At 37.1% G+C, this 57,671-nt stretch carries 53 protein-coding genes and 1 pseudogene (2 of these 54 running past the window's edge); 13 read left to right on the top strand and 41 right to left on the bottom strand.

Annotated features, from left to right (window positions below):
- From JG479_RS06625 to galU, 21 genes are all read right to left on the bottom strand, one after another.
- Positions 1–1,861: the 5' portion of an acyltransferase family protein gene (locus tag JG479_RS06625; protein WP_200220181.1), read on the bottom strand. The gene continues 44 nt to the left of window position 1, outside the view; 1,861 of the gene's 1,905 nt are visible here — the first part of the coding sequence; it begins with the start codon at positions 1,859–1,861; its stop codon lies off the left edge, out of view.
- Positions 1,862–2,103: 242 nt separating this feature from the next.
- Positions 2,104–2,829: a VpsP family polysaccharide biosynthesis protein gene (locus tag JG479_RS06620; protein ID WP_200220180.1), complete on the bottom strand. Its 726-nt coding sequence runs from the start codon at positions 2,827–2,829 to the stop codon at positions 2,104–2,106.
- The gene (locus JG479_RS06615; protein ID WP_200220179.1) at positions 2,822–3,550 is read right to left on the bottom strand and encodes a tyrosine-protein phosphatase; all 729 of its coding nucleotides are present in this window, start codon (positions 3,548–3,550) and stop codon (positions 2,822–2,824) included. Before JG479_RS06615 ends, JG479_RS06620 begins: the two co-directional genes overlap by 8 nt.
- A 14-nt stretch (positions 3,551–3,564) precedes the next feature.
- Complete coding sequence (locus JG479_RS06610) at positions 3,565–5,769, bottom strand: GumC family protein (protein ID WP_200220178.1); 2,205 nt, start codon at positions 5,767–5,769, stop codon at positions 3,565–3,567.
- A 21-nt stretch (positions 5,770–5,790) separates the two neighbouring features.
- Positions 5,791–6,315 (bottom strand): polysaccharide biosynthesis/export family protein, encoded by a 525-nt coding sequence (locus JG479_RS06605; RefSeq protein WP_200220177.1) that lies wholly within the window; start codon positions 6,313–6,315, stop codon positions 5,791–5,793.
- Positions 6,315–7,535 carry an outer membrane beta-barrel protein gene (locus tag JG479_RS06600; RefSeq protein WP_200220176.1) on the bottom strand — a complete coding sequence of 407 codons (1,221 nt, stop codon included), beginning with the start codon at positions 7,533–7,535 and terminating at the stop codon, positions 6,315–6,317. Before JG479_RS06600 ends, JG479_RS06605 begins: the two co-directional genes overlap by 1 nt.
- Entirely contained in the window at positions 7,519–8,922 is a 1,404-nt protein-coding gene (locus tag JG479_RS06595; protein WP_200220175.1) for an undecaprenyl-phosphate glucose phosphotransferase, read from the bottom strand. The genes JG479_RS06600 and JG479_RS06595 overlap by 17 nt, the downstream gene beginning before the upstream one ends.
- Before the next feature lie 203 nt (positions 8,923–9,125).
- Positions 9,126–9,512, bottom strand: coding sequence for a 3-phosphoshikimate 1-carboxyvinyltransferase (locus tag JG479_RS06590; RefSeq protein WP_200220174.1), 387 nt, complete (start codon positions 9,510–9,512; stop codon positions 9,126–9,128).
- Between the two features lie 57 nt (positions 9,513–9,569).
- The gene (locus JG479_RS06585) at positions 9,570–10,547 is read right to left on the bottom strand and encodes an acyltransferase family protein (protein WP_200220173.1); all 978 of its coding nucleotides are present in this window, start codon (positions 10,545–10,547) and stop codon (positions 9,570–9,572) included.
- On the bottom strand, positions 10,540–11,706 hold the full coding sequence (locus JG479_RS06580; RefSeq protein WP_200220172.1) for an O-antigen ligase family protein: 1,167 nt from the start codon (positions 11,704–11,706) through the stop codon (positions 10,540–10,542). The genes JG479_RS06585 and JG479_RS06580 overlap by 8 nt, the downstream gene beginning before the upstream one ends.
- Positions 11,706–12,743 carry a glycosyltransferase gene (locus tag JG479_RS06575; RefSeq protein ID WP_200220171.1) on the bottom strand — a complete coding sequence of 346 codons (1,038 nt, stop codon included), beginning with the start codon at positions 12,741–12,743 and terminating at the stop codon, positions 11,706–11,708. Before JG479_RS06575 ends, JG479_RS06580 begins: the two co-directional genes overlap by 1 nt.
- A 2-nt stretch (positions 12,744–12,745) precedes the next feature.
- The gene (locus JG479_RS06570; RefSeq protein WP_200220170.1) at positions 12,746–13,315 is read right to left on the bottom strand and encodes a hypothetical protein; all 570 of its coding nucleotides are present in this window, start codon (positions 13,313–13,315) and stop codon (positions 12,746–12,748) included.
- Positions 13,315–14,253, bottom strand: coding sequence for a glycosyltransferase family 2 protein (locus JG479_RS06565; RefSeq protein WP_200220169.1), 939 nt, complete (start codon positions 14,251–14,253; stop codon positions 13,315–13,317). Before JG479_RS06565 ends, JG479_RS06570 begins: the two co-directional genes overlap by 1 nt.
- A gap of 1 nt (position 14,254) precedes the next feature.
- Positions 14,255–15,364 (bottom strand): glycosyltransferase family 4 protein, encoded by a 1,110-nt coding sequence (locus JG479_RS06560; RefSeq protein ID WP_200220168.1) that lies wholly within the window; start codon positions 15,362–15,364, stop codon positions 14,255–14,257.
- The gene (locus JG479_RS06555) at positions 15,365–16,516 is read right to left on the bottom strand and encodes a glycosyltransferase family 4 protein (RefSeq protein WP_200220167.1); all 1,152 of its coding nucleotides are present in this window, start codon (positions 16,514–16,516) and stop codon (positions 15,365–15,367) included. It abuts the gene before it with no gap.
- Entirely contained in the window at positions 16,513–17,556 is a 1,044-nt protein-coding gene (locus JG479_RS06550; protein WP_200220166.1) for an acyltransferase family protein, read from the bottom strand. Before JG479_RS06550 ends, JG479_RS06555 begins: the two co-directional genes overlap by 4 nt.
- Positions 17,557–17,727: 171 nt before the next feature.
- Complete coding sequence (locus tag JG479_RS06545; protein ID WP_200220165.1) at positions 17,728–19,185, bottom strand: oligosaccharide flippase family protein; 1,458 nt, start codon at positions 19,183–19,185, stop codon at positions 17,728–17,730.
- Entirely contained in the window at positions 19,178–20,092 is a 915-nt protein-coding gene (locus JG479_RS06540) for a glycosyltransferase family 2 protein (RefSeq protein ID WP_200220164.1), read from the bottom strand. The genes JG479_RS06545 and JG479_RS06540 overlap by 8 nt, the downstream gene beginning before the upstream one ends.
- Before the next feature lie 2 nt (positions 20,093–20,094).
- The gene (locus JG479_RS06535; RefSeq protein ID WP_200220163.1) at positions 20,095–21,099 is read right to left on the bottom strand and encodes an NAD-dependent epimerase; all 1,005 of its coding nucleotides are present in this window, start codon (positions 21,097–21,099) and stop codon (positions 20,095–20,097) included.
- Positions 21,100–21,110: 11 nt separating this feature from the next.
- Entirely contained in the window at positions 21,111–21,665 is a 555-nt protein-coding gene (locus JG479_RS06530; RefSeq protein ID WP_200220162.1) for an acyltransferase, read from the bottom strand.
- Between the two features lie 68 nt (positions 21,666–21,733).
- Positions 21,734–22,624: a UTP--glucose-1-phosphate uridylyltransferase GalU gene (gene galU, locus JG479_RS06525; RefSeq protein WP_200220161.1), complete on the bottom strand. Its 891-nt coding sequence runs from the start codon at positions 22,622–22,624 to the stop codon at positions 21,734–21,736.
- Positions 22,625–22,917: 293 nt separating this feature from the next.
- Between galU and JG479_RS06520 the strand changes: the two genes are divergently transcribed.
- From JG479_RS06520 to JG479_RS06505, 4 genes are all read left to right on the top strand, one after another.
- Positions 22,918–23,616 (top strand): transglutaminase-like cysteine peptidase, encoded by a 699-nt coding sequence (locus tag JG479_RS06520; RefSeq protein ID WP_200220160.1) that lies wholly within the window; start codon positions 22,918–22,920, stop codon positions 23,614–23,616.
- Positions 23,600–25,609: a bifunctional diguanylate cyclase/phosphodiesterase gene (locus JG479_RS06515; RefSeq protein WP_200220159.1), complete on the top strand. Its 2,010-nt coding sequence runs from the start codon at positions 23,600–23,602 to the stop codon at positions 25,607–25,609. Before JG479_RS06520 ends, JG479_RS06515 begins: the two co-directional genes overlap by 17 nt.
- Positions 25,610–25,632: 23 nt before the next feature.
- Entirely contained in the window at positions 25,633–26,184 is a 552-nt protein-coding gene (locus tag JG479_RS06510) for a hypothetical protein (protein WP_200220158.1), read from the top strand.
- A 63-nt stretch (positions 26,185–26,247) separates the two neighbouring features.
- Positions 26,248–27,564, top strand: coding sequence for an O-antigen ligase family protein (locus tag JG479_RS06505; protein WP_200220157.1), 1,317 nt, complete (start codon positions 26,248–26,250; stop codon positions 27,562–27,564).
- A 351-nt stretch (positions 27,565–27,915) separates the two neighbouring features.
- Here the strand turns inward: JG479_RS06505 and JG479_RS06500 are convergent, their stop codons facing one another.
- The 14 genes from JG479_RS06500 to yceD form a co-directional block, all read right to left on the bottom strand.
- Positions 27,916–29,775 carry an alkaline phosphatase D family protein gene (locus JG479_RS06500; protein WP_200220156.1) on the bottom strand — a complete coding sequence of 620 codons (1,860 nt, stop codon included), beginning with the start codon at positions 29,773–29,775 and terminating at the stop codon, positions 27,916–27,918.
- Between the two features lie 4 nt (positions 29,776–29,779).
- Positions 29,780–30,559 carry a TatD family hydrolase gene (locus JG479_RS06495; protein WP_007585741.1) on the bottom strand — a complete coding sequence of 260 codons (780 nt, stop codon included), beginning with the start codon at positions 30,557–30,559 and terminating at the stop codon, positions 29,780–29,782.
- A gap of 115 nt (positions 30,560–30,674) precedes the next feature.
- The gene (locus JG479_RS06490) at positions 30,675–31,001 is read right to left on the bottom strand and encodes a PilZ domain-containing protein (RefSeq protein WP_002962367.1); all 327 of its coding nucleotides are present in this window, start codon (positions 30,999–31,001) and stop codon (positions 30,675–30,677) included.
- A gap of 11 nt (positions 31,002–31,012) precedes the next feature.
- On the bottom strand, positions 31,013–31,927 hold the full coding sequence (locus JG479_RS06485) for a DNA polymerase III subunit (protein ID WP_200220155.1): 915 nt from the start codon (positions 31,925–31,927) through the stop codon (positions 31,013–31,015).
- 1 nt (position 31,928) lies between these two features.
- Positions 31,929–32,555 (bottom strand): dTMP kinase, encoded by a 627-nt coding sequence (gene tmk / locus JG479_RS06480; RefSeq protein WP_002962371.1) that lies wholly within the window; start codon positions 32,553–32,555, stop codon positions 31,929–31,931.
- Between the two features lie 6 nt (positions 32,556–32,561).
- A complete protein-coding gene (gene mltG, locus JG479_RS06475; RefSeq protein WP_200220154.1) occupies positions 32,562–33,548 on the bottom strand; it encodes an endolytic transglycosylase MltG in 987 nt (328 codons plus the stop codon).
- Positions 33,542–34,357 (bottom strand): aminodeoxychorismate lyase, encoded by an 816-nt coding sequence (gene pabC, locus JG479_RS06470; RefSeq protein ID WP_200220153.1) that lies wholly within the window; start codon positions 34,355–34,357, stop codon positions 33,542–33,544. Before pabC ends, mltG begins: the two co-directional genes overlap by 7 nt.
- 59 nt (positions 34,358–34,416) lie before the next feature.
- The gene (gene fabF / locus JG479_RS06465) at positions 34,417–35,655 is read right to left on the bottom strand and encodes a beta-ketoacyl-ACP synthase II (RefSeq protein ID WP_002962376.1); all 1,239 of its coding nucleotides are present in this window, start codon (positions 35,653–35,655) and stop codon (positions 34,417–34,419) included.
- 216 nt (positions 35,656–35,871) lie between these two features.
- Positions 35,872–36,108 (bottom strand): acyl carrier protein, encoded by a 237-nt coding sequence (acpP, locus tag JG479_RS06460; protein WP_002962377.1) that lies wholly within the window; start codon positions 36,106–36,108, stop codon positions 35,872–35,874.
- A gap of 250 nt (positions 36,109–36,358) precedes the next feature.
- On the bottom strand, positions 36,359–37,105 hold the full coding sequence (gene fabG / locus JG479_RS06455) for a 3-oxoacyl-ACP reductase FabG (RefSeq protein WP_002962378.1): 747 nt from the start codon (positions 37,103–37,105) through the stop codon (positions 36,359–36,361).
- Between the two features lie 11 nt (positions 37,106–37,116).
- Complete coding sequence (fabD, locus tag JG479_RS06450; RefSeq protein ID WP_039490050.1) at positions 37,117–38,043, bottom strand: ACP S-malonyltransferase; 927 nt, start codon at positions 38,041–38,043, stop codon at positions 37,117–37,119.
- A gap of 52 nt (positions 38,044–38,095) precedes the next feature.
- The gene (plsX, locus tag JG479_RS06445; protein WP_002962380.1) at positions 38,096–39,136 is read right to left on the bottom strand and encodes a phosphate acyltransferase PlsX; all 1,041 of its coding nucleotides are present in this window, start codon (positions 39,134–39,136) and stop codon (positions 38,096–38,098) included.
- Between the two features lie 12 nt (positions 39,137–39,148).
- Positions 39,149–39,319 carry a 50S ribosomal protein L32 gene (gene rpmF / locus JG479_RS06440; RefSeq protein WP_002962381.1) on the bottom strand — a complete coding sequence of 57 codons (171 nt, stop codon included), beginning with the start codon at positions 39,317–39,319 and terminating at the stop codon, positions 39,149–39,151.
- 9 nt (positions 39,320–39,328) lie between these two features.
- Positions 39,329–39,853 (bottom strand): 23S rRNA accumulation protein YceD, encoded by a 525-nt coding sequence (yceD, locus tag JG479_RS06435; protein ID WP_007375269.1) that lies wholly within the window; start codon positions 39,851–39,853, stop codon positions 39,329–39,331.
- A gap of 131 nt (positions 39,854–39,984) precedes the next feature.
- Between yceD and JG479_RS06430 the strand changes: the two genes are divergently transcribed.
- Entirely contained in the window at positions 39,985–40,584 is a 600-nt protein-coding gene (locus JG479_RS06430; RefSeq protein WP_154903353.1) for a Maf family protein, read from the top strand.
- A gap of 9 nt (positions 40,585–40,593) precedes the next feature.
- Here JG479_RS06430 and JG479_RS06425 read toward each other — a convergent pair whose 3' ends face one another.
- The 3 genes and pseudogenes from JG479_RS06425 to rluC all read right to left on the bottom strand — a co-directional run bounded on the left by JG479_RS06425 (position 40,594) and on the right by rluC (position 42,478).
- Positions 40,594–40,806, bottom strand: coding sequence for an HAD family hydrolase (locus JG479_RS06425; RefSeq protein WP_081709153.1), 213 nt, complete (start codon positions 40,804–40,806; stop codon positions 40,594–40,596).
- Between the two features lie 302 nt (positions 40,807–41,108).
- Positions 41,109–41,522 (bottom strand): annotated as a pseudogene (locus tag JG479_RS06420) (HAD hydrolase-like protein); the annotation flags it as partial.
- Positions 41,519–42,478, bottom strand: coding sequence for a 23S rRNA pseudouridine(955/2504/2580) synthase RluC (gene rluC, locus JG479_RS06415; protein ID WP_002962392.1), 960 nt, complete (start codon positions 42,476–42,478; stop codon positions 41,519–41,521). The gene rluC and the pseudogene JG479_RS06420, both read right to left, overlap by 4 nt.
- A 772-nt stretch (positions 42,479–43,250) precedes the next feature.
- Between rluC and rne the strand changes: the two genes are divergently transcribed.
- Entirely contained in the window at positions 43,251–46,508 is a 3,258-nt protein-coding gene (rne, locus tag JG479_RS06410) for a ribonuclease E (protein WP_149602842.1), read from the top strand.
- 326 nt (positions 46,509–46,834) lie between these two features.
- Here rne and yejK read toward each other — a convergent pair whose 3' ends face one another.
- Positions 46,835–47,851, bottom strand: coding sequence for a nucleoid-associated protein YejK (yejK, locus tag JG479_RS06405; protein ID WP_200220152.1), 1,017 nt, complete (start codon positions 47,849–47,851; stop codon positions 46,835–46,837).
- A 62-nt stretch (positions 47,852–47,913) separates the two neighbouring features.
- Between yejK and JG479_RS06400 the strand changes: the two genes are divergently transcribed.
- From JG479_RS06400 to JG479_RS06370, 7 genes are all read left to right on the top strand, one after another.
- Positions 47,914–48,126 carry a DUF1414 domain-containing protein gene (locus JG479_RS06400; protein ID WP_002961475.1) on the top strand — a complete coding sequence of 71 codons (213 nt, stop codon included), beginning with the start codon at positions 47,914–47,916 and terminating at the stop codon, positions 48,124–48,126.
- A 5-nt stretch (positions 48,127–48,131) separates the two neighbouring features.
- Positions 48,132–49,628 (top strand): DUF3413 domain-containing protein, encoded by a 1,497-nt coding sequence (locus JG479_RS06395; RefSeq protein WP_200220151.1) that lies wholly within the window; start codon positions 48,132–48,134, stop codon positions 49,626–49,628.
- Positions 49,629–49,714: 86 nt separating this feature from the next.
- On the top strand, positions 49,715–50,194 hold the full coding sequence (locus JG479_RS06390; protein WP_024596961.1) for a DUF4124 domain-containing protein: 480 nt from the start codon (positions 49,715–49,717) through the stop codon (positions 50,192–50,194).
- A gap of 103 nt (positions 50,195–50,297) precedes the next feature.
- Positions 50,298–52,016, top strand: coding sequence for a bifunctional isocitrate dehydrogenase kinase/phosphatase (gene aceK, locus JG479_RS06385; RefSeq protein WP_200220150.1), 1,719 nt, complete (start codon positions 50,298–50,300; stop codon positions 52,014–52,016).
- A gap of 19 nt (positions 52,017–52,035) precedes the next feature.
- On the top strand, positions 52,036–52,974 hold the full coding sequence (locus JG479_RS06380) for a LysR family transcriptional regulator (RefSeq protein ID WP_200220149.1): 939 nt from the start codon (positions 52,036–52,038) through the stop codon (positions 52,972–52,974).
- Positions 52,975–53,150: 176 nt separating this feature from the next.
- Entirely contained in the window at positions 53,151–53,594 is a 444-nt protein-coding gene (locus JG479_RS06375) for a ferritin-like domain-containing protein (RefSeq protein WP_002961486.1), read from the top strand.
- Positions 53,595–53,907: 313 nt separating this feature from the next.
- The gene (locus tag JG479_RS06370) at positions 53,908–54,294 is read left to right on the top strand and encodes an ExbD/TolR family protein (protein WP_200220148.1); all 387 of its coding nucleotides are present in this window, start codon (positions 53,908–53,910) and stop codon (positions 54,292–54,294) included.
- Positions 54,295–54,540: 246 nt separating this feature from the next.
- On the opposite strand, the gene JG479_RS06365 is transcribed toward JG479_RS06370, so the two are convergent.
- Positions 54,541–57,576, bottom strand: coding sequence for a TonB-dependent receptor plug domain-containing protein (locus JG479_RS06365; protein WP_039490065.1), 3,036 nt, complete (start codon positions 57,574–57,576; stop codon positions 54,541–54,543).
- A 9-nt stretch (positions 57,577–57,585) separates the two neighbouring features.
- Positions 57,586–57,671 carry the final stretch of a FecR family protein gene (locus tag JG479_RS06360; protein WP_200220147.1) on the bottom strand. The gene runs 994 nt beyond the window's last position, so only the last 86 of its 1,080 coding nucleotides appear in the window; the start codon falls outside the window, past its right edge — the gene reads right to left on this strand; its stop codon occupies positions 57,586–57,588.

The following is a 57,671-nucleotide window of genomic DNA, read 5'->3' as shown; positions in this document are numbered from 1 at the left end:
TAGTCCCCAGATACTTAGCTCCAAACTCAGTTATGTGTGTATCATCAAAGTACAAAGGCTCATTTTTACTACCTAAAATGGTACATTCACCACTAGAGCAAAAAAAGTCCATAATATTAATAAAGTTAAAGTTTAATACTTTTTGATATTTAATAAATTCACTTTTTTGAAAGTCTATTTTAGCACTGTCGTTACTTGAGATCTCTTTATAGGCAGCCGCACTAATATCAGTATTTTCATAGTACGATTCGTAAATGATATCTTGTGCTGATCTATTGAAAGATTTACCACCAACAACGTAAATTTTCGCGCTTTTGTTTCTACTTCTTATATTTTCAATAGATTTAAAAACATAAGGTAAACTTTGATCTTTCCAAAACATCGAAACTACAATAACGTCGGCTTTATCTAAAGCTTCATCAGCCTGTATTGTAGATATTTGTTTTTGACATCTTTCATTAGAAATATTCCCATTGGAAATATTATCGTTAACCTTGAAAGATCTATTTAGCATTTCTTCGTCAAGCGCAAATACCTGACACCTCGCTGCTACTATTCTTGAAATTACATCAACATTATTACTCAAGCCTGTTTCATACAACGAATTTACGAAATCTCCAGATTGCGAATCTCCAATAATTAAAAGTTTGTATTTAACATCCCTAAAAGTTGTCTTATCCTCTAACTCTCTCAACTTATCAAAGGTATAGTCACTATTATTAGTTGTAGATGTGACTGTAACGGCTTTATATATATCATCTGGCATATTATAAAAATACCTTGTCTTGCCAAAAATAATTAATGACAGCGTTACAAGCCCTAAAGCAATATAAATAGGTTTACACTTCAAGTAATCTTTAATTTTACTGAAATCTTTTTTGAATTTTATTTGCTCTATGTACTTGTTACTTAAAAAGCCTAGAAACACAGATAATGCTATTCCTAAGTAGATATACTTATCGTCTAATGTGTAGTAATAAATACCAACAACTAGCGGCCAATGCCATAAATAGATTGAGTATGACCATGCACCAATCTTCTGAAAAAATACATTCCCTGTAATAAAGCTCTTATCACGAGCGGCCAAAATCACAAAAAAGGCACCCAAAACTGGAAACAAAGCAGCATAACCTGGCCATGCATCTTCTTTAGTGACTATAAAGTAAGAACCCACAATTAACGCCAAACCTAATCTCTCTAAAAGCATTTTCTTTTTATTGCTGACCACTATTGGAAATAGATAAGCTACACCGCCTATCATCATTTCCCATGCTCTAGTAGGTAATAAATAGTAAGCAGCATTCGGCCAATTAAAACTAGCAAAAACACAAAATACAAAGCCTAAAAAAGTTGCAGCTACAATTAAGTAGTTCATTAATTTAATAGTTGTGAACTTATGAATAAACACCAATACAAGTGGGTAAATTATATAAAATTGCCACTCAACCGAAAGTGACCAAGTATGTAGCAACCACTTCTCGTGAGATGCAGCATCAAAATAACCTGCTTCAGTCCAATATGTAATGTTAGATAAAAAACTAATGCTACTTAAAGCATGTTTACCAAGAAGTTGATAATCTAGAGGGGGTAAATAAAGCCAACCAAAAAGAAGCATTAAAAAGCAAAGTAAGGCTAATGCTGGAATTATTCTATTAGCTCTCGCAACATAAAAGTGAGCTATAGAAAAGTTTTTTTGCTCTATTCCTTTAAATATTATACCGGTCATTAAAAAACCTGATATAACAAAAAACACATCAACCCCAGCAAAACCACCTGGCAACCAAGCTGCATTAAAATGAAATAACACTACACCAATTACAGCTAGAGCTCGAAGTCCATTTATATCTTTTCTAAATTGCACAATATTATCCTTAACAGTGAAACATCACTTAAATAAAAACGCTAGAACGCACAGTTAATCTAATCCTTTGTTATCAATTGTAACCAGGTGGCAAAATTAATTATGCTTTATTAGGTAGCTTTACTACACTTTACATTACTTTCTTCTTCTCCCTAATGAACCAAGAAAGTGTTTTAGTTAACGCTAGGCTCAATTTAGAGTCACTTTATAGCCCAGAGGTTTTTATAAGCCTCTGGGCGTTTTTATTTGCAGGTTTTTTTGTAAATATAACGCTGTTTAAGTTTTTTATATGCTGCGCCAAATTGTAGCGACATACACAAAGTAGGTAGTTGATTTAATTGTTCAGCAATAGTGTAAATGCGGTTAAATCGATAACCATACTGGGCAGCCATACTTAAAGAATTTACATACAATGCTTTATACTCTGGCGGTAGGTTTTGCCAATTTGCTAATGAAATTTCTATAATACCTAAATGCATATCAAGCTTGTATGGGCCTACTTTTTTTGCCTGATCAATATATTTTAAAACTTGTTTACTTGGCCCTTGTTGGTAGCTAGTAACTTTAGCAAGTTCAATCCAAGTTTCAGCCCATGAGCTCCTAATCTGGGTAGAATGAAGTAAAAGCGATTGAATCTCCTTATATTCAGTATCTAGTTTACTTTGCCCAGTTTGATCGGTGTTAGCTAAAGCAAGCAGCTTAATATACGCTAAAAAATGTAAATAATGGGCATGTTCGGGCTCAATCTCTATGGCTAATTTAATAGCTTTTTGGGCTGTGTTAAGCTCATTATTATACGCCTCAGGTGCATCAAGGGGTGAAGTGTTACTGAGTTCTTGTACTGTATTTAGTGAGCTAAAATACCAGGCATTAGCGCGCATACTTTGTAAACTAAAATAACAAATAATGAGTGTAACTATTGCCAACAGCGCAAGTTGTAACCGCTTAAAAACCAGCTGATCAATCATTAAATAGTACCTCAGTTAAGCACTTAGGGTTTGTTACAAACAGTGTATGCGACTTACTTTTACCAAGCATGTCGGTTACTCGTTTTTTTGCCTTACTTAAAATAGGTGGCCTACGCTTTACCGAATGTGCGTCAGATGCAATATAACTCACTAAATCGGCTTTAAGCATATGCTCGCTAATGTACTGAGCTTTCTCTCCCCAAAGGCCTTCAATGCTTGACGCTGTTAACTGAAACTCACACCCTAACCGTGTTAGTTTTTCAATGTAAAATAGGTTTGACTGAATATCACGATTTCTCTCTGGGTGAGGAATAACCACTTTTATATTTTGTTTAGCGAGCCAAGTAATGAATTTGTCATACCCTTGAGGTACATGTGAATGAGGTAGTTCTAACAATAAATAATTAGAGCCATTTTTTTTGCCAATAAACGGTAGTTTATTAGTTAAAATAAGCGGCATTAACTCAACATCAAGGCGAGCCTCTGCAGCCACTGCAATTTTAATATTAATATTTTGGGCTAAACAAGCTGCTTTTAAGCGAGTTAAATCGTTAAAAATTTGGGGAGCCGAATTATTATATCGGCCTAAATGAATATGGGGGGTTGCAACAATATGCGTTATACCGTCGCTTTGCGCCATTTTTAAAAGCGCTAAAGACTCATTTAAATCTTTAGCGCCATCATCAATACCTGGCAAAATGTGTGAATGTATATCAATCACAATTTATAGGCCATTTAAGTATTTTCAGGTTCAGGTTTTTTAGAGTAATCGTGGTAGTCGTAGTAACCATAACTATGCTCATCGTTAGACTTACTCATATCTACCTGGTTAAGCACCACGCCCGCTACATGTGCTTTTACCTCAAATAAACGCTCAAGGCCTGCCTTAATTGGTTTTATACGTGTAACGTCTGATTTTACAACATATATAACCGAATCAGCACTTTGAGCTATTACTAATGCATCACTAACAGCTTGTGTCGGTGGTGTATCAATAATTATATGGTCGTACTGAGTTTTAAGGTGTTCTATTAACTGTGAAAACTTAATGTTTGATAACAACTCAAGTGGATTACTTGGTATTTGCCCACTTGGCATTATTACTACGCCTGATTTTTCATCAATGTGAACACACTCACTTAGCTCCTCTGTACCCACTATTAAATTAGTTAAGCCAGGGTGATAAACCGGTATTTCAAATCGCTTAGCAATAGTTGGCTTACGTAAGTCACCATCAATTAGCAATACTTTACCCATTTGAGCTAATGATATAGCCAAATTAGAAGATGTTGTTGTTTTACCTTCACCTGGTGCTGTAGAAGTAACTGCAATTATTTTATGCTGTTTATCGAGCTGAGTTAAAAGTAAACTAGTACGAAATGTTCGTACTGACTCAGCAAAGCGCCTATACGACTCGTCAAGGTATGCGTGCATAGGCAGTACACTTTTCTTAGGTATTTTTACTTGCGGGATTAACCCTAGCATACGCTGTGCTAATTTGCTTTCTACGTCTGGTTTTGTTTTAACGGTATCGTTAAGGGCATCAAAAATAAAGCTCATAACTATTGCAAAAATTAAGCTCCCTACAAACGTAAGTATTACAATAAGCTTTTTATTGGGTTTACTTGGGATGCTCGGCGCATAAGCTCGGTCGGTAAAGCGTGCTGCAGCAGAGGTAAAATCGCTTGTTACTTCGGTTTCTTTAGAGCGTGATAGAAACGTATTAAATATATTGCGGTTTGTTTCCACTTCACGCTTTAACTGGTTATATTGAGTTTCTTTGCGGGTAATATCTTGGTAACGCGCTCTAATATTACTTAAATCATTTTCGAGTGCATTCACGGTTCTTGTGACTCTATTGAGCTCTTTTTCAATACCCGTAATTAGGTCTTTAATTTGTTTATTAAGGTTATTTTTAACCGTAATAAGCTCTGCACTGGCCGATATAATTTTAGGGTGCTTAGGACCATAAACTTCACTTAATTCACTTAACTTGCGCTCAACGGTAACTACGTCACGTTTTACGTTTTGAATAACATTATGCGATGTTATTTCAGGCATACTTCCTAGTAACTCAAGATTATTGTTACCGTATTCGGTTATAACTCGGTTAATGCTCTCAAGCTTGTTTTTTTCGTTGCGCGCTTCAATTAATTGAGCCGATATTTGCTCAAGCTCTTGTGTTACAAGCCCTGCTATACCTTCAATATCGATTAAATGCTGTTCTTCTCGAAAGTCTTGCAAACGCTCTTCTGAACCATCTAACTGAATACGTAATTGCGACAACCGAGAATTAAGCCAATTAGAGGCTTGTTGAGTTATCCCCATTTTCGCACGCATTTGGTTATCAATGTAAACCTCACCTACAGTATTAGCAACTAAGGCTGCTAATTTAGGGTTACTTGACTCAAAGCTTATATTTACTAACTGAGTTTTACGGATAGGTGATATTGAAAGCTTAGATTTAAATACTGACAGTAAAATCAACATATCACGCTCAGCTATTTCTTCAGCAGATAAATATCTTTCTTCATTTTTATTCAAAAAAGGAAATACATTTTTTATATAAGATTTTGCCTCACCCATCACGCTAGGTTTAGCAATAAAATCATCATATGAACCTAAATGAAGTTTTTTTATGACTTCCCTAGCAACGCTGTCAGATTTCATTACCTCAAACTGCGTTAAATAGTACTCTTTTTGATTAGTATCTAGGCCGTAAATTTCTTCAAAACTAACAGCTTTAGCTGCTTCGGCTTCAATTAGTAGTGTAGCTGTTGCAGTGTATTTAGGAATTAAAGTTAAGGAAATCATTATACTAAGCAGTGTAATAACTATAGCAAAACTTAAAACTTTCCATTTAGTACGTGCGATAACTTTAAGGTATGTTCTCAAATCGATAATTTCTTCATTATTAAATTTTTCTGGTGCTTTATTCATTTTTTAGTGCCTATAAACTGCTTAAAACAAGCGTTGTTCTATTTTTATTGTATCGCCTGCTGCAATTTGGCTGTTAAGAGTGCCTTTTTGTTGCTGCTGCTTAGTTTGCTCTTTAAAAATATAAATTTTATCAGTTGATGCCCGCTCAGTTAAGCCGCCCGCCAATGCAACGGCTTGGTTAACTGTCATGGCTGGCTGATAAGGGTAAGCACCGGGAGATTTAACCTCGCCATGAATATAAAAAGGCCTATACTCAACAACCTGAACATATACACTTGGGGTTTTTAAATAATCAGGCTGCAGGCCATTAGCAATTGACTTTTCAACCTCGAAAGTAGTTAGTCCAGCAAGCTTAAGCGCCCCTAAAAATGGGTAATTAACCTCGCCACTATTACCTAGCAGTGCCGTTACCTCTAAATCGGGTTCACCAAATACTTTTATTTCTACTTTGTCGCCCGGGCCCAACACATAGTCTTGCGCTGTTTGTGCAAAGCAAGTTGCGCTTAAAAACAAGCAAACAGCACTAAAAAAAAGTTTAAAGTTCATTAATTAGCCTTTAAAGCGAATGTAAAATTAATACCCATTATTACACGATCAAACTCGATTAATGGCTGATTAGAGTTTTTATCAATAAAGTCAACATAGGTCGAAATTAAACCAAAGTTATTAGCTTCGTAATTAAAACCAAGTCGAGCGCTTTTTGTTTTATCGTTACGCCCAATATCGCCTGTATATTGCTCATCTATATAGCCCACACTCGCTACAGATACTAAATAGTCACTCCAATTGTGCTTCCACTTAACGCCATAGGTGCTCTCTTTGATGTAATCGCCTTCAAGCAGTGGATCGGTTGCTGCCCTACTGGTTGTAAAATCAAATGTAGAATAGGTTAAAGGCTGCCAAGTAACACCAGCCTCCCAGCTTAAGCCACTAAAACTCTCACGTTGGTTATCGTCAAAATCTTTATTTTGGTAACCAAACTTAAATGTGCCAGAGGTAAGTGACGTTGCTTCCCACTCCATACCAAAAAGCACTTTAATATCATCAGAATTACGAGAAACACCACTAGCCTCTAAAACGTCATACCGGTAGTCATTGCGGGTTACTTCTACAAACATACGTGTTGCAGCTTGCGTGTTGTAATATCCTTTTGCACCAACTAACGTTTTATCGTAATCGCGGTATTGTGATGTAGCTCTAAAATTTTGATATTTTTTACTGTAAAAACCAGAAACCAACTCTAATTGTGCCTTAGATGTTTGCGAACCAAACTGATAAGTACCAGTAATATCTTGTTGTTGATACTTTATAAGCTCATCAACAATATCGCCCAAGCCCTGCGTTAAACCAGTACCTCGTGGTTCATACAGCCAATCAGCAGTACCGTTAATATCAAAAACGTGTCGGCTGGTAATTTCTTTGTGTACGCCGGCACCCAAATTAACTTGAGTAAAGTTATCAACAGAATCTTTATTATATAAAGAGCTACTGGTGCCAACGCTTAGCTTGTAGCTGTCGGGGCCATCGTCTATTACTGCTGCAACACCCGGTGAAATAGTCCAAATCACACGCGACTCTTCATCAGTTGGTGTATTAAAAACATTGTCGTTAACGCTTAATCCCGTTTGCAAAACTGGGGTAATTTCGGCACCATCTTTGGTCATAAAGCTGCCTGGCGTAAATTCGGCCGATGCAGGAGCTGACAACGTTGCCGACAATAAAACTACGGCACAAGGTACAACTGATTTTTTAGTATGCATTTGCATTTTTAAATCCCTTAAAAATTGTCATAAAAATTATTTTAACATCTAACCATAAAGACCAATTCTTTATATAATGTAAATCGTGTTCAACGCGTTTTTCCATTTTATCAAGCGTATCGGTTTCGCCTCGCCAACCATTAATTTGTGCCCAACCAGTTATACCTGGTTTAGCTTTATGCCTAAACATGTAAAATTCAACTTTTTTACGATACTCTTCATTGTGGGCAACTGCGTGTGGGCGTGGCCCTACTATTGACATATCGCCTTTTAGCACGTTTATAAATTGTGGTAACTCGTCAAGGCTAGTGCGGCGTAAAAAGCCGCCCAACTTTGTAATACGGGCATCGTTTTTAGTAGCTTGAGTTACCACTGCACTATTTTCGGTTACCGACATTGAGCGAAATTTCCATACTTTAATTTTACGCCCATCAAGCCCATATCTGTCTTGTTTAAAAATTACAGGCCCCTTAGAGGTAAACTTAACAGCAAACGCTATAGCAATAAGCATAGGAGATATAAGCAGTAAAACAATCGACGATACTATTATGTCTTCGGTGCGTTTAATAAACTCACGAGCACCTATAAAAGGAGATTCAAAAACGCTTAGCGTGTCTACATCACCAACGTGTTCAACACGGGCATGTATTAAGTTTGAAAGTAAAAAGTCAGGTATAAAGTGTACGTCTACCGTGGTGTCGCCAAGTTGTAATAACAAATCGGCTATACGTTTATCGGCTTTCATTGGAAGAGCTATATAAAGTATGTCGATTTTACCTTCGCGGGCAGCACATATAGCATTTTGAATAGTTCCGGATACTTCGTAAGTCTTTACATTGTTAAATAAACGTTTTGGTTTACGATCATCAAAAAAACCTAAAAACTTAAAACCAAGCTCATCGTTTTTTTCAATCTCGTCATACAAATACACAGCAGATTCTGTAGCCCCTATTATGGCAACGTTACGCAAGTTCATACCCAAACTACGGCGGTTTCGCTTATATAAATAAACCCCAAAACGCCATATATATAAAAAGGCAACACTTAGTAAAAACCATAAGCTTAAACCAATGCGTGAGAGCGATTCAGTAAACTTAAAAATAAAAGATATAAAAAATAGAATACTAAAGGCGACAAACAATGAGCCCCAAGCACACAAAACCATAGTTTTAAATTTACCAGCACGCCAAGAGCGATAAGCAGAGAATATTTCGGCACAGTATAAAAAGCTTAGCGCAACGGTTAAAACGGCTACCATATAATGAGCCGACAGTTCAAAACTATAAAAAAGTGCAGAGCATTGAAAAGCTAAAAATAATGCGAATATATCGAACAAACGATAAAAATTAGCATCGGAAGAGCCAGTTGGTTTAAACGTCCTTGATGACTTCATACTCTTAGTCCCTAAGTAAAGTGCTGTGGATAAATACCACGTGCCTATTAATTAATAATAACGTATCAATTATCTATATTCAATAATATCGCATTTAAAAACTAACAACAGCTTAACAGGCCGTAACCAATTCAAACTATAATAAATAAAATAAAAACATATATAAACAAATCTAAACTTTTTAAATATTGTTTATATTTAACCTATAAAAATAAACTTTTAACGTAACTCCATATACCTAATGAAAAACCTTCAAATATATTTATACCTAATGCTGATTTTAACAAATAAATAAATAACAACACTATAAAAAAACCCAAAGTCACTAAAGTGGCTTGGGCTATGGCAGAGGCTTTTTTTTCGGTAGCACTTAATTGTCGCCTATTTCGACCCGCTAATAATACAAAGTAATATCTGTACTTAAATAATCTAACAACACCTCTGCAATCTACGGCATGAACTCCCCACTGCCTAGCGCCAATGGCTATTTTAAGATGAGATAATTGTTCTTCTGTAAAACTTTGCTGAACCTCTTCAGGCATCCTATTAAGTAAATTTCGTATTGATGGATCTTGTTTAATATTACTCAAGCGTTGCCCTTACATATTACTATTAAATTTTAAAATCACTTGTCTCTAGTAAGAATGTTATTTTTTATTAAATAGACGCTTACAATATAAGTTAATCTTCAGCTCAACAAAAATGTACACAAAGTGGCCGACGATAATAGACCCAGATGTAAGTACAAATAAATACACTTCTTTATTGACTGTAGGAAAAAAGTACATAACCAATTTGTTAATAATTACCAATGAAAAAGCATGCGAAAGATACAAAGAGTAAGAAGAGTCACCTAACTTATACAGAAGCCTTTTAAGCCCTTCTAATAGTTTTATAGGCTTAGCGACTCGCTCTAATAAAAGAGAGCCTTGGAATATGAACCACATTTGGATGCCGTAATAAATAACTTTTGATTTAAAATCATATAAGTATATTAAGCATAATAGTAATGAAATTATAAAAACCAAGTAAAAATCATATCTAACAGGTAGTTTATATTTGAAAATATTATAAGAAATAACTCCCATTGCAAATTCTAGCAAATAGTTGTCGAAATAAAAGTCTATTGAAAATATGTAACCAAGCGCTGCCAGCAATATTAGTGGTAAAAATACAATGTTTCTTTTTTCAAAAAGGATAGCAAACAAAGCAAATATAAAATAAAAATAAAACTCATAGCTCAACGTCCACCCATTTCGTACCAGGTATTTATCGTCTGTTGGCAGTAAGAAAAATGATTTAAAGACCACGGTTTCACCACCACTACTATTAACTAGATCTGGTAAAGCTATAAAAACAGCCAATGCTAACAAGGTAAAAAACCAATAAAGTGGGATTATTCTTAAAATACGAGATTTTAAAAATTTAACCGCAGAAAAACTATGTTTGTCTGTTGAAAAGCATATTATAAATCCTGAGATAATAAAAAAAAGGTCCACTCCAGCTTGCCCAAAACTAAAAACTTCAGCATCTGGTAAGTTATTTTGTACTGATTTTATAGTTGCATGATAGTAAACAACTAAAATAGCAGCAATTCCTCTTAAGTATTGAATTGAATTAATCATGATTTAAAAACATATTAGGGTTTAGGAAAGGCATAAAAAAAACCAACATAACAGCTTGACCTACCGCCATAAAAGTTACAACAAATATACAGTAAGCATAAAATAAAAATAACTCCTTGTAATATCGACCACTTTTATAGCATGAATACATAATATAAAAGGACCAGGACAATAAAAGTAATAATCCTATTGCACCATATTGAACAAGCATATCAAGGTAAAAATTATGCGCCCCATTAATTAAACGTTCGTCCCAATAATAGTCAAACATATAGTAAGTAATTTGGTCAGAACCTACCCCCAATAGTGGATGTTCGCTAATTATTTGATATGCATTAACAAGTAGGTTTTCTCGGTGAACATTGGAAGTGTAAAGTGCGATCCCTTCATCTAAAAAGTTACTTTGATAAATTTTATAGTCAATATAAGTGGAAATATCAAAAAGATACAGCATACCTCCAGTAATTAAAAAACCACTAAACAGCAATAACTTCATCTCTCCAAGACTAGGTTTAACTTTTATTAATTTTATAACACCTAATAAAATAAAAATTAAAATAACGCCAAATATTCCTTTACGTTCCATAGACATAAAAAGAGGTACCAGGCTTATTAAAAACACTTTAAAAGCTTGGCGGTCAGAAAACATACTCGACTTTAGTAATAAAAGTAATGAGAGCAAGCCAAACGCATACTTTCCATCATTAGCTGATTTATAACGCGTTAAATGTCCTTCAGAAAAATGATAAAGCATCGTGTATGTTGCAGATATAATTAAAAAAATAATTGTTAACTCAAGAAATAGTCGACTATTTTTCTTTGCATATGATGAAGCAATTATAAAATACGTCATTATCCATAAAAGCTGTATACACTCCTTTATTGACGCCGACAGATTGTCGTTATACACCCCATTAGTCAAAATATAGCCGATATATAACCATACTGGGATAATTTTCACCTGGGCAAAATTATAAAAAACTTTTGGTGTAGTTAATAATTTAATTGCAACTAATGATAATAATAGCAAATCAGAAAGGCGTACTAGAGCGCCAAAGATGCCGTATCTAAACATCGACAAATATAAAGGCAAAATTGAACAAACAACTATAAAGCCAATCATTTCTGTTCTGGAATACTTGAAGTTAAACAGCTGCATTAGTTTAGTTCCATTAAACTAGCGTACACTTTTGAATGCTCTATAGCGGTTTGTTGAATCGAAAACTTTTTAGCACGTACTATAGACAACTGAGAGGCATGGCTAAATCGCTCAGCGTCATTAACCAACCCCTCAATTTTAAATGCAAGGCTCTTTTTATCTCCTACCTCAAATAATGAGTTTTGGTCAACAACATGATTTAAACCTTCAACATTAGTTGCAAATGTAGGTAATCCCGCTGCCATAGCTTCGACTACTGCAATGCCAAACCCTTCCCAATGAGAAGATTGTACATATATATCTAGTGAGTTTAGAAAAGTAGGTATATCGTTAACTTGGCCTAAAAATTTAACTTTATTGTTTATTCCTAAGCTTAAAGCGTAAGCTTCGTACTCAGACCTTAGTTCGCCATCGCCCGCTAAATTAAGTACAAACCGGTCGTCAAGCAGAGTCATCAATTTTAGTAAGGTTTTTATATCTTTTTGTGGTGCAAAACGACCAACCATACCTATGTTAATCACTTTAGCGTCAGCACTCAGTGTTTTAGCAGTTTGAGAAAACCGCTCTAAATTAACGCCATTATTTATAACATAGGCTTTTGATATACTGGCTTTAATGCTTTCTAAAAACTTAGTTTTAACGCCTTCAGATATACAAATTATTTTTTTAAATTTTTTATAAATAATACTTTCAAGTGTTTTTATAAAGAGTAAATCTCGGCGCCTGTAATGTGGGTTATGTTCTGTAACTATTGTTGGCGTATTTGTAAAGTACGCAATATAGATTGATGGGTATAAATGGGTATGCACTAAATCCGCTGCATTTAAGCGTTTTATAACACCAAAGAAGCCCAAGTCACGTTTATGAAAAACCTCTACCCCTAAAGCTTTTAACTCATCAATATATTCATTTTTACCACGTGTTAAAATCACTTCAAACTTAAAGTCATTGTTTTGTAGCGTCATTAAATCAACAAGCAAGCGCTGCACGCCGCCTAAACGCTGTAAATCATTGGTAATGTGTACTATTTTTTGCATTTTTATAGCTTCCTTGCCCAAGTATCATCACATAAGTTATCGCAGTACATGTTTATATCAATTACATCTTTAATAACCTTACAAGGTGCACCAACAACAACTTTATTACTGTTGATGCTTTTTACTGCTACAGCGCCTGCACCCAAAACAGAATTATCGCCAACGCGAATATCACCAACCAAATTTACATTGGGTCCTACATAAACGTTATTACCAATAGTTGCAGACTTACCATTATGTATTGCACCAATAGATACAAACTGTAACAAACTGCAGTTGTTTCCTATTGTTGCTTGAGAGTTAACAACAACATTACCGTGGGGTATGTACAAACCGTAGCCTATAGGTACATTATAATTTAGCTGGATATTAACTTTTTTCCCCAAGCCTGCTTTAAATAACCTAAATACAAAAGGTAATATAGTACCGTTTATTTTAGACATCCTTAAATACACTTGAAATCTAAAGTAGCAGTTATTTATTAAGTATTTAATAAATGTTTTTTTGTTTGTTTTTTTCGTGTACCTATATAAATCAGACTTAACCAAAATTTTTATTTGCGATAAATTCATTAAAAAAACCTTCCCACATAACAAATAGAACTAGAAGCTGTAAACTTAAGCTTTGCTACCAGCGAATTACTGTATTTGTTAAAAGTATCTTTAAAAGCTCCGTTTATATGTTTGCAGTTTTTAAAAAACAATTTTCGATCTAAGCGGTCTTTAATCGTATATCCCTTTAAACTTACTAGCAGAGAGTATCTTGCAACTTGAGCAACAACCTCTTCTTTATTATCAAAGCTATTTAATGTTGCTATAACTGCATTCGTCATATTAAGCAATAAATTAGAGTACGATGATGTTCTACCGCTGGTTGTTGAACCCGCCCTTTTTCGATAATAAACGAGAGTATTAGAAAGCTTCAATATTGATTTAGCCATAGAAAATGCATGAATGTTGTAATAAATATCTTCATAGATTACACCTTCAGGAAATTTAAGCCCTTTGAGCATTTCTTTTTTATATAACCGTGTCCAAACAAAAAAGCCGGTATTAAATAATGCAGTATTTGTGGATTCACTCTCAATAACTTCATTACTAACACCTAACGGTAAAGCAGAGCTAAACTCTTCAAAAGCGAATTCAATTATATCCTTTGTTCCATCTGTTACATAAGATGACAGTACACCCCAATAATTGGAGGCAATTGCATCGTCAGAATCTATAAAACCAATGTACTCACCTTTAGCAATTAATAAAGCAGCATTACGGGCAGCAGCTTGGCCTTTATTAACTTGTTGCTTAATTATGGTTGAATTAAATTTTATGACTGATTTATGCTCTAAAATAAAGCTTTCGCACAGGCTTATTGAATTTTCAGGGCAGCAGTCATCAACAAAAATAACCTCAACTTGGTCGCTATTGGCGCCCTGAAGTAAGCTTTGCATTAAATCAGGTATAAATTCAGCTACTTTATAAACAGGGCATATTAGTGATAATTTAATTGGCATATTAATTATTAACACCTCTTTTTATTACACCATATTGTTTTGCGTAGCTCTCTAGCATTACAGGTAGCGAGTATTTTTGTTTATATAACGTGTAAGCAGCATCACCATGTGACACTGTATTAGCTTTATTATTAATGTAGTTACTCATAGCAATAGCCATTGTAGATGCATCACGAATAGGGATTAAATAGCCTGACTCACCCTCTATTATCAACTCAGAGCAGCCACCAACATCAGATGCAATTACCGCTTTTTTACATGCCATAGCTTCAATAATACTTCGTGGTAAGCCTTCCCAAAAGCTAGAGAGTATAAATACGTCAGCTTGAGTAAGTTTTTCGGCAAAGTTGTCAACCACGCCACAAAAGTTTATTACCCCTTCAGGAAAGTGAGCAAACAACTGTTTTACTTTAGCTTCGTACTGGCCATCGCCGTATATACTTAAAGTAAACAGTTTACCTTGGCTTAATAAAGAGCTACATGCTTGAGCAAGCGTAATGTAGTCTTTTTGTTCTTCAAAACGAGCTGCGGTAATAAAATTAACGGGCTTGTCGGTTAGCTCCCGCGTATCGTTAAATTTACCAAGCATACCGTTGCGTATCACTAACAACTTTTTGTCGGGCACGCCTATTCGTAAATACTCGTTTTTATCAAACTCGCAAACGCCTATAATTTTTGAAGGTAAATACGATAGCAACTTTTCAAGTCGCTCATATTTTTTAAAGCCTTTATTTTCGGGTGTATTAACAAAAGGCACGCCATGAGGTACATAATAAGAGCGTTTAAAAGTAAGCATTGCAGCTATACGCCCAAGCGCACCTATTTTAGCCGTATGCCAAGAACAAACTTGTGGATTTTCTGAAATAATTAGCCATATTAATTTTAACAATGACAAAATGTCGCTCAGTGGGCTTAAATCCCTTTTTAAATTAGTTAAAGCATGCACTTTAAAGCCAGCCGATCGCAATTTAGTTATAGCATCGCCGTTGCCACCTAGTGCGTATACAACTTCTGCACCTTCGTCTCTAAACTTTTCGCCTATTTGGCAAATATGTTTAAATGAACCAGATACAATAGTATCCGAACGCGTCATCCCTATTAAAACCTTCATCTATGAAGCTCCAAGTAATTTTTTATAAAGCTTTACGTATTCTTTTGCTATTACATCTACTGTAAAGTTAGATGCTATTAATTGCTCAGAAAAAACCTGAACTTCACCACTATTTTTATAATGTAATGCAATGCCATCTTCTGTACTTTTAGCAATTTCAGCTGCACTAAAACCTGTAGCAATATAACCGTTTTTATCTGTAAAAATAGCATCGCTTGCCCCACTTACAGGTGTCGACACTAATACTTTTCCAGCTAATAAAGCCTCAAGTAATGAGTTCGAAAACCCTTCAGCCTCCGATGCGTTCACAAAAATATCAAATTGCTTAATAAAGTTTACTGGGTCATTAACCTCACCATAAAATGTTATTTTGCTTTGCAAGTTATTTGCTTCAATATATTTTTTTGCTGCAGGTAGTGCACTACCACTACCTATTAAATGAAAATGCACTTGGTCATGCTTTTTAGTTAGTAGTGTAAACGCCTCCATTAGCACATCTACTTTTTTAATTTGCTCTAACCTACCATGGTAAAAAAGATTTATTACAGAATCATTTTTATCATTTAAAATTGGGTTGTCAGTGTTAATTAAGCTTTTATCAATACTGTTTGGTATATTAATAATATTTTTAAAGCCAAACTCTTTACAGTTTTGTGCGATAACACCCGATATTGCGACTACCGTCGGGTTAGTTATTAATACAAAGTCAGCCATTATTGGCCCAATAACTTTTTTAGCTTTTAATGCTTTGAAATCCATGAACTTGTCAGAGTTACCTACCTTAATTAATATTGGCTTTTTAAATAAGCGCGCCAAGCAGCAACCCACAAATGCACCAAATTTACCTTGATGACAATGTATTACATCAAAGCTTTTATTATTAAACATACTCCAAATTAATACCCGCATTAACCAATATACCGAAAAGGGTAACCAGCGACCAAGTAAGTCAGGGGCTATTGGCGAATATAAACGCGTTACAGGCACATCGTTCATTACATCATTTGCTTTGCCTTTTAACTTTTGGCGTGATGTTAATATATGTACACTAACACCTTCAGTTTGAATTCCTTTAGAAACTCGCCCGCATTGTTTTTCAGCACCACCAAATACATCTGGCATGTATTGACATGTAAGCATTAAAATTTTCATTTAGTTATATATTCCCTTAACCTAATGTTGATGTTTTTTTCGATAATATTATAAATAAAACAGCCAAATAGCACACTAATTAAAGTAATACCAAACCAAGTAAATACTATTGGTATATGTTGTATTTGAGGGATTAAATTTCGTCCCAAAATCCCACTTATAATCATAATAGGAAACATATGAAATAAATATATTGAATAAGAGGCATCACCTAAGTAAACAAATGACTTATGAATTTTCATATCTTTTATTGGTGTGTAAAGTACTGCCACAATAAAAACAGACAATGCTATAGGTGCTCTTGATATTAAAGACGTGTACTCCCATAAATAGGATGTTGTGAAGTACATAGATAACCATAAGCACCCAAATGTAACCACTGCAAGCATAATATTTTTAGATATTCTGTAGCCCGACAAATATAGTTTCGCAAGCCAACCACCTATCACAAACTCAAATAAGACTGGATTTTTTAATAAGGTTACAATGGCTAAATTTAAGTCAGTTAAATGTGCAAATATAGAAAGTAACGTTATGAAAACAGTAATTACTTCTAATCTTTTTGACGCAGCAAACAATAATGTGGGAGCAAATAACATATAAAATATAATTTCATAATTTAAAGTCCAACCAACTTTTAAAAAAGGAACAATCGCCCCTTCGTAAACATGTGGAATTAATAATAATGAATAAAACACATGCAGCCCGTCAAACACAGCTGAAGATCCAGGCAGTAAAGCTAATACACTCATAAAAAATATAGCGACAAACCAAATAGGATATATTCTGACAATTCTTTTTTTAAGATATAAACCTATATCATTTGTATTTCTTGAGGTGTAAAAAATAATAAAGCCAGACAATATAAAAAATATGTCTACCCCTATTGCCCCTATCTTTACAAACTGATTTTCTGCAAGCCAAAAAGAATGCTCTGCACCTAACTCAATGTGTCGTTTAATAATTAAACCATGAACATGGTAGGCAACAACAATTATAGATGCCCAGCCTCTTAAAAACTGAAGTGTTAATAACTTCATATGCTTCCCCTAGAAACCTTATTATGAACCACTCTTTAATGCTCTGATAAAATATTTAGATACTTACATTAAAAAATATTCTGGAGTTTATTTATAGTTAAAGCACTGCTCTTATATTATTTACAATTACAATAAACTATTAAGCGTTAATCTAATAAATAAACTCTTAATTTAAAAAAACTTCTTAAAGATAAACCCTAACTTACTAGATCTAATATAATTTACTATTACAGCAAAGTCTCTATCAAAGAAAACCTTCATTGATAATGCATATATAAAAAGACCGAGCAGAGAAAACAAAATCAATGAAATTAAAGGATTAATCATTAAATAATTATCTGCAAAGTAATTAATAAAAAATAAAACAAATAACATCAAACCAGTTGATATAGCTGCTGATTTTATACTAAAAATCAAGTCAAAGTAGTTTTCATTTAATGCTTTTGATAGTAAAAGCAAACCTAAAAAAGTTAGAATTATGGTTACTAGTATTTCTGAAAGTACGATATAAAAGATACCGTATTTAGATGTGCTGTATAATAATGCGATCAATATGAAAAAATGTATTACCCTTAATTTTACAAGAATCCCGCCTCGCTCTAAAACACTAAAAACAGGCTTAAACATATGAATATATATCGATAAAGCACCTAATATACATAACATTTGCAAAGCTAAAGCTGAATCTTTCCATTCATCTTTAAATAAAACACTCAACAAGTCAGTAGAAGTTATTGCCAAGCCACCAAAAACAGGAAATGACAAAATAGCCATCCATTTAATAAATGAAGATAAAGTACCTTTAAAATCGCCCTTTTTTACTCTAGCCAAACTAGGAATAGCAATAGCTGTAATTGGGCCTAATGTGAGTTTCACAACAAAATCTTGTAACTTAATTGCAAGCCTATAGAGGCCTAATGCAGCTGGACCTAGTACAGATGCAATAAATATATCTTTTAATTTATTTACTGCAACGTTGGTCAACCCTGCAACCAGTAATGGAATACCGACTCTAAGTTGATCTTTTAAAATAGAGGTATTAATCAAAAAACTTGGTCGCCATTTAATTGAATTCCAAATAATGATTAACATAATAAACTCGTAAATAACTTTTTGAAATGCAAAAGCAAGCTCTGAAAGCTCTGTAAATGCAACAACCACTGCAATCAAACAAGACACTAAACTTGCTAAAAATGTGGCAAAAGCGATTTTTTTATACAAAAATTTTCTTTGCAATTGAGCATCAGGAACGCTACCTAATGAAAAAATTAAAGGTATGATAGACATTATTTGAATAACTAGCAGGTATTCAGAGATCTCAAAATAAGATGAAATAAGACTAGCTGAGTAGTAAAACGCAACACTCACTAAAATACCGATTAATAATGTACTATAAAAAGCATTATTTAATGCAATACTTACATTCTTCTTTCTATTAATTAAATTAGCTGATAGTCCTAAGCGAACTAATTGGCAAAGTATCTCAGAAAAAATCAAGCCTATAGCGTATACACCAAAAAATTCTGGAGACAGTAAATATGTCATGCCACCAAAAAATAAAAAACCTATTATTTGCTGTGAGCTACTATTCAAAAAAGCCCATTTACTGCTATTTACTGTTTTATTCATTACTTTTAAATTTCATAGATATTTTATTCAAGTTATATTTAAGGTTTTCTAACGAAAAAAAGAAAGAAATTAATAGGTAGACTTTTGATTGAATAACTTTTCCACTCCTAAAAGCTACTGATTTATGCATTTTTATTATTGAGTATATGTATCGGATACTAAATGCTGAAATATGTTTTTGTATAAGTTTTTTACGATAGAAAATTTCTTTATCGAAGCCTTTATCTTCCGACAATGTTAGGTTTTGTTTGATAACTTCGACATCAGTGCCGACACAAACACCGCCAGCATCTGAGTGACGGATAACCAAATCAACATCCTCCATTCTTCGAAATGACTCATCAAAGCCACTTAACCTTTTAAGTGTAGATAAGCGTGAAAATAAAACGCAGGTTCCAGCCGGATTCAAACTATTGTTATCAAATTTATCTCCTGAAATAAAAAAGTTTTTTAATATTTTACCTCCAACTATTTCTGGGTATCCTAAAGGAGTTTTATGTTCGACAGAGCCGTCTAAATGTTTCTGTATTCTTCCTCCATAACATAGAACAAACTCGTATTTTTGCTCTGTAATTAATAAAGTTTTTTTCTGCTCATAGTATCTTGAAGGTAACCATTCATCATCATCATCTAGGAAAGCAAAATACTCACCATTTGCATTTTTTAGTATTTCATTTCTCGCTCCAGCTACACCTTTGTTCACTGGTAATTTAAAAAACGAAAAATTACTAAGATTCTTATTTGTAATATATTGCTCAACCACTTTAGCTGTATCGTCACTTGATGCATCATCAACAATAATTACCTCATATTCGTAATCAACATCAGTTAAACTAGAAACACTATCGAGTGCTCTTGTTATTGTATCTTCAGCATTCCAGCAAGTTATGCCTATTGTTAAGTCCACAGTTAACCCTTCTTATTATAATCTTTGTACCAATCAACAAACTGTTGCATACCATAATCAATGTTTGTATTAGGTTTAAAGCCAACTTCTTTTTGTAGGCTATCTATATCTGCGAATGTTGCTGGTACGTCACCTGCTTGCATTGGCATGTAATTTTTGTCGGCTATTTTGCCTGCTGCTTTTTCGATAGATTCAATAAAAGTCATTAATGCAATGGGTTCGTTGTTACCAATATTAAATACACGGTATGGTGCTTTACTCGACTCTGGCGAGGTATTACTATTTGACAGGTCTCTTTCTGGAACTACGTCTTGAATGCGAATTATGCCCTCTACAATGTCGTCTATGTAGGTAAAGTCGCGTTTCATTTTTCCGCTATTAAATACTTTAATTTCTCGGTTATTTAATATTGCATCGGTAAATAAGTAAGGGGCCATATCGGGGCGACCCCAAGGACCATACACTGTAAAAAAGCGTAACCCAGTTGTTGGCAGGTCGTATAGGTGGCTATAGCTATGTGCCATCAACTCATTTGATTTTTTAGTTGCCGCATAAAGCGATACCGGATGGTCTACCGCATCGTCTGTCGAAAATGGCATTTTTTCGTTCATGCCATATACAGAGCTTGATGATGCATATACTAAATGCTGTACTTTATTATGGCGACACCCTTCTAAAATAGTAGCTGTTCCCACTAAATTAGAATCGATATACGCCATTGGGTTTTCTATTGAATAACGCACGCCAGCTTGCGCTGCTAGATGTATTACGCGGTCAAACTTTTCATCCTTAAATAAGTTGGCTATGCCGTCTCTGTCGGCTAAATCCATTTTTACAAAACGAAATTGCGTAAGGTGTTTAATACGCTCAAGTCTTGCATGTTTTAATGCCGGATCGTAATAATCGTTTAGGTTATCTAGCCCCACTACTTCGTAGCCATCTTTGCATAAACGCTCAGCGACAAAGTTGCCAATAAAACCTGCGGCGCCAGTTACAAGATATTTCATGCTATTATCCCTTAATGTTCTGTAATTATAATTGATTCAGTTGTATCAGCTTTACTTGTAATAATACTACCTTCTTTGTATATTCCTTTTAGCACGCAACCAGCGCCTACTACACTATTATCACCGATAACTGTATCCCGTAATATTGTTACGTTAGAACCAATCCACACATTTTTTCCAATAACAACAGACCCTACTTTGTATCCTTGATCTTTTATCAAACCTTGTTTTGAAAAAACATGATCATGATCGTATATTTTTACTGACTCGCCTATTAGAGTATTCATACCAATGTGGACTTTACCCCGACAAGTAATTGACGAATAGTTATTTAAAAACACGTCATCGCCAAATACTATTTCACCACCATTGCTCGAAATACTTACAAATCGTCGGCAATTAAATTTTCCTATAAACTTAATAGAGCCATTGTAACTACAAGTTAAAGAGGTATATCTATCTAACTGAACAACTTTAGGTGATTCTACTTTTATTTTGTTATTTGATTTTATTATGTAAAAACATAACTTAAAGAATCGAAAGGCTTTAATAATCTTTTTGAACATTTACCTTCCTATTTCACTTTATTTATTCGAATAAAATATGCTCTGGATATACACTTTAATTAAGTAAGTTACGAAACTAGTTTTTTAACTGCTTTAGTAAACTCTTCACCCATATGGCTTGATTGCATTGCATATTCTACGTTTGCAAGCATATAGCCTAATTTAGAACCACAATCGTGCGACTGGCCTTTTAGATGGTACGCTTCAAGTGTTTCTAGATGGCGTAATTGCAGTAATGCATCGGTAAGTTGTATTTCGCCACCGGCACCAGGTGGTGTGTACTCTAGTAAATCCCAAATAGTAGGCGATACAACATAACGGCCTGTAATAGCTAGGTTGCTTGGCGCTTCATCGGTATTTGGTTTTTCTACCATGTTTTTAATTATTGCATTTTCGCCCGCTTTAATTTTTATGCCCGCTAGGTCAACCACACCATATTGATGTACTTGTTCTTTTGGCACTGGCTCTACCATTACTTGGTTGTGGCCTGTTTGGTCGAAGCGGTCTATCATTTGGCTTAAATTATCGATTTTTGGATTTGATTTATATTTGTCAATAATTACGTCAGGTAACATTACTGCGAATGGGTTGTTTCCTACTATTGGGCGCGCCGCTAAAACAGCATGGCCTAGACCAAGTGGAGCAGATTGACGAACCGAAATTACAGTTACGTCTTTTGGTACTATTGAGCGCACTTCTTCTAGCAGGCTACGCTTTACACGTGCTTCTAGTGTGGCTTCTAGCTCAAAGCTAGTATCAAAATGGTTTTCGATTGAGTTTTTTGAAGCGTGAGTTACAAGTATTATTTCTTTAATACCTGCTTGTACAGCTTCGTTAACTACGTATTGAATAAGTGGTTTGTCTACCAGAGGCAGCATTTCTTTTGGAATGGCTTTTGTGGCTGGTAACATACGAGTGCCAAGACCGGCAACAGGGAGAACTGCTTTTAAAACTTTCACTTTAATTCCTTTCATTATGATTTTGTAAACACATAAAGAAGAAACCAAAGTTAACTTCCATATAACGTGCTTCACATACCTTGTGTTAGCATTATTATACACACCATAATGTTTGACTCAATGAATAAAGCATACTTTTAGATTATTTTTCTGTTAATTTTATGTTGCACCAAATTGGTTAGGGTGAGTCATATTGGAGCATCTCATTCTTTTTGATGGCCTACCTTTTTTAAAGTAATAATACTATACTGGTTAATGTCGTTTATAAGGGATTACCAACTTAAGGAACATTTGTGCGCTTAGGGCTTTGCATTTTATTTATTGTCTCGTTTTTTGTATGCGCGCAAGATATGCTTTTGTATTTGCGTAATAGCGATATTATTTCCCGTGCACAGCAACAGTATGGTAACGAAGGTCATAAACGAATTAAAGATTGGCTTAACTTTATTGATGACTCTGCTGATGAAAGCGAATGGAAAAAAATTCATCTTGTTAACGATTTTTTTAATAAACACATTAAATACAAAAGCGATGAAGATCTTTGGCAACAAAAAGATTACTGGGCTACCCCGCTAGAAAGTTTAGGCGTTGGCATGGGCGATTGCGAAGATTACGTGATTGCTAAATATTTTACGTTAATAGCACTAGGCGTCCCCGAAGATAAAATTCGTTTAATGTATGTACGACAGCGCACAGTAAACCAGCCCCACATGGTACTTATATACATTGAAGATCCAAACAGAATCCCATTTGTGTTAGGTAACTTTAATACTAAACTGCTGCCCGCTAATAAACGCCCCGATTTAACGCCTATTTACAGTTTTAATGGTCAAGGGCTTTGGTTAGCAAAATCGAAAGGGTTAGGCAATAAGGTAAAAAATAGCAGTGGTGTGTCGGCTTGGAATACTATGCTAGAGCGAATTGAACAAGGTGAGCTTGCTCCCATTAAAAGTAACATTAAAGGAACTACCAGTTATGTCTCGACTTTTTAAAAATGGATTGAGCCTTAAAACCCAAGTTTACGGTTTAATAATCGTTATTTCGGTTGTTTCATTTGTGGTTCGGGTAATTACAGATGTTGAAACCACCCGCGATTATTTACAAACCCAAATGGGAAGCCATGCCCAAGATACTGCTACCAGTTTAGGGCTTTCTATTTCGCCTTATTTAGAACCAGAAAACCTAGTAATAGCTGAAACAATGGCTACCGCTATCTTTGATTCTGGTTACTACAAAGAAATTAAATTTACAAATTCACAAAGCCAAGTTGTATTTGATCTGGAAAATCCTAAGCGTGTTGAATCTGTGCCTAATTGGTTTATTGCTTTAACTAGTTTAAAAACACCCACTATGCAGTCGGAACTGAATAATGGTTGGATTATGGCGGGTATACTTGAGGTTACAAGCCATACTGGCCAGTCTTATGTTACGTTGTGGGAGCATACAAAACGCAGCTTTTATGGTTCTTTTTTAATACTAATTGCCTCGCTTGTAGTTGCCTTTTTAATATTACGCGAAGTATTTAAGCCTTTAAAAGCAGTTGAGCATCAGGCCCAACTTGTTACTCGTAAGCGCTTTACATTAAACGAAGAAATACCTGTTGCACGAGAGCTACGCACTGTAACTAAAGCTATAAACAACATGGTTATTAACTTACAAAGCACTTTTGATTCTTTAACTAAACAAACACAAGCTTTAACTGAAGAAGTTTATATTGATTCTTTAACTAGGTTAGGTAATCGAAAGTTGTTTGAAAATCACTTTAGCTCGGTTGTGGACACTATAACCAATGATGCTCCACTTACCGCAATGATGATTACTCTACCTTCACTTACAAATATAAACCAAAGTGTTAGCTATCAAGATGGTGACGCCCATGTAAAAGATGTAAGCGTTATTCTAACTAAAATTATTGGCAACCTAACTAACTCTAAAATATTTAGGCTAAATGGTAGTACTTTTATTGCGCTGATTCCTTACGATACGCAGTTTTTAAACAGAACCCGTTTAGAAATTACCGATGCTTTTAGTAAACAAAAAAATAGCTTACACGTTAATGGGTTTGCTAATTTTGCAATATTGGAAGTTAATAAAGGCTCGTCTATTGGTAGTGTTTTATCTGCTTTAGATACAGGTAGTACTATTGGCGATACAATAGAAACTAACAAAATAGATAAAGATACGCTATTTAGTGTTAAACAATGGCGTACACTTATTCAATCGATTATTGAGTCTGGTGAGGTTAGCTTTTCGGTGCAGCCTGTTAAACGGGCTAACTCTCAAAACAAGCAGTGTTACTTTGAGGCCTTTGCCCACTTTACCCATGAAGGTGAAAAGGTAAATAATGGCCATTTATTTGCTATGGCCGAAAAACTTAATTTAACTGAAGAATTAGACAAAAAAATAATTCGTAATTTTGTAAATATAAAAGAACAATACCCTGATGACGTATTTGCCTTAAATGTAAGTAAGGCATCTTTATATTCAGCTGATTTTATACAATGGTTAACGCTTTATGCGCACACGAAACCCGTTGTTAAAACTAACCTCATTTTTGAATTACATGAAATTAGTTTACTTTATAATGTACATATAGCTTCAAAGCACATTGATGCAATTAAAGATATTGGTATTAACGTGTGTATAGAGCACTTTGGAACAAGTTTAACGTCGTTTAGGTATTTACAAGGCCTTGATATTGAATATGTAAAAATTGATGGAAGCTACATTCAAGACTTGTTAGATAATTCTCAAAGCCAGTTTTTTATTCAAACCGTTAATAATATCTGCCATGGTTTTGGTATTAAAGTTTTGGCATGCTTAATTGAAAAGCCCGAAACATTAAAAATGCTTGAAAATTTAGGCTGTGATGGCGTGCAAGGTAATTTAATTATGGAGCCTTCTAAAGTACTTACAGGCAAGAACCGTGATAACGTTAATAAAGAGTTTACTTTTTGTGCAGACACGCTAAAATTCTGTAATTAGATACTCACTTAAAGGGACACAAGATGAAATCAATTTTTTTAAAGAGTTTATTAATAGGTGTAATGGCTTTTACCGTTTCACCTGTTTACTCACAAGCAGATTCTGATGTTGTAGTACAATCTGACAGCCTTACTAATTTACTTAATATTTTAAATAATGCTCCGGATGATATTTCGTCTGAGGAACTACAAAATGAGTTAGTTGCTGCTATTGAGCAATTTTGCCAAGATATGGGTCCTATTGACCTCGATTCGCCTATTGCAAACGGTTCGTGTAGCGCTGAACAACTTGATATATTAATTAACGCAGTTGTTGCTTCTTTAGGTGCCGATAATGCGTTAATTTCTGACTTTTTAGCAGCCTTAGTAACTGCTGGCTCTGATAGTGATGCGGTAACTATTGCTGCAATTACTGCTGGTATAGATGCCACAGTTGCATCTGAAGCTACTGCTGCGGGTCCTACTGATGATACCCCAACTGCAGCTCCTCCTGTTGTTGTTTTACCAACAACTACTGTACCTCAAGGTACTGGTGGTACTGGTGGTGATGCTGGTATATCAGAAGTTGGTAACTAAGCACTCTTCTCAAATATAATACAAACGCAGCCTTTGGCTGCGTTTTTACTTTATGAGTTTAAATTGAACCGTTTTATATTTATTTTGCTATGTGCAATACTTTTTTTGCTGCCTATTCCTTTAGGTAGCTATCGCCCTTGGGCTATTTTGGCAATAGGTTTGTTGATTGGTGTTACTTTTTTAATTCATTTAATTAATAGCGCTATAAACAATAAGCAGCCCCTCTACCCTCCTTTATACTCCTGGCCTTTATTTGTTGCTCTTGGTGTTGTTGTTTTAATTTGCTTTATACAAATATTTAGTATTAGCCTTGACCCTTTTCAGACCAAACAAATGCTTATTAAAACAAGTTTTATGATTTTATTTTGTTGGCTATTATTTATTTATTGTAATACTGAAAAGCGTATTAAAAATTTAATATATGCAATTATAAGTGCCGGTGTGTTTCAGGCTTTATATGCCACTTATTTAAATTTATCGCCTGATATTATTAGCCCACTATTTGGTTATAAGCATACCGACCGTGCTATTGGTACGTTTACTTACTCTAATTTTTTGGCTAACTTTTTAGCTTTATGTTTATGTTTGGGTATTGGTGTTTTAGTTAGTGAATTGAAGCGCTCTACTAGCGATTACAAACAAACATTAAAACAAACGCTTCGGGCGTGGACTGAAATACTTTTAAGCTCAAAAATAATTTTACGTATTTCGTTAATTATTATCATTGTTGCGTTAATTTTAACCCGTAGCCGTATGGGTAACTCTGCATTTTTTATTGCATTAATGGTTGTTAGCTTACTCGCGTTTTTTATTTACAGGCAAAAACCTAAAGCGTTTAAACTACTTATAGTTAGTTTTTTTATAATCGATTTAATTATTATCGGCGCTATATTTGATGTAGAAAAAGTTAAACAGCGTATAAGCGAAACCAGTATTTCATCAGAAACCCGTGACGAAGTTGTACGTGATTCAATACCCCTCATTTTAGATAAGCCTTTGTTGGGCTCTGGTGGTGGTACATTTTATACTGCGTTTCCTGCGTATCAGTCTGAGCCTTATTCAGGTTACTACGATAACGCCCATAACGATTACGTGCAGTTTGCAGTAGAGCTTGGTATACCCACTACAGCGGCACTGGGCTCACTTATACTTTATTGTTTATGGTTATGTATAGCGACTATGCGAAAGCGTAAAACAGCATTGTTTCAGGGCGTTGCTTTTGGCTGTGCCATTGCAATTATAGATATGCTGCTGCATTCGTTGGTAGATTACTCTTTACAAGCTGGTGCAAACTCAATGTTGTTTATGACTATTTTATGCTTGGCAATATTAAGTAGTAAATTACCTGCGTCTAAACGAAGCCGAAAAGAGCATAGTTAAATACAAAATATAAGTAATAAAATATATAAGAAATTAAATCACCACAGAGAGCACCGAGAAGAAAAGGAGTAGTGACCAACCATTACTAGTATTTCCTCTGTGTAGCGCAAAGCGCCTCTATGCTCTCAGTGGTGGGATCCATTTATAAGTAATAAGAAACTGCGCTTTAACATTTGAATTCATTAGTAAACAACTGATTAAATCACCACAGAGAACACTGAGAAGAAAAGGAGTACTGACCAATCATTACTAGTATTTCCTCTGTGTAGCGCAAAGCGCCTCTGTGCTCTCAGTGGTGGGATCCATTTTTAAGTAATAAGAAACTTCGCTTTTACGTTTATGAGTAACTTATTACTTATGTTCTAAATCGAACTCAGTTAAATGTCCTTCACCGTGTATAAGTTGATATCGGGCTAAATTCCCCTGCTCTAGTGTTATTAAACTAATAGCTGAGTCGCTTACTAAGTATTTTTGCCCTTCACCTATGGTTTGGTGTTTATCTACTTCCATGTGCCAGCGTTTGGTAAAAAAGTTTAATGGGCTTTTTGGGCCGTATAGAATTGAATCTAGTTTATCGAGTATGTTTATTAATTTACGCGGGAACTCATTTTTAATACCGCTGGCGGTAAGTTGCCAAATTCGATTAGGATGATCGCCAAAACGCTTTTGCACCGAAAAGCAAAATGAGTAATGTACATCACCCGATAAAATAAGGGTTTCGTTTGGGGTGTCGGTGCGTCTAAAGGTATCGAGTAGCTTTTTGGCTGAGCCTTCGTGCGCCATCCAGTTTTCTACGTCAACCATAAGAGGTTGCCCGCAAATATTAAACATAGCTTGAATGGCTTCTATTGATTTAACACCAAATACAGGGGCTGGCGATACAATAATAACTTGGTCGTGGCTTAGTAGGCTTTCTTCAAGCTCTGTGAGGCGCTCCCAATCAAGTAGACCTGAAGGCTCATTAAAGTTTTGCTCATTTCGCCAACGGTGCGTACGTGTATCTAGCACTACTACTTTTGGGGTTGTAGTTAACTCATAATGCCAAAAACTAAAATCGTTTAGTGGTTTATCAAATGCTTTAAACTGCCATAAATTATTAGCAGTACGGCTTTGCTTAAAAGGTGTTAGTAACTCGCCTGTTTTATTTAGTGCATCGTTCCCCATTCCTTGAAAAAGCCAATAACTAATTAAGCCGTTATTGATGATCCGTTTACTACTTGGGGTTTCATTTATAGCTTGCTCCCACCCAGCGGTGAGGTTCCAATCATCGGTTACATCGTGATCGTCAAACATCATTAATGTCGATACATTGGCAAACAATCGCTCTACTTCACTTAAGCCTTTTGCATAATCAATCAGTGCTGTTTTTTCAGCGTCAAAAATAGTTTTGTTTTGCTTGTTTTGACCTGAATACGTTGTGTTTTGTATATCAACGCATTGCCAAGCAGCAGCACTAAAATTCAATAAATACAGTGCTATATATTCTTCAAAATGGATAAGGTGATTGTAGGCTTTTACGCTTGAAAAATGAGGTTCGTCTTTTTTTAGCCAGTAACCAACACCTAACTTTGAGCGTTTTTGCCAAGGCGTTTTTGGTAAAAACAAATGGCGATTATAAAGTTGCTCATTTATATCGCCCGGTAGCTCAATGGCAAGTGGTTGCTCTTTATAAATACCTAACGCTTTAATTAACTGATGAATAGCTAATAACATGGGGCCTGCTACATCATCGGCGTAAACCTGGTCACCGCTCAGTAATAATAACTGTGCGCCTTGATTATTATTACCGCGCTGAGTATTTTGCCAGTGACTTGCAGACACCAAGCTATCTTTTGCTGGATGATGTGCATTACGGCACGAGCCATGCAAAATATCACTGAGTTTGTTGGGGATTACAAATGCAGGCGTTGTTTGATTGCTATAGCACCAAGGCGATAAATCGATTGCTGTATCGTCAATTACAAGCTCATAGCTTAATAAGCTATCTAGAGGGAGTTTATTGTCTATTGGCTTTATAATAACGAAATGCAGGTATAAATGCTCCCCTAAAGAAACAGTGTGTTGATCGCTATAACACTCAACATTTAATAAGTTTATTTGGCAGTTTGCAGGCTTGGAGGTAGCAAACTGAATACAGACTCCAGCTTGCTCTGCACGGCGCACCATTGGCCCCATTAGTAAAATAGGAAGGTTTGCCGTGTGAGTAATCATGTATTTAGCCTTTAGCTGCTAATTTAAATAAAGAATAAAAGTTTTCGGTAGTCGCTTTAGCAAGTTCATTAAAGCTAATGCCTTTAAGCTCGCTAATGTAATAAGCAACATCTTCTACGTACGCTGGCTGATTTGTTTGCCCACGATACGGTACCGGCGCTAAATAAGGCGAGTCGGTTTCTATTAGTAGTCTATCTAGCGGTATTTGCTTTACTACTTCTTTTAGCTCAATAGCATTTTTAAAGGTTACAATGCCCGAAATAGAAATATAAAAGCCCATGTCTATGGCTTTTTTAGCCATATCCCAATCTTCAGTAAAGCAATGTAGTACACCACCGCAGTTTTCGGCCTTGTGCTCACGCATTAAATTAATGGTATCGGCGCGGGCATCACGAGTATGAATAATTAACGGTTTTTGTAATTCGTTAGCGACTTCAATATGCCCAACAAAGCTTGCTTGTTGCACTGCGTGAGTATCTTTTGAATAGTAGTAATCAAGGCCCGTTTCGCCAATAGCAACAACTTTTTCGTGTGAAGCTAAGTCGATTAGTTGCTGTTTATTAAGGGCGTCTTTTTGATCAAGTGGATGTACACCACATGAGGCTGAAACATCGTCGTAGTGCTTAATTTTATCAAGCATGCTTGGAAACTGATCAAGCGTTACGCTTACACATAAAAAGTGCTCTATTTGCTTTGCACGCGCTTTATCAAGAACTTGGTCAAGGTTTAAGTCTAGTTTATCAAAATCAAGACGGTCTAAATGGCAATGAGAATCTACAATCACTATAAGGCCTGTATTATGTTCAGGGTTTAAATTTGTTCATTTAATTTATTATGTTAGCAATTAAAAGAACCCAATATAGGGCGGCGTTAATCTCAATGAAAAACCAACCCTATAACTACATGGTATATGTTTGATCGCCTGAGTTTAACATAGTCCCAAGGAGCTTTTCGATTTTAGCGTTTAGGTTTGTTTTATCGTCTAAAAAGCTAATACCAATACCTGGAGGATTAGAGCTTTGTGCACCTTGTGGCGTGATCCACGACACTTTACCTGTCACTACGTCATCTTCTAAGGCATCGGGCAAAGTAACTCTAAGTGCTAATGAATGCCCTGCTTCGTAACGCATATTAGTGCGTACAAATAAGCCACCTTTTTTTAAGTAAGGCATATAACAACGGTATAACTCGTCTAAATCGTCTATGTCTACTAGTAGTTCTTGCATGATTAATCCTTTTAAGAATTTCGCAATGTGTATGCTAATCGTGATACAGCAAGCGATAAATTAAGGCCAAGTACTTGTGTGTTATTTTGTAAAAACTCGCCTAATGCATTTTGCGCACTTTGATAAGCGTCAAAACTCATGCCTTGCAGTAATTGCTGCTTTAGTTGCACGCTTAAAAACAAAGTAAATATACGAACAAGTTCAGGCTGTTTATTTATTATATCGACTAACGCTTTGAAATTATGGCTTTGTTTAAACTCAGTTGCAAACTTATACAGTGTATCAATATTTTTTAGCTGGTCTTGCTGTTGCCAATGCTTTACTTGCAGCGGTTGGTTATAAAAAAGTGCTAACCAACTATAGTTAGGAATATCTAATGTCTCTAGCCATTGCTGAGCAAGTGCTGTATTAGTTATTTTTACGTCACTTTTAGCGCATCGACTTAAAATAGTTGCAGGGAGCTGTTCTGGTTGGCTTGTAGTTAATATTAAAAAGCGGCTATTAGTTGGCTCTTCAAGTGTTTTTAATAATGCGTTAGCTGCTGCTGTGGTCATTTTTTCGCAATTTTCGATTATCGCGACTTTATTGCCATTTTGCGCTGCAGAGTGATTCATAAAATCACTAATACCACGAATATCATCTACACCAATACTTTGCCCATCAACTTGCGTTAAACGCTTGTCGGGGTGAGTGCCAGCCAGGGTAAGTAAACAGCTTTTACACTGTCCGCAAGGTTTTAGCATACTGTTTTGCGCAGCTACCTGCTTAGCTATATTTTGGCATAACAAAGCATTCCCAAGCTCATCACTTAACTCAAACTTACCTACGCCAACAGGCCCACAAAATAATTGCGCATGATGAAAACGCTCTGCGCGATAACTTTTCGCTAAGCGTGCTTGAGTATCATGTAGCCAAGGCAATGGCATATTATTTTAGGCCTTCAAAAAATGAATGCAGTACATTGGTTATATCGCGATGTACTTTATCAATACTTTGGTTTGCATCAACGGTTTTAATTGTATTGTCGTCATTTGCAAGTTCAACATAACGCATGCGTGTACGCTGAAAAAACTCAATAGCTTCTTGTTCAATACGGTCAAGCTCGCCACGTCCTTTTGCGCGCTCAAGGCCTATTACTGGGTCAATATCAAGGTAAATAGTTAAATCTGGCTTTAAGCCTTTTAACACCATTGACGAAAGTGAAGCTAATGTATTTGAGCTAATACCACGCCCACCACCTTGATACGCCTGAGACGATAAATCATGACGATCGGCAAGTACCCATTGGCCTTTATCAAGCGCTGGGGTAATAACATTGTGCATTAGCTGCGAGCGAGCTGCATACATAATAAGCAACTCGGTTTCAAAGGCAATTTCTTCTTCATGCTCTGCTTTTACAAGCGTACGAAGCGATTCAGCCAATGGCGTGCCGCCAGGTTCGCGGACGTTAATGAAGTCTATTTTTTGTTTGTTCAAAAAGTCTTGGCATAACGAAATAGCGGTTGATTTACCCGCACCTTCTAGCCCTTCTATTACTATAAATTTTGGTTTCATAAAATATTAATTCTTTTTATTTAATATATACGTTTTAACTGCTGCGTTATGCTGTTTTAACGTGGTTGAAAATTGGTGGCTACCATCGCCTTTTGATACAAAGTAAACGTATTCACTTTGCGGCGGATTAACTGCAGCTAAAATAGCGGCTTTTGATGGCATTGCAATCGGTGTTGGCGGTAAACCATTAATACGATACGTATTGTAAGGCGTATAATCGCGCAAATCTTTACGTTTAATATCACCATCAAAGTCAGCGCCTAATCCGTATATTACGGTTGGATCGGTTTGCAGGCGCATATTAGTGTTTAATCGATTAACAAACGCTGATGCAATTAACGGACGCTCGCTGGCAAGGCCTGTTTCTTTTTCAATAATTGAAGCCATTATTAGTGCTTCGTATGCTGTTTTATAGGGTAGATTAGCACCGCGCTGCTGCCAAGCATCATCTAACGTTTTCTGCATTTTTTGTGCTGCACGTTTTAATACACTGCTTGCAGTATCGTTATTATGATAATGGTAAGTGTCGGGGAATAACCAGCCTTCTAAGTGCGTGTCATTACCCAGTATTTGAGTACTTAGTTCGTCAGCTTTTAAATCGTTTTGTAAATTATCAGCTTTTTTAATAGCACTTAGTACTTCACGTAAGTTTTGCCCTTCAATTATGGTAAAACTAAAACTAATTTGCTGACCTTGGTTAATTTTTTTTACGTTGTTAATAACGCTATCGGCTGTTAGCTCGTAAAGCCCCGCTTTTAAGTCGGTAAGTGTGGGATCTAATTTGGCAATTACCTGATAACGCCAACAACTTTCTACCCAGTTATTAGCTTGCCATTGTTGGCATAACTTATTAAAGCCAGTGCCATGCTTAACTTCAAATTGTGTGTTTTGTGCTACCTTTAACGGGCTATTTATTGTTGCTTGTAATTGCTGGTAACCAACAGCAGTGGTTATAACAGCTAAAAAAAGTACCGATAAAATAACTTTTAACACTCAGCCTCCTTGGCTAATAATTTAGTTAGTAATGCGTGGCTTTCATCTGTATTAAATACCTGTTGCTCAATACGTTTTACAGGTACTGCTCCCATTAAGCTATTGCACACAAATACGGCGTCTGCTTGGGTTAAGTCTTCTACTTTCACGCGTTTAAATTCAACAGGCAATTTATCACATAACGATTGTAGATAAACGCCCTTTATTCCGCACTCATCAAGCAATGGCGTAAACACACACTTATTTTTAATCGCAAAAATATTAGCTGCAGAAGCTTCAATTACATTGTTATTGTAATCAAGCACTAACACATCGTCGCAGTTTTGCGTTTGCATTGCTTTTTTAACTAGTACTTGCTCAAGCCGGTTTAGTGTTTTAAGACCCGCTAAATAAGGCTGTGCTGCTAATTTAATTGGGCTTACTTCTAGATTTACACCTTTTTTAACAAGCGCTTCGTAATTACTAGGGTAATCTAATACACTCAATAAAATAGTGACATTACACTCACTTGGCAGCCCATAACCACGTCCGCCTTCGCCTCGCGTTACCAGTATTTTAAGCACGTTTAGTGGTGCAGCGTTTATATGCAAAGCAATTTGATTTTCAAGACTATTAAAATCTAACTCAGGAAAACCCAAGCGCTGTGCGCATTCAATCAAACGCGCTTTATGATGAGCCCAATACTGTACTTGCCCATTAACAACTTTAGCCGTTGTAAAAAAGCCGTCACCGTAATTTAAGCCTCTGTCACGCGTACTTAAAGTGCTGTTTTGATCTACTGCTATTATTGTTTGCATTTTATTTGGCATATAAAAAAAGCCCAGTTAAACAACTGAGCTCTTATAATTTGATTCGTTGTTAAAAAAGATTATACCTTTTTAAATAGCAACGAGCCATTAGTACCACCAAAACCGAACGAGTTACACAGTGCAAAGTCTAACTTTGCATCACGTGCAGTGTGAGCAATATAATCTAAGTCACACCCTTCGTCTGGGTTATCAAGGTTGATAGTTGGCGACACTTTTTGATCTGTCAGTGATAAAATCGAAATAATCGATTCAACCGAGCCTGCAGCACCTAACAAGTGACCCATCATCGATTTAGACGAGCCGACCATTACATCTTTGGCTGCATTACCAAAAATAGACTTAACAGCGGCAGTTTCTGCTTTATCGCCTGCATTTGTAGATGTACCGTGTGCGTTAATGTAACCAATCTGCTCAGCGTTCACTTGCGCATCATTTAGTGCGTTTTGCATTGCAAGGGCAGCACCTGCACCATCTTCTGGTGGTGATGTCATGTGGTACGCATCGCCGCTCATACCAAAGCCAACAAGCTCAGCATAAATTTTAGCGCCACGAGCTTTAGCATGTTCGTACTCTTCAACTACAACAACACCTGCACCGTCAGAAAGCACAAAGCCATCGCGGTCTTTATCCCAAGGGCGAGAAGCCGCTTGTGGATCGTCATTGCGAGTTGAAAGTGCACGTGCAGCATTAAAGCCACCCATACCAATTGGGGTACAGGCTTTTTCTGCACCGCCTGCAACCATTGCATCTGCATCACCGTAGGCAATCATGCGCGCGGCATGGCCAATATTATGCAAACCAGTAGTACAGGCAGTTACAATTGAAATATTTGGACCACGAAGTCCATGCATCATTGATAAGTGACCTGAGATCATATTAATAATGGTAGACGGCACATAAAATGGCGATAACTTGCGCGGGCCACTATTTAATAGCTTAATGTGGTTTTCTTCGATAAGCGTTAAGCCACCAATACCAGAGCCCACAGCTACACCTATACGTGTTGCGTTTTGCTCAGTAATTTCAAGGCCTGAATCTTTAAAGGCTTGAACACCCGCTGCAATGCCGTACTGAATAAACAAGTCCATTTTTTTAGTATCTTTCGCTGACATATATGCTGTTGCATCAAAGTCATTTATTAAGCCAGCGAATTTAGTACCAAATTTTGATGTATCAAAGTGGGTTATTGTTTGAATGCCACTTTTGCCATCTAATAAGCCTTGCCAGGTTGATTGAACATCATTACCTAGCGGCGTCAACATTCCTAAGCCAGTTACGACGACTCGACGTTTAGCCACGGTTTGCCTCCAATAAGGGATATTTTACAAGGGGATGATCATACCCAAGCTACCTCAAAGTGCTAGTCCCAAAATAGATTAAAAACGCATAACACAATCAAAATTAATTTTTAGCTAAAATTGAGCATTGAGGCTTAAGTTTTGAATCACGAACTTTGAGGTGGTTTGGATATAAAAAATTAAAGGCAGCGGATGCTGCCTTTAACGTGCGATTAATTACTCAGCGTGTGCTGTTACGTAATCGATAGCAGTTTGTACTGTAGTGATCTTCTCAGCTTCTTCATCTGGGATCTCAGTATCAAACTCTTCTTCAAGAGCCATTACTAGTTCAACAGTATCAAGAGAATCTGCACCTAGGTCATCTACGAAAGAAGATTCATTTTTAACTTCTTCTTCTTTAACACCTAGTTGTTCAATGATAATTTTCTTTACGCGTTCTTGGATATCGCTCATTCTTCTTTCCTTTATTAAAAACGCCGATGCGTTATTTTCAGATTGCCGCGTAGTTTACGCGGCATAATTCTCTGATTCAATGATTTGACCATAAATAATTGTCTGGTCAAACCTCTGAGTGTGTGTTTTGTCTTTTATCGCTTATTTTCGCAGCGATTTCAAGTATGTTTAAAGCAAGTTCACAAATAATTCAATGTTTTTGAGGTAACTTACTTAACTTTATTAGGTAATAATGTGGGTACAATGGTTATTAAACCATGTACATCGCGCCATTTACATGCAAAGTTTCACCTGATACGTACGCAGCCGCGTCAGATGCTAAATAACATACCGCAGCAGCAATTTCGTCTGGTTGGCCTAAACGCCCTGCTGGAACATTTGCAAGTGTTGCTGCTTTTTGCTCGTCAGTTAAATCATCAGTCATATCAGTTTGAATAAAACCAGGTGCTACTACGTTTACTGTAATACCACGTGATGCCACTTCGCGTGCAAGTGACTTAGAAAAACCAATGACGCCTGCTTTAGCCGCTGCATAGTTAGCTTGTCCTGCATTACCCATAGTGCCCACTACTGAGCCAATATTGATAATACGACCTTTCTTTTTCTTCATCATTGGACGAAGTACCGCTTTAGATAAACGGAAAATCGAGCTTAAGTTAGTGTCGATTATATCGTCCCACTCAGTCTCTTTCATACGCATTAATAGGTTGTCACGTGTGATACCTGCGTTATTAACAAGTACGTCAATATCGCCAAAATCAGCTTTTATTGCGGCAAGTGTCGCTTCAATAGATGCAGGATCCGTTACGTTTAATGCATAACCTTTACCATTGTCACCTAAGTACTCGCTGATTTTAGCCGCGCCTGACTCGCTTGTTGCAGTGCCTGCAACTTTTGCACCTTGCGCAACTAATGTTGTTGCAATTGCTTTACCAATACCACGGCTAGCGCCAGTAATTAGGACAATTTTGCCCTCTAAAGAAAATAAATTAGACATTTTATATACTCTTATTTAGCTGCAGCGATTGAAGCGGCATCATTTACTGAGCCACAAACCATTGCTTTATCAATTCGTTTAGCAAGCCCTGTTAATACTTTACCAGGACCAAATTCGTAGCTTTGCGTTACATCTTGTGCAACCAAGGCTTGTACTGTTTCTGTCCAGCGAACTGGGCTGTATAGTTGACGTACTAGTGCATCTTTAATTGCATCAGCGGTCGATTCAGCTTTTACATCAACATTATTAATTACATCACACTTAGGTGTATTAAATGTTAAAGCGGCCAAGTCTACCGCTAGCTTATCAGCAGCTGGCTTCATTAGTTCACAATGTGAAGGTACGCTAACCGAAAGTGGTAATGCGCGTTTAGCACCAGCATCTTTACATGCTTGTGATGCTCTATCTACTGCCGCTTTATGCCCTGCAATAACAACTTGACCAGGAGAATTGTAGTTAACTGGAGATACAACCTCACCTTGCGCTGAGGCAGCACATGCCGCTTTTATTTCTTCATCGCCTAAGCCAATAATCGCAGCCATTGAACCTACGCCTGCAGGTACAGCTTCTTGCATGTATAAACCACGGTTTTCAACAAGCTTAACAGCTTCGCTCAAGCTTAGTACGTCGCTACATACTAGTGCTGAATATTCACCTAAGCTGTGACCGGCCATAACAACGTCTGCATCTGGGTTTGCTGCAAGCCAATCACGGTAAATAGCAACACTTGCAGTTAATAATGCAGGTTGTGTACGATGAGTTTGATTTAATTTTTCTTCTGGGCCATTAAGAACTAGCTCTGCTAAGTCGTAACCCAGTGCATCTGATGCTTCTGCAAATGTTGCTTTAACAATGTCAGAACTCTCTAGTAGCTCTTGTAACATACCAACGCTTTGCGAGCCTTGACCTGGGAATAGAAGTGCAATTTTTTGTGCCATACTTTGCTCTTTTTAATTAAACAAATAAATAATGAAATACACGGCACATCAATTATTGATTAACCGCCGTGTCTTTAGAATGTGTTTTTTCGAAAATAGCGGCTATTTTATCAGGAAGTTGACGTTCAACCTCTTTTACCGCTTCATCAATTGCTGCTTGAAATGCTTTAGCTGACGCATTTCCATGACTTTTAACGACAATACCGCGCAATCCTACCAGAGAAGCACCGTTATACTGGTCGGGGTTCACCCTTTTATAGAGTTTTTTTATTATTGGACGCAATATAAACGCCATACATTTATACAAAAGGTGCTTTTCGAGCGCAGCTGTAAACTTATTCATAATAAGCTTGGCAATGCCTTCGCATGTTTTAAGCGCCACGTTACCCACAAACCCTTCGCATACAATAACATCAGCCTTGCCAGAAAAAATATCACTTCCTTCGCTGTAACCAATGTAATTAATATGTGGGCTTTGCTGCATTAATTGTGCAGCCTGTTTAATATCATCGTGGCCTTTAATGTCCTCAGCGCCAATATTTAATAAGCTAACGCGAGGGTTATCGCAGCCAAGTGCTTGGCCAGCAACTACAGAGCCCATAATCCCAAACTGATACAGCATTTGCGCATCGCAGTGCACATTAGCACCTAAGTCGAGTAAATATACTGGGTTTTGGCTTTCTGTAGGAACAGATGAAATGAGTGCGGCACGTTTAACACCTGGCAGCATTTTTAATACGTAGTGAGCCATAAAAAATAAAGCGCCGGTATTACCTGAGCTAACACACGCTTGTGCTTCGCCCGATTTAACTAAATCAAGGGCAACACGCATAGATGAATCTTTTTTCGAACGTACTGCAATTGCAGGTTCGCAGGCGTTAGTGACTATTTCACTACAGTGACGAATTATGAGTCTTGGATGAGATAAAGAATCGAGGGATTCGAGTTCTTTAGATATAACGTCTTCATTGCCACATAAAATGAGACTTAAATTGGCATGAGCGTTTACCGCATGAACGGCAGCAGGAATAGATGAACGGGGGCCGTAATCGCCCCCCATCATATCTAACGCTATGGTTAGATCTTTCAGCATATAAGTAATCTCTTATTTAGAAATTACTTGAACGCCTTTGTAGTAACCATCTGCAGTCACATGGTGACGACGATGAGTCTCACCAGATGTTTGATCTACAGTTAAAGTTGGACCACTGATCGCATCGTGTGAACGGCGCATGCCGCGTCTTGCACGAGACTTTTTGCTTTTTTGTACAGCCATAGTCTTCTCCTAAGAATCTTTCTTAAGTTGTTTCAAAATATCAAATGGATTAGGTTTATCATCTTCCGCCTTTAATACACCAAAGCTGGCAGGCTTTGCTGAATAACTGCATGAAGCTTCGTTGTGGGTAGCCACTAATGGAATTGCTAAAATTAGTTCGTCTTCAATTAAATCAAAAACGTTAACTTCACCATTTTCATCAAGTGCTACTTCGTCGTAGTCTTCAGGAAAAATATCTAACTCTGTATCTTCACCTACTGGTGAATATGCAAAGTCTTGAACCAAATCCAACCCTAAATCACCATTACAACGTTGACAAATGACAGTAACATGTGTGGACAAATTGCCTCTAATCACAGCGAAACCTTGATCATCGTTTTTGCAATGTATTTTTACCGCTATTTCACCTACTTCTTCCTGCACAACTTTCTCTAAACGAGTAAGTTTTTCAAGCGGTACAATTCCGTCATACTTTAAACGGTGCTGCGCTGCTTTGCCTGGATGAAGAGTGATGGGAATTTTCACCTTTTGCATAGGGGCTGCATCATATAGATAGTTAGTTTGTTAGTCAAAGTAAAAAACCATTTTTACTTGGTTTTTAACGTGTTTTACTCTCGGATCTGATTTATCCTAACTCAATCTGAATTATCGTAGGAAAACAGTCCATGAAGCTTCCACTCATTTTAGCGTCAAGCTCGCCTTTTAGGCAGTCTTTATTACAAAAATTTAATTTACCCTTTGATACGTTTTCACCCGACGTTGACGAATCAGCACTTGAATGCGAAACACCTACTGAACTGGTTAAGCGTTTAAGTGAGTTAAAAGCCTCAGCAGCTAATAAACACTTTAAAAAAGGGTTAGCAATTGGATCAGACCAAGTCGCTGTGTTTAACAATCAAATTTTAGGTAAACCGCACAATAAACAAAATGCTCTAAAACAACTAAATTTATTTAGCGGTAATACTGTAACATTTTTAACTGGGCTTTGTGTTTACGATATTGTAACTGGAACAAAAAAAACCTGCGTAGAACCTTTTAATGTGACGTTTAAAACCCTAAGTGACGCACAAATTAGTGCTTATTGCGACGCAGAGCAGCCTTATAACTGTGCTGGCAGCTTTAAAAGTGAAGGGTTGGGTATCTGTTTATTTGAAAAACTAAGCGGAGACGATCCTAATAGCTTAATTGGATTACCATTAATTAAACTCAGCCAATTACTGGCTGAGTTTGGTATTGATGTACTTACTGCTCAAAACAAGCTCTAGTTAAATAAATTAGCCAAGCAAAACCTGTTGCAATTGCAGATAATTATCTACCGTTGCAACAGGGCTAAGCTTATTTAGCTGCTGTGCGTTATGTACACCCATTGTTACGCCAATTCTATCCATGCCTGCAGCTTTTGCCATTGTCATGTCTATTTGGGTATCACCAATCATTACAGCGTCTTGAGCGCTTATGCCAAGTTCTTCAAGTAATTGATACAGCATATCCGCAGACGGCTTAGACAGTGCGTCGTCGCTAGGGCCTGTTTATCTTTCGAGGTTAAATTTGCAGCAGACTGTTTGGTATTTAGGCAAGGCAGAGCCTATGTAGTGTGGTTATTCCCCATAAATAGGCGATAACGCAGCATAAATGCCAAACATGCGCTGCCCGAAGGGTTCTGCCTAGGGGCGATTTACTCTTTGTTGCTCGGTTTTTACTTAGCCCACTAGGTTACAAACCTCACGCCGCGATTAAATCGCCCCTAGATTGAGCAAATTTTAATCCTGAAAGGTCAACAGGCCCTAATACGTGTTGCACTAAAAAAATGTCTAAGTTGGCTTTGATCAAGCAAACGTTCTAATCCATCTCGACCTTTACCTGTTGCAACCGCTAAAACAATGCCCTGCTCTTTTAAGGCATTTAAAACGCTGACAACATTAGCAAATACAGGCGTGGGAGTAGTATCCACACTGTATTGGTGTTTATACCCCTTAATTAGCGCTTGATGCTGCGCCACATTATCGGGAAATAAAACATCAATTGCTTTTTCAAGCGACATACCAATAATGTTTTTAATGGCTTCGTCACTTGGCGCCACTAAATTAAGTGACTCAGCACTACTACGAATACAGTTAACTATTTTAGTGACTGAATCCATAACGGTGCCGTCCCAATCAAAAATGACGAGCTTATATTTTTTAATTGGCGTCACTGCAATCACTGTTTTGCGTCTCGTAATTTTAGTAATGTATTTTTAAGCGTTTTATCAAGGGGCGCTTCAATACGCATCGTTGTTTCGTTTTTAGGATGATAAAAACTTAAATCGTGTGCATGTAAAAATAATCGGTTTAACCCAACTTTACGCATAGATTCATCAAACCCCTGGTCACCGTATTTATCATCGCACGCGATGGGATGACCTTTACATTGCGTATGAACACGAATTTGGTGCGTACGTCCTGTAACAGGAGATGCTTGTACAAGTGAGCAATCGTTAAAACGTTCAAGTACTTTAAAACGCGTATGCGAAGGCTTGCCCTCAGTGTTATCTACACGTACTACGCGTTCACCCGATTTAAGTGTGTTTTTACGTAGCCCTTCAGTAACGTTTTTAGTTTTAGAGTCCCACTGCCCTTCTACAAGTGCCCAGTAATTTTTTTCCATGGTTTTTTCACGAAGTTGTTCATGCAATGCTGTTAACACCGAACGGCGCTTTGCTATAAGTAAACAGCCCGAAGTATCACGGTCAAGCCTATGTACTAGCTCAAGGCTGCGCTCTTCTGGGCGAAGCGCGCGCAGCGCTTCAATTAAACCATAACTTAAACCACTGCCACCATGAACAGCCATACCTGAAGGTTTATTTATGACGATAAGGTATTTATCTTCAAATAAAATATCGTTTTCTAGGCGAGTTACTTTGTCTAACTTTGATGGTACAAACTCTTCACGCTCAGCAACTCTGATAGGTGCAATACGCAGTACATCGTCAAGCTGTAGTTTATATACAGGCTTAATACGCTTTTTATTAACGCGTACCTCACCTTTGCGCAAAAGTTTATAAATAGCGCTTTTAGGCACCCCTTTTAAATGGGTAATAAGAAAGTTATCAATACGCTGACCTAAATGGTCTTCATTGATCGTGACATAAGTTACTTGTAAGTCGTTTTTTTCTGACATTGCCTAATCACTAATTTAAGTAAAATAATTTAGTTGCTAACACTGTAATAATAGTGGGATAATCAGCAGCGCAAATATTTAGTATTTGCAAATAACAACGGTGCTTTTTAACACATTAAAACATTCGTGATGCACATTCTGGGTAGCCGATCATACAGATCCGAGTTAAGTTTTCCAAAGCTTTTATGCCTCCTCAGTTAACACGTGCGATCAATTAACGGCAATGCGCGTAATATATTGCTGGTTAAGTTTGAACATGAAGCGATTTTTAATGTGCTAGAGAAAGCAATGAACAGATAATTTGTCTGATAGTGACGACGTAAAAAACGTCGTTCAGCACTAGCTCAATTATTGTAGTACCGTACAGCAGCTTATTTAGAATTAAAAAAATCTAATAAATAAGCGTTCATTAACATCGGCAGCGATTTTTGCTCTTAAAACGGATATTAGCGATACATCAGTATGTATTGCTCACCAACTTAATGAGCCCTACGCGCCTAATATGAATGATATTTAGTAAGATTAATATGACAGGCCGACTTCTGGGTAAAACTTGTAAACGTAGCTGAAAAGCCGACAGTTTTAGCACCATTAAGAATTTAATAGCGGTAATAATCGCTATTGTTTGCCAGCATTTAAAATACTGCATACGAGATACAGAGCCGTTCCGTTAAAGACCCAGTCGTGAGGCTGCACATTCTAAAAATAGGGACAACTGAACAGGCGAGAAAAACATCGTCATGTCAGCGACATAAATAAGTAGAGTAACAATATGAAACGTATGCTAATCAATGCAACGCAGCAAGAAGAAATGCGCGTAGCACTGGTTGATGGCCAGCGCCTTTATGATTTAGATATCGAAAGCCCAGGTCACGAACAGAAAAAAGCCAATATTTATAAAGGCAAAATCACTCGCATTGAACCATCTCTTGAAGCAGCATTTGTTGATTACGGTGCTGACCGCCATGGTTTCCTTCCTTTAAAAGAAATTGCACGTACTTACTTCCCTGCAGGTTACACTTTTCATGGTCGCCCTAACATTCGCGACGTAATAAAAGAAGGTCAAGAAGTAATAGTACAAGTTGATAAAGAAGAACGCGGCCAAAAAGGCGCAGCGTTAACTACTTTTATCAGTGTTGCTGGTAGCTATTTAGTTCTTATGCCTAATAACCCTCGTGCTGGCGGTATTTCTCGTCGTATTGAAGGTGATGAGCGAACTGAACTTAAAGAAGCATTAGGTCGTTTAGAACTACCTAAAGGTATGGGCTTAATTGTTCGTACAGCGGGTGTTGGTAAGTCATTTGAAGAACTTAACTACGATTTAAAAGCACTATTAGTACATTGGGACGCAATTAAACAAGCAGCCGATAGTGCTAAAGCACCGTTTTTGATTCACCAAGAAAGCAACGTGATTTTCCGCGCAATACGCGATTATTTACGTCGTGACATTGGCGAAATTTTAATTGATAAACCACGTGTTTTTGAAGAAGCTAAAGCGCACATTGAGCGTTTTCGTCCTGACTTTATGAGCCGTGTTAAGCTTTATCAAGGTGACACGCCTTTATTTACACATTACCAAATTGAAAGCCAAATTGAGTCTGCATTCCAGCGTGAAGTACGTCTTCCTTCTGGTGGTTCAATTGTAATTGACCCTACTGAAGCACTGACATCTATTGATATCAACTCGTCTAAGGCAACTAAAGGCGGCGATATTGAAGAGACAGCACTTAATACAAACTTAGAAGCGGCCGATGAAATTGCACGTCAATTACGTCTTCGTGACCTAGGTGGTTTAATTGTAATCGACTTTATTGATATGACTCCTCCACGCCATCAACGTGAAGTAGAGAATCGTTTAAAAGATGCAGCGCGCCCAGACCGTGCTCGCGTTCAAATTGGTAAAATCTCACGCTTTGGTTTACTTGAAATGTCGCGCCAGCGTTTGCGTCCTTCATTAGGTGAAGCAAGCCAAGGCCCATGTCCACGTTGTAGTGGCCAAGGTACTATTCGTTCAAACGAATCAATAGCACTTTCAATTCTTCGCTTAATTGAAGAAGAAGCAATTAAAGACAATACAGCACAAGTAAATGCACAAGTGCCTGTTGCTGTTGCTGCTTATTTATTAAATGAGCAACGTCGTAGTGTTCATCGCATTGAAAAACATCATAAATGTGACGTAGTGATTATTCCAAATCAACATATGGAAACACCACATTATGAAGTTATGCGCTTACGTAAAGACGAAACACTTGAAACTGTAAGTTACGGACAAGTTGTTGCACCGGAGCCTGAAGTATTCGAGATGTCAAAATCTCCTAGTGCGCCAGTCCGTGAAGAGCCGATGCTAAAAGGCGTGGTAATGCCTTCTACTCCTGCTCCACAAGCATCGCCAGCTAAAGCCGTAGAACCTGCTGCGGTAGCACAAACTAAAACTGAAGGTGGCTTACTAGCTGCTATTGGTAATTGGTTTAAGTCGTTATTTGCAAGTGAATCTGAAGAAGAGAAAAAAGAAGCTGTAGAAAAAGAGCAGCAAGAAACGCGCAACAATGCGCGTCGTGGTAACGATAATCGTCGTCGTAATAACAATCAACGTCGTCGTAATAATAACCCACGCACTAACAAACCGCGCAATGAGCGTTCAGCCGCTGAAGAGGAAGCTAAAACTGACTCAGCAGCAAGCACCGAGACTCAAGAGAGAAGCGAGAACCGCAACAAGCGCCGTCGTAATCCTAACTCTCGTAAGCGCCCAGAGCATAAAAACCAAGATAAAGATCAAGTTAAAACTGAAGCCCCTGCAAAGGCGGAAGTAGAAACTGATTCTAAGCCAGCACAAGCTGCAGAGCCTAAAGAGCAGAAGCCTAAAGTTCGCCGTCAACGTCGTAACATACGTAAAAAAGTACGTCTGCAAGATGAAAAAGCTGAGCAAGCTAACTCAACAGAGCAAGCACCTGAGCAAACGGCTGTTACTGAAACTCAACAAGTTCAAGAGCAAGCTCCTGCTGTAGAAAAGCAAAAGCAAACTCCGGCAGAAAAAACAGCTCACATTAAAGAAGAGAAAGTTGATGTTGTTGATTCTAACGATGAAACAGCAACTACTGAAGACGAACAAGAGCAAACACGTACACGTTCACGTCGTTCTCCTCGTCATCTTCGTGCATCTGGTCAACGTCGTCGTCGCCCTGAAGGTGAAGCAGAAGTTAAATCTGATGAAGCCCCTGCATTTATTCCAGTTGCTGATCAAGCTGCTGCAGAATACGAAGCAGAACTTAAAGCTAAATCAGAAGAAACACCGGTAGATGCGTCGCAACAAGTTGAGCAAGCAGTTGCGGTTGAAGACTTAGCAAAGGTGGAAGCTGTAGAAGAGCCAGTAAAAGCTAAAGAACCGGCTAAAGCTGAAACGCCAGTAGCCACTGAAGAGCCAGTTAAAGTTGAAACACCAGTAGCAACTGAAGAGCCTGCTAAAGTTGAAACACCAGTAGCAACTGAAGAGCCTACTAAAGCTGAAACGCCAGTAGCAACTGAAGAGCCTGCTAAAGCTGAAACGCCAGTAGCAACTGAAGAGCCAGCTAAAGCTGAAACACCAGTAGCAACTGAAGAGCCTGCTAAAGTTGAAACACCAGCAGCAACTGAAGAGCCTGCTAAAGTTGAAACACCAGTAGCAACTGAAGAGCCAGCTAAAGTTGAAACGCCAGTAGCCACTGAAGAGCCAGCTAAAGTTGAAACGCCAGTAGCAACTGAAGAGTCTGCTAAAGCTGAAACACCAGTAGTAACTGAAGAGCCTGCTAAAGTTGAAGCAAAAGTGAAAACTGAAAAATCAGCACCGCATGTTAAAACAGCGGTTACTCAAGGGTCAGCAAGTGCGCCAATGGCACAGCCTACTCCTGTAGCTGATAGCGAAGTGAAACATACGTCTGTAGCAATGGCTCACGATAAACGTGAACTAGTGCCAGATAGTGGTTTACGTGCGGGTTCTATCAAACCTGCTGGTCGTGCAAGTTCTGCAATGACTAAAACAATGAGTGTTGATTAATAACTAACATTCATTTAAAAGCCCCGCTATTTAATAAATAGCGGGGCTTTTTTGTTTATATGATTTGAATAATTATTAAAGTTTCTTCACGCCCACAATAAGCGATTTATTCACAAAGAGGTAAAGAGACGCTGCGCTTTTAGAGGTAGTAAAAAAGCTAAGCCTGCCAAGAAAGCATGACTTGTGTTTTCTCATTTACTCCTCTTTCACTTCTCTATCTGAAATAAATATTTAAGGTTTTTTCCGATGCAACGAATTTATATACCGATACAAAAAAGCGCGATATAAATACCGCGCTCTTAAATCAGCTTTTTAACTTGTGAAATTTACTCGCTTTCACTTTCCATAAAACGTTGTAACTGATCTTTTAAGTTTGGCGGAATACCTTTAATTACAAGCGTGTCAGTTGCCTCGTTGTAAGTTACGCGCTCACCTAAGTGCTTACGTTCAAAGCTTACACTCACACCACCTCCAAGACCTGAGAACTTAACCATGCTGGTTACGGTTTTTTTATCAACAGGGAAAGTTTCTTCTAGATCGTAACTTTGCTCTTTACAAAAACTATCAAACGGGCTGTCATCGCCTTTTGTAAGCGTTGCAGATAACTCGCTTACGCTGGCATCTTCACCAGTTGTCACACAGTCATTACAGTAGTCAAAAACTTGTTTACGTAAATCGTCTTTTTCTGATTTATCAAATTGTTGCTCAGATAAATAATCCTCTACTGCGCTAAGCATTACTTGGCTTTGCTGTTTTGAATCAATACCCTCTTCACAACCTAAAAAGTCTAAGAAAAAGTCAGCAACTTTACGTCCAGCTCGCCCTTTTATAAATGAAATATAACGGTTGTCGTCAGCTTGTGTATCCCACGCTGTTAAATCGATACGAGCAGCAAGTTGCATGCGTGATATGTCTAAATGACGAGAAGCGGCTAAATCAAGCTCTGAGGTCATAGAATAATGCTCTTTGATGTTAATCATCGCAATTAGCATGTAATCAGTTGCAACGTACTGGTAATGACAAAATACTAAATAGCCTGTTTCACTAAATGCATACTTATCAAGCTCTTCTTTTAAAACCGTTGAGGCTTGCTCGGTCATATGCCAAAAGCCTAACTCATCATTACGGTAACTTTGCATTGCAGATGCTACAACACTGTTTTTGTCACCACTGAAAGCACAATAACCTTTACCAGGTTTACCATTGTATGCATGATGTAATTGTTCGATAAAAATGGCTACTTTATCGTTAATTACCATCTCATCATTTCGAAGGTGAATTTGCGTATCGTCGTCTTTTTTGTCTACATAGTGAACGACTAATTTTTTAACGTCTGTTGTCATCTTTGTTTTTCACGCCTCTAGTGTTAAAATACGAGAATATAACTATTTTATTGAACCAACTAATGCCAATCTTATCAAAATACTCTAATGAAGAAGTAGAACAAATCGTCGATCAGCTTATTGATGTGCTAACTAAACACAATGCGCCGGTTGATTTAAGTCTTATGTGTTTAGGAAATTCTATCACGCATATCTTAAAAGAGCATGTACCAACAGGGAAAAGACAAGCCGTAACCGAGAACTTTGCAAAAGCGCTCGCGCAGTCGGTTAAGTAAAATTTATGAATTTATCGCAGCACAATCAATTTTCATCAAAAGCGAGTCAGCTGCTAAGTTGGGGGCATTGGTTTACCTTTGCCAATATCGGCTTAGCCCTGCTTATTAGCTTAAGCTATTTATTTGCAGACTCGCCACCTACAAGCTTTTTAGGCATTACCTATATGCTAGTTACTTGGCTAAGCCACACTAGTTTTATAGCCTTTTTAGCGTTTGTGCTGACGGTATTTCCGCTTAGTTTAATATTCCCCTACCCACGACACATTCGTGGCATGGCCGCTGTTATAGCCACTGTAGGCGCATCATTGCTTACTCTTGATGCTTATGTGTATGTTAATTTAGGTTATCACCTAAGTATATCTGCCTTACCTGAAATCATTTCATTGTTGTGGCATCGTTTAACAAGCTCTCCTGCTTTAACAACCATTTTAGCCAGTGGTATTGTTGTTGTTATTTTAGGCTTTCAGCTACTTGTTAGTAATTACACATGGCACCACCTAGAGCGTTTAAAGCAATATAAATTTGCACGTTACGCAATTTCTTTCTTAATCGTGTGTTTTTCGCTTAGCCACAGTATTCATATTTGGGCTGACGCCAATTTAAACTTTGACGTAACAAAACAAGATAATGTTTTGCCACTTTCATACCCTACTACCGCTAAAAGCTTGTTAGCTAAAAATGATCTGCTAGATATAGAAAGCTACGAGCAAGCACACAACGTAAAAATTAATAACCAAAATATTAGTTATCAAATGCCAAGCCCGCTTGAAAAATGCGAGGACTACACACAAGCCAATGTAGATATATTTGTATTTGAAACTCAACAACAACTCGAAAAGTTTGTTGCCGAGAATAAAAACATGCACAAAACAGAGCAGTTTTTACAGCCAACAAATCATGACGATACGTTATTTAGCTTAGTGTATGGTTTACCCGCTTTTTATAAAGCAGCAATTTTAACCGAGCAGACACTCCCAGTTTGGCAAAGTCAGCGCCGTAGCATTGAAGTAACTGGCATTGAAGAACTAAGCTTTATTAATGATCAAGCACATAGCTCTAGTGCTATTCGAGTAATTAAAGCGAGTGATATCCCTACTGTTCGAGATGATGAAACACAGGTTTTTGCTTTTAGTCTTGCCAATAACAAGCAAGAAGTAGTAACCACCTCAACTTTATACAGCTCTGACAAACGTATTTCTAAAGTAGATGGGCTAATTCAACCTAGCGATTTAATTGCAACAAGCGTTGGGCAATATTTAAATTGCAAAGCTATTGCCAAGCAAACAATGCTAGGCGTTAATCTATACAAGAAAAAAGACGATATGGGCGTGAACTACTCTCAGGGTGTTGTTATAGCCTATAAAAAAGATAGGATTACCTTAATAGATTCAGATGGTAACTTTAAAAACATCTCTGCCGCTGAAGGTTTTTCTATTGAACAAGGTTTAGATATACCATTTTTAGTACAGAGTATTAAAAAGCTCAAAACCTTTACCCAATAACAGTTATCCTAACCTAGCTTGATATACCACCAAGCTAGGTTATAGTTTTATATTGTTGTTAGATATAAAAACCAAGGATGACATGTATGTTTAAAACTTCTCGTTATATTCTCCATTCTAGCTTTTTACTTATCAGTTTTTTTAGCTTTAGCGATACCACTTACTACAAATGTGTAACAGAAAAAGGCACTGTCTTTTCTCAACTCCCCTGTGACGACGAAGCAACGACTTATAAAGTTAACACAACGGGTAATCAGTATTCTGGTCCTAAGGTTGACTACACTAAACAACTAAACGAACTTGAGCGTGAAAGGCTTCTATCTGGCTTACAGGCAGAGCTTCGCAGTAATAACCATAAACTAACAATACTTGATCGTAATAAAGAGCGTGCTGAATACAAACAACAAGAGCGGTTAAATCATATCTTAGCCATTGATGATAAAAAGCGTATTACTAAAGACATTACTAAAAAACTAAAAATAATTAATAAAACATATAAGAAAAACGTATCGGCTGTGACTAAACAAATTAAAATTCTCGAAAAAAAGATAGCTCAATTCCAATAAGTTACTCTTAGTTAGTAAGTAACATTTATCTTGGTTTTAAACTTAAAATAACATACCCTTAACACAATAGAGTATAAACTCTAGGGACTTTTAAGGAGTGCAAATGCAACCTCGCCATATTGCTGAATTAATTTTAACGAGTTTTAAAAGGCACTATCAGTTATTTCAAAAAACAACAGCCAAAGCCCCTCTTGCCTTTGCAAAAAAAGATTGGCAAGCAATTAATGATATCAGCCGTTTGCGTATCAGCTATTATGATGATCGTGTTAACGAAACCACGCAAGCGCTAAAAAAAGAAACCCCAACCGAACAACTCGATGAAAGCCTATGGCTTGAAGTTAAAAAGATATACCAGCATTTTTTATGTTTTCATCCCCAAGCAGAGCTCGCCGAAACTTTTTATAACTCTGTATTTTGCCGGCTGTACCATAGGCGCTATTTTCATAATGACTTTATATTTGTAGAAGCAACCTTAAAAGATGCTCCTTCAGTGCCTGTAGAAGCAGAATATAGAACATACTTTCCTGTAGTTGATGGCCTCAAACCAACAATAAAACGCATTATTAGTCATTTTGATTTTAAGGCCCCATTTGTAAATTTAGAGCGTGATATTCGCCTCCTTGTTAAAGCTTTTTATAAACAAGCCCCCGATACACATCACCAACCTTGGCAAATGCGCTTTGATATTTTACACACACCTTTTTATCGTAATAAAGCAGCCTATATTGTTGGTCGTGTTGTTTCAAAAAGTGGGGTTCAGCCCTTTATAATCGCTGTATTACACGATGAAGATAACGGATTATATTTAGATGCACTTTTAACTAAGTCATCTCAAATGCGTGTTATTTTTGGCTTTGCCCGCGCTTATTTTATGGTAGAGACACACGCACCTTCAGCACTTGTTCGATTTTTAAATCAACTTATGCCAAACAAAACACTTGCTGAACTTTATAACGCAGTGGGTTTTCATAAGCAGGGGAAAACTGAGTTTTACCGAGAGTTTTTAAATCACTTATCTCACTCTAGTGATGAGTTTACAATTGCACCGGGGACTCCCGGTATGGTGATGATGGTATTTACCCTCCCCTCATTTGGCTATGTTTTTAAAGTAATAAAAGACAAATTTGGTGAGAGTAAACCCTTTGGCCGTGATACCGTATTAAAACGCTATCAACTGGTAAAAAATCATGATCGCGTTGGCAGAATGGCCGATACCATAGAGTATTCTAACGTCGTATTTCCTTTAGCGCGTTTTGATAGTAATTTACTTGCGCAATTACATAAAACAATTGGCTCATCAATGATAATTGAGGGCGATTGGTTGATCATCAAGCATTTGTATATTGAACGGCGCATGACACCTCTTAACTTGTTTTTAGAAAATGCTGATGAAGAAAGTGTCGCCGACGCGATTGAAGAATATGGGCAAGCCCTAAAAGAAATGATTGCTGTTAATATATTCCCTGGTGATATGCTCTTAAAAAACTTTGGTGTAAGTAAGCACAAACGTATTATTTTTTACGATTACGATGAAGTTCAATATCTAACCGATATGAACTTTAGAGCATTACCAAAAGCAAAGAGCTATGACGACTATCTAATGAATGAACAAAGTTACTCTGTTGCACCACAGGACGTATTTCCTGAGCAACTTTGTACATTTGTAATGCCAAACCCTATGTATAAAAAGTTTTTACTCAGTACTCATCCTGAGCTTATAGATGTTAGCTTTTGGAAGCAGGCACAACAAAATATAAAAAATGGTCAGGTAAGTCATATTTACCCATACCCGACAGCACAGCGCTTTATTCACCACTGGTAAGCGCTAAAGGACACACACAATGAATATAAGTAAAATAGATTTAAATTTACTCGTTTACCTCGATACATTGCTTCGAGAATGCAGCGTAACACGCGCTGCTAATCAATTGAGTATAACGCAACCTGCAATGAGTAATGGCCTTAAACGTCTTCGTAACTTATTTAACGACCCTATTTTAGTTCGTACCAGCGATGGTATGGTGCCTACCGAGCGTGCTTTGGAGTTACAACCCGTTATTCGTGGCATATTAATGACGCTTGAAGAAACTCTAGCTCCTAATCGAGAATTTGAGGCAAGCCAAAGTAAGCGTGTGTTTAGAATAATGGCCAGTGATTACGCTGCAAGTACATTAGCACCAAAGCTTTTAAGTAAATTGCACGAAGAAGCCCCTGATACTACTTTAGATATACTCACACCAAGTGATGTCACCTTTCATGATGTAGAAAACGGTAAAGTAGATATGGCAATCAACCGTTTTGAAAACTTACCTCAGTCTTTTCATCATAAACGTATTTGGAAAGATAGTTTTTGCTGCTTAGTAAAAGCCGATAATCCTATAATTGAAAACTTTAGTCTCGACAGCTATTTAAAAGCGCGCCATATATGGGTAAGCAAAACAGGTTTTGGTGTAGGTGTAGGTATGGACCCTAAAGATGTGCAAAAACTTGGCTGGGTTGACGAAGCACTTGCTCACTTTGGTAAGCATCGTAATATTGCCACTTTTACGCGTAACTACCATGTGGCAATCCATTTAGCTAAAGAGAAAAATTTAATTGCGACCCTTCCTTCAAAAGCCGCAAATATATATTTAGATGATCCGGGGCTTAAAATTTTAGAGCCACCATTTCCAATCCCTCCTTTTGAGCTTGATATGATTTGGAGCCCACTGTTACATCGCGACGCGAGTCACATTTGGTTACGTCAAAAAGTAGCTGAAGTAGCTGAAGAGCTAAAATAACTTTATTACACAATATAATGTAAAAATTGCTAGGTTAATTTTAGCCTGTTAACTTAGCATCTTACTAAAATAAAATTAAACCAATAAAATCAAATAACTACATAACTATTGAAACGTGGAACATACATTGCTTTTATTAGATTGAACTATACATTCATTTAATTAAAGAGGTCATTATGAACACCCATCAAGGATCAGAAGTAAATCATATTACTGACATCATTCAAGTTATGAACAGCGGCATAGATTTTTATCAAAAAGCACAGGAAAAAGTTGAAGACCCTGCTATTGGTGCACTTTTTCAGCGTATGATTGATGCCCGAAAAGTGAGTGTTGAGCGCTTGCAGCCATATGCAATTAATGAAAAAGGCGAACGCGAAGATGGCTCATCTTTCGCAGTTGAAGCACGACGTGCGTACACAGCCCTATTGACTACTTTTACCTCACACAACGACAGCACGTATGTAAAAGAGCTTGAAGAGGTAGAAGATAAAACCCTTGAAGAAATTAAAGCAGCAATGGATAAACCGCAACCAGCTGACTGCGAAGCTGCACTGGCTAAAACATTATTAACAATGCAAAGCTGCCATGCAGAAATGAGCCGTATGCAAAAGCATTAAGCTTACATAGCGCATAACTAGAACCCAGCCTCGAGCTGGGTTTTTTATTGCCTCTAATACCAATCTACATATTTTTTTAAGCAATTTAACGAATTGAATTACATTATAACGATGCTAAATAGACCCATATTTAAGCAGATCGGTATAAACACCACCTTATTTCACCACATATTAAATACATAATTAGTACAAATATTTAATGTTATTAGAATGTTTATTTAACCACGCTTTATTTTTGCTGTGCTAATTTTGTTAATAGGTACCTAAAACCTTGCTGTGGCGCCGCAGCATTTAATTAAAAATAAGGTCCAATATGAAAAGCAAACTACAAAATAATGCTGATGTAGATATGACCCCGATGTTAGACATAGTGTTCATTTTACTAATTTTCTTTATTGTAACTACATCTTTTGTAAAACCTGTGGCTATTGAATTAAACCGACCACTCGACAGCCCTCAAATAGATAAGCCTGTTAAAAATGCTTTATTTAGAATTGATGAAAGTAACGGAGTATATTTTTCGGGGAGGTTAATTGATTTAGAGCAAGTTGCAACTAATTTAGCTATGTTCGCGGCTGAATATGAAATAAGTTCGGTACTTATAACCGCAGACGAAAACAGTACACATAATACTTTAATGAATGTAATGAATAATATTAAGCAATACGATGATTATCCAATAAGTTTGATTTCTAAATAGAATCAGCCCAAGCTAAAACCAAAAAAAGGGCCTTACGGCCCTTTGAGTTAAATAACAAAAGGGAGAGTTGCTTAACCTAAATTCTGGCTAATAAATCTATCTCTAGCAGCTATTTTCAGCGTTAACTGCGTTGAATTTAATTGCAATAGGCCAGCTATTGACGCGTAAATTCGCCTTGTTTTCACTGAAAACCTCTGGCTAGAGAAATCAAAGTTTAAATATCTTAACCAGAGTTTAGGTTAGTAATTAAAAACGGTATTCTGCACCTACGTAGTAGTAAGCACCGTTAAATCCAAACGGAGCCGAACGACGTGAGTAGTCAAACACACCTGAGCTACTTATTACTGTGTTGCCACTAGCATCCACAATAGTACCTGAGCGAGAGTTACCTATTTCATTTTTATCTGGGTAAACATCGAACAAGTTATTTGCACCAATATTTACTGATAAATCTTCAGTAACGAAGTAGTTAACTTTAACGTCAGTTAAAATTTCTGCGCCATACGTTTGACGACCGCCATCTTCTACTGTGTATTCACCAAAACGATTAAGTGACAGGTTAACAGTCCAATCATCACGTTGATAAAGCGCACTTAAGTTAATACGGTCCTCTGGTTGCCACTCTTCTATAATAGAGATGTCTTCAGCTGAGAATATATCTTCTACTTTTACTGTCTCAAGGCTTGAGCCAGCAGGAGAGAACAACGATACAACATCTGTTTTGGTAAAGTTAGCTGCAAGTGTAAAATCAAGCGTGCCGCCTAAACCTTCGGTGTTCCACGTTGCTACAAAATCAACACCACGAGTTTCTGTATCAGCACCATTTAAGAAAAACTGCCCTACGCCAGCACCAGCACTGTTTAGTGCTGCATCAAGGCTTGTAGATAACCCTTTACCTAAGCGATCACTAATTACAATACGGTCGTCAATATCAATCGAGTAGTAATCAACGGTTACATTAATATTATCGGTAACGTTATACACAATACCTAAACTACGGTTTTGTGATTTTTCTTCTTTAAGTTTTGGAATACCTAAACTTTGCGCAAGTGTTGAATCATTTCTAAATGTACCAACTTCTTCTGCAACTAAATTACCATTAGTATCAACAACAAATTGTGTGCTTACGTTATTAAAGTAAAGCTGCTGCATTGAAGGCGCTCTAAATCCTGAGCTTAATGCACCACGTAATGAAATATCGTCGGTTATAGACCAGTTACCAGCAAGTTTAAAGTTTACTGTATCGCCAAAACCTTTGTAGTTATCGTAGCGAAGTGCACCAGATAAAATCACATCTTCAATTACATAAGCTTCTGCATCTACGTAAAATGAAATTACATCACGTGACTCATCCACTGAAGACGCAGGTGATGAACCACCAAAACCTTGTGAACCACCCGATGCATCTTCAGAGCCAACACCACCACTTAAACCGCTGTAAATACTTACACCATTTAATGTGTCGTAATCGCGGTACGCATATTCATTACCTTCTAAAATACGGTATTCATCAGTACGTATTTCAGCACCCATCGCTAACGAATAATCATCAAAGTTTTGCGTAAAATCAATATTGATTGTTTGCAGTGATAATTCCATGCCGTAAGCGTACGCTTCACGTGGAATAGTTGTACGAATATCAGCTGCACTTAAGCCTTGGTCATAACGTAAAAAGTTAGCGTATGAGGCATTGATAGTGTCACTTGTAGTGTAATCAATGCTGTTCTCACCATAGGTGTAAGATAAATCAAGGCTTGCATCGTTATCAAATTCAGTTTTATAACCAAAATTGTACGAGATATCGTCGATAGTTGTGTTGATTTTTGGTAAGAAACCTAGCGGAATCGTCGCATCGTTATCTTGTAGTACTGGGTTACCACCTGCATTTGCATTATGACGGAAAAATGCAGCCGACTCATTTTCACGTGTTGAGTAAGTAATAAAGCCGTAAAGCTCGCCATCACCTAACTCGTAACCGGTATTAATTGTTAAACCAAACTGCTGAGAGTCAGCATCACCAATTCTAAAGGTATCACGATCGGCTGTCAGCTCACGCGGATCACCAGCAAGTAAAGTGCCGTCACTTAGTTCTGTACAACCATAAAACTGACAAGAGCCATGTAAACCGGCACGGTTAGTGGGTGCACGGTCACGGTAATTAATAGTTGTATTTAAATAACCGTCATCACCTAGCGCAAAGCCTTTATTAAAATCAAGGTTAATGGTTTCGCCATCGCCTTCAGAATATTGACCGTAGTTAATAGCCGCTTTACCACCTTCACTACCATCTTTGAGCACAATATTAATAACACCTGCAATTGCATCAGAACCATACTGAGCAGCAGCGCCATCACGTAATACTTCAATGCGTTTAATTGCAGAGGCTGGAATTGCATTCATGTCAGTACCTGCGGTACCACGCCCAACAGAGCCATTAATATGAATAATACTTGCTTGGTGACGACGTTTGCCGTTAATTAACACCAATGTTTGATCGGGGCCCAAACCGCGAAGTGTCGCAGGTCTTAAAGCATCAGTACCGTCACTAATTGCAGAGCTTGAAAAGTTAAATGAAGGGGCGATAGACTGTAGCATACGACCAACTTCTGTTTGGCCTGTATTTTCAAGCGCTTCAGCACTTAAGATATCTACTGGAACGGGTAAATCTTCAACTGAACGTCCTGCTACACGGCTACCGACAATAGCAATTTTTTCAATTTTTTCTTGAGCGACTTCTTCTGCTGCGTTTACACCTTGCGAATTTACTGCAAGTAAAGCTGGTAATACTGCTGCACTGACCGCTGAAAGCTTCATCATGTTGTTATCATTCCTGTTGATTTGTTTGAGTTTTATACTCAGTAAACCATTTTGATCAACAACCGCATCGAGCTCAGTCCCACCTAATAATGCCTCTAGAGCATCTAGCTGAGTGTAAAATCCATAAACTGAATTTGCGTCATACTGCTTTGCCAACTCATAAGAAAACACCACGGTTTGCTCTGTTTGTTTAGCATATTCAATTAAGGCTTTGTCTGCTCGCTGCGCTTTTATATCAAATTGCACCATTTGCCCAGTGGTTTGTGTTGCTGCTTGTACACTTAAACTAAAAATAGCCGGTGCAAGCACACTAAATCCACTCAATAAATGCGTTTGGTTACTGCGCAACTTATATAAACAGCTGACAAACAAAAATCCTCTATGGGTTTGTTTCTTTTTTTTAATGTTTTTTTTACGTTCAATCTTTATTGATGCAACTTTATCTAACATTAGTTTGATTTGCATAACGTCTACTTATGATTCTGTATGGTGTTTTAGCGTTACTACATGCTCACCTAAACGCTCATGATCAATCGAAAAATTAGTTTGTAAACTTTCTA

It is taken from the genome of Pseudoalteromonas sp. LC2018020214 (assembly GCF_016598755.1).
GTDB classification, from domain to species: domain Bacteria; phylum Pseudomonadota; class Gammaproteobacteria; order Enterobacterales; family Alteromonadaceae; genus Pseudoalteromonas; species Pseudoalteromonas distincta.
Note: the sequence above shows the minus strand (reverse complement) of the source record. Positions and strands in the feature narration are given on the sequence as shown.

Coding starts and splice junctions, on each gene's coding strand:
- JG479_RS06600 (WP_200220176.1), bottom strand. CDS start 7,535: ATGCAAATGCATACTAAAAAATCAGTTGTACCTTGTGCCGTAGTTTTA.
- JG479_RS06490 (WP_002962367.1), bottom strand. CDS start 31,001: ATGCAAGAACTACTAGTAGACATAGACGATTTAGACGAGTTATACCGT.
- JG479_RS06580 (WP_200220172.1), bottom strand. CDS start 11,706: ATGCAGCTGTTTAACTTCAAGTATTCCAGAACAGAAATGATTGGCTTT.
- JG479_RS06380 (WP_200220149.1), top strand. CDS start 52,036: ATGAATATAAGTAAAATAGATTTAAATTTACTCGTTTACCTCGATACA.
- JG479_RS06610 (WP_200220178.1), bottom strand. CDS start 5,769: ATGAATAAAGCACCAGAAAAATTTAATAATGAAGAAATTATCGATTTG.
- JG479_RS06485 (WP_200220155.1), bottom strand. CDS start 31,927: ATGCCATTGCCTTGGCTACATGATACTCAAGCACGCTTAGCGAAAAGT.
- aceK (WP_200220150.1), top strand. CDS start 50,298: ATGCAACCTCGCCATATTGCTGAATTAATTTTAACGAGTTTTAAAAGG.
- JG479_RS06550 (WP_200220166.1), bottom strand. CDS start 17,556: ATGAAGTTATTAACACTTCAGTTTTTAAGAGGCTGGGCATCTATAATT.
- JG479_RS06585 (WP_200220173.1), bottom strand. CDS start 10,547: ATGATTAATTCAATTCAATACTTAAGAGGAATTGCTGCTATTTTAGTT.
- rne (WP_149602842.1), top strand. CDS start 43,251: ATGAAACGTATGCTAATCAATGCAACGCAGCAAGAAGAAATGCGCGTA.
- JG479_RS06365 (WP_039490065.1), bottom strand. CDS start 57,576: ATGCAAATCAAACTAATGTTAGATAAAGTTGCATCAATAAAGATTGAA.
- JG479_RS06560 (WP_200220168.1), bottom strand. CDS start 15,364: ATGAAGGTTTTAATAGGGATGACGCGTTCGGATACTATTGTATCTGGT.
- pabC (WP_200220153.1), bottom strand. CDS start 34,357: ATGCCAAATAAAATGCAAACAATAATAGCAGTAGATCAAAACAGCACT.
- JG479_RS06425 (WP_081709153.1), bottom strand. CDS start 40,806: ATGCTGTATCAATTACTTGAAGAACTTGGCATAAGCGCTCAAGACGCT.
- JG479_RS06545 (WP_200220165.1), bottom strand. CDS start 19,185: ATGAATAAAACAGTAAATAGCAGTAAATGGGCTTTTTTGAATAGTAGC.
- JG479_RS06535 (WP_200220163.1), bottom strand. CDS start 21,099: ATGAAATATCTTGTAACTGGCGCCGCAGGTTTTATTGGCAACTTTGTC.
- JG479_RS06515 (WP_200220159.1), top strand. CDS start 23,600: ATGTCTCGACTTTTTAAAAATGGATTGAGCCTTAAAACCCAAGTTTAC.
- JG479_RS06500 (WP_200220156.1), bottom strand. CDS start 29,775: ATGATTACTCACACGGCAAACCTTCCTATTTTACTAATGGGGCCAATG.
- JG479_RS06390 (WP_024596961.1), top strand. CDS start 49,715: ATGTTTAAAACTTCTCGTTATATTCTCCATTCTAGCTTTTTACTTATC.
- JG479_RS06595 (WP_200220175.1), bottom strand. CDS start 8,922: ATGAAGTCATCAAGGACGTTTAAACCAACTGGCTCTTCCGATGCTAAT.
- JG479_RS06375 (WP_002961486.1), top strand. CDS start 53,151: ATGAACACCCATCAAGGATCAGAAGTAAATCATATTACTGACATCATT.
- JG479_RS06605 (WP_200220177.1), bottom strand. CDS start 6,315: ATGAACTTTAAACTTTTTTTTAGTGCTGTTTGCTTGTTTTTAAGCGCA.
- rpmF (WP_002962381.1), bottom strand. CDS start 39,319: ATGGCTGTACAAAAAAGCAAAAAGTCTCGTGCAAGACGCGGCATGCGC.
- fabG (WP_002962378.1), bottom strand. CDS start 37,105: ATGTCTAATTTATTTTCTTTAGAGGGCAAAATTGTCCTAATTACTGGC.
- yceD (WP_007375269.1), bottom strand. CDS start 39,853: ATGCAAAAGGTGAAAATTCCCATCACTCTTCATCCAGGCAAAGCAGCG.
- acpP (WP_002962377.1), bottom strand. CDS start 36,108: ATGAGCGATATCCAAGAACGCGTAAAGAAAATTATCATTGAACAACTA.
- JG479_RS06620 (WP_200220180.1), bottom strand. CDS start 2,829: ATGATTGATCAGCTGGTTTTTAAGCGGTTACAACTTGCGCTGTTGGCA.
- rluC (WP_002962392.1), bottom strand. CDS start 42,478: ATGTCAGAAAAAAACGACTTACAAGTAACTTATGTCACGATCAATGAA.
- tmk (WP_002962371.1), bottom strand. CDS start 32,555: ATGAAACCAAAATTTATAGTAATAGAAGGGCTAGAAGGTGCGGGTAAA.
- JG479_RS06555 (WP_200220167.1), bottom strand. CDS start 16,516: ATGAAAATTTTAATGCTTACATGTCAATACATGCCAGATGTATTTGGT.
- JG479_RS06575 (WP_200220171.1), bottom strand. CDS start 12,743: ATGCAAAAAATAGTACACATTACCAATGATTTACAGCGTTTAGGCGGC.
- JG479_RS06430 (WP_154903353.1), top strand. CDS start 39,985: ATGAAGCTTCCACTCATTTTAGCGTCAAGCTCGCCTTTTAGGCAGTCT.
- JG479_RS06400 (WP_002961475.1), top strand. CDS start 47,914: ATGCCAATCTTATCAAAATACTCTAATGAAGAAGTAGAACAAATCGTC.
- yejK (WP_200220152.1), bottom strand. CDS start 47,851: ATGACAACAGACGTTAAAAAATTAGTCGTTCACTATGTAGACAAAAAA.
- fabD (WP_039490050.1), bottom strand. CDS start 38,043: ATGGCACAAAAAATTGCACTTCTATTCCCAGGTCAAGGCTCGCAAAGC.
- JG479_RS06530 (WP_200220162.1), bottom strand. CDS start 21,665: ATGTTCAAAAAGATTATTAAAGCCTTTCGATTCTTTAAGTTATGTTTT.
- JG479_RS06395 (WP_200220151.1), top strand. CDS start 48,132: ATGAATTTATCGCAGCACAATCAATTTTCATCAAAAGCGAGTCAGCTG.
- JG479_RS06565 (WP_200220169.1), bottom strand. CDS start 14,253: ATGCCAATTAAATTATCACTAATATGCCCTGTTTATAAAGTAGCTGAA.
- plsX (WP_002962380.1), bottom strand. CDS start 39,136: ATGCTGAAAGATCTAACCATAGCGTTAGATATGATGGGGGGCGATTAC.
- JG479_RS06370 (WP_200220148.1), top strand. CDS start 53,908: ATGAAAAGCAAACTACAAAATAATGCTGATGTAGATATGACCCCGATG.
- JG479_RS06570 (WP_200220170.1), bottom strand. CDS start 13,315: ATGAATTTATCGCAAATAAAAATTTTGGTTAAGTCTGATTTATATAGG.
- JG479_RS06510 (WP_200220158.1), top strand. CDS start 25,633: ATGAAATCAATTTTTTTAAAGAGTTTATTAATAGGTGTAATGGCTTTT.